Genomic DNA, 57,671 nt, shown 5'->3' on the forward strand with positions numbered 1-57,671 from the left:
TGATGGAACCGAGTTCCTGTTGCAGCTGGTTGTAGACAGGATGCAGCATATCCATGTTTTTCAGGCGGATGGCCACCTCGCTGGCTTCTTTGGAGTCTATACGCAGCAACTCGCGCGCATCCTGGATATGCATGACACCGTCACGACCACCCGGGCCGGAAATGCCCTCCAGAACCCCGCGCACAGTGAATGTCTGTCCGTTGACCGAGCCGTCCTTGTTGTTAGCCACCAGCACGATGGAGTCGCCGATCTTCACCTTCATGCCTTTTGCGATCAACTCGGGGATCAGTATCTCGCCCCGGCCGATAAGGCCGTCCTTTTTTCCCTTGATGATCCGGGCAGCCAGCAGGGGCACGGTATTCATCTCCATTTCCGGATTGACAGCAGCGAGCCTGATATTGGTGGTCTCACTGAAGTTGGAAAACATGGCTCCAAAGCGGATGCGTGGAGAAAATGCCTCAATTTCCGGATTGTTTTTAAGTAGTTTGCTGATTTTTTTAACCTGCTTTTCGTTCAGGTTCCGGTCCAGCGGCAGGCTGTCCATGGAAGAGAGATATCCTTTTTTGTGGATCTGGATATGGCCGATCATGGAGTCGGTGATTTGGCCGACCATCATGTTTTTAAACGAGCCCGACACCGAGACAAAGAGCAGGACTGAAACCACGCCAAGGGTTATGAGGATGGAGGTCAGCAGGGTGCGCCGTTTATAGCGCCAAAGGTTTCTTGCGGCAATTTTTATTATATTATACATGGTTACCTCTTTTGCTGTCTTCCTGGCTTATCAGGCATCCATCTTCCAGTGTAAAAATTATTTCTGCATTTTTGACCACCCGCGGGTCGTGGGTGGAAAAGATAAAGGTGGTGCCGAACTCGTCGCGCATCTTTTTCATCAGGTCAATGATGCGCTCGGCTGATTTCCGGTCCAGGTTGGCCGTGGGCTCATCGGCCAGCACAAGAGGCGCATTGGTGACCAGGGCCCTGGCAATGGCCACCCGCTGCTTCTGGCCGCCGGAAATCTGGCGGGGAAACTTGTTTGCCTGGTCGGCGACACCTACGGCTTCAAGCAGCTCGTTGACCTGTTTTTCCCGCCTGGCCTTTGGCCAGTTCTGGACCATGATCAGGGGATATTCGATGTTTTCAAACACCGAAAGTACCGGAATAAGGTTGAAGTCCTGGAAAACAAAGCCGATGTTTTCTCCCCTGAAAGCGGCGGCCCTGCTTCTGCCCATATCCGAGATATTCTGTCCAGCCACCTTCAGTGTGCCGCTGGTGGGCGGATCAAGACAGCCTATCATGTTGAGCAGGGTGGATTTTCCGCTGCCGGAAGGGCCGACAAAGGCGACAAAAGAGGATTCGTCGACGGTAAAGGATACGTCCTGTATGGCCTTTACGCTTACCTCCCCGGACTGATAGATCTTGGTGATGTTGCTGCACTCCACAAGATGCATGAATTTTCCTCCGGTAGAAGAAGTCTGGTATTGATACTACTTAATTTTTTACAAATGAATACGTTGCAATATTGGTTTGATCTTTCGGTCAGCAATGATAAGCAAAAAACAGGCCATGGGCAAAGAGAAACAAGAATAAATCGTTTTTTCGATAGGCTCCTTTTGATGTGATGAACAGTTATAAGCAAAATGTGCTGTAATTTGCGGTGTTTATTGTGGATATCGTATTGTTTTGCCAAACTTGTGAGGAGGCGCTGCCGATAACGGTGAAAAACACTATTTACCCTGGTAATAGCAAAAAAAATCGACAAGCATGGTTTTTTGTCGACGTTTTTGTCGAAACTGTCGATGTGAAACCATCTTCACAGCTATTCCTGTATTGGTTCAGCGAAAATGAGACTTTCCGAGTGTTGCCTCTCACATTAACTGGTTCTGATTTTTCTGATTATCTTGCTAATTGTGCTCGGGGTGGTCAATTTTCGGTTAGCACAACCAAGGGAATCCGTGTCCTCGGGGAATTGCTGATTTTTATTGACATCCTCCGAAGCGAAAATAAAACTATATCTAAAGACAATTATGGATGTATCTAATGGTTCTCGCCAGATAATAGCAGCGGCCCCAACTGCTTAACATCGTGTGCCGTCCAGGGTAATCCCGTCAGGCAGGTCTGGCAAACTACCGGGCTTGTCAACAATTCACATTTTTTCTGCCACTTGCACGCTTCGGAGGGTAATTCGTTATGAAAACGGAAAGAATGATTGGGTCTGAGAGATTTAGTCGAATGGTGAGGCGGGTGAGAGAAGTGCATGCTTTCTCGTTGCCGATAATTTTTCTTGTCATGTTCCTGGTGTTTACATCTTTTTCTTCAGCCTGGTCGCTGGAGCCGAGGTTAAGTGACAGTGTCAGGGTCATGACCCGAAATCTTTACCTTGGGGCTGACATCTTCAGAATTGTCCCTGCGCTTGCTGATCCAGATCCTTTGGCAATTCCGGAAGCTGTGGCGGAAATATACAGTATAATGCAGTACACTGATTTTGTGCAGCGGGCCGAGGCTGTCGCCGATGAGATTCAGCGTTACAGGCCGGACCTGATCGGTCTGCAGGAAGTGACCACCATTCGTCGCCAGGCGCCCGGTGATTTCGTGCAAGGTTTCACAGCGCCTAATGCCGAGGAAACGGTCTGGGATTACCTTGATATTCTTACCCGCGCCTTGGCTGCCCGGAATCTGGATTACCGGGTCGCCGCGGTTGTTACCAATGCCGACGTGGAACTGCCGATGTTGACAGGTTTTGATTCCGCCGGCGCGCCGACATTCGATGATGTCCGTCTCACGGATCATGATGTTATTCTGGTCCGCGGTGACGTGGATGTCGCCAATCCCTTTGTCTACAATTATACCAGTAAAATCAGGGTACCTGTGGATGACAGCCTCTGGATTGAATTTGTTCGTGGTTTTGTGGCAGTGGATGCGACCGTCAGGGGACAGACCTATCGTTTCGTAAATACGCACCTGGAAGTAGGGGGGCTGCCGGGTGACATTTTTTCTCGGATCCAGGCCGACCAGATGCAGGAACTTCTGAGTATCTTGGCCGCGGAAGACAAAACCGTCATCCTGGCCGGAGATTTCAACAGTTTTCCCGGGAGTGACCCGGGATCGGACGTGCCATATACCCAGGCTGTAGATGCAGGTTATCTGGACACCTGGATCCTGAGAGAAAGGAAAGCTGATGGTTATACATGCTGTTTCAATGAAACGCTGGATGATCCATGGGCTCGGCTCTACGAGCGGATCGATCATATTTTTGTCCTGCCCAGGGGCAAAGATGTGAAAAAGGTAAGGGCCAAGGTGGTCGGCAACAGGATTTTCAACATGACCGATGAAGGCCTGTGGCCGTCGGATCATGCCGGGGTGATTGTCGGAATAAGGTTTTTCCGGGAATAGGACCGGTGGTGACCTGTCCTTGCTGGACAGGGATTTTTCGCGGCATGAACCAGGTCGGTCCTTCCTTCCTGGTTCATGCCGCAAGCAGAAAGTCAAGGCGTATCTGGCGACTCTGAGACTTGTTTGTCACCGAACCCCTCAACACTCCCGAGGGATCAGCTTATCAGCTTGCCGTCGCTATCGTCTGCCCGCATGGATGACCGTCAGGGATTTTTTCCCTGGATCTATCGGTCTGCGATTTTAGACTGGATTATTTTTCTACCATCTCGTCCGCCAGGCCTACCCATCCTCCACCCATGGCTTTGTAAAGCTTTATGAGAGCGGCGTAAATGTTGCTTGCTGTCTGTACATGTTTGATTTCGGCCGAGTAAAGGCGTCTCTGGGCATCCAGCACGGTAAGGTATCGCAGATATCCTGTCTCGTAGCGGATCCGTGAGAAGTTTTCATAGTCCTTCAGAACCGCTATGTATCGTTGCAGCTCGGTATACTGTTCCTTCTGTTTCTGAAGATAGATCAGTGAATCGTTGACTTCCCTGAAGGCCGTCTGCACGGTCCACATGTAGTCGTTGAGCACCTGACGGTAAACGGCGTGCGCCTGCTGAAGCTCGCCGCTGATTTTTCCTCCTGTAAAAAGAGAGCCGGCAATGTCCGAACCAATGCTCCATACGTTGGAAGAACCGGTAAGCAGTTCGGAAAGTTCCTTGCTCACATAGCCCAGTAAACCGGTCAGCGAGATCGAGGGAAAGTATTTTGTCCTGGCGATGCCGATGCGGGCGTTCGCCGCGACAAGATCCTGTTCTTTCTGCCGAATATCAGGGCGCCGCGAAAGAAGATCCGAGGGCAGGCCGGCCGGGACATCCGGCGTGCCGAGGGATTCCAGCGAGCGACCCCTTGGAATCCGGCCTGGATTGAATCCGCACAACAGGCTGAGGTAGTTTTCCTGAATAGAAATCTGGTATTCTATTTCAGGAATCAGCACTTTGATTTCTTCGTACGAGGAAAGAACCTGCGCCAGCTCAAGGTTGGATATCTGTCCTTTTTCCTTCTTGATCAGGTAAACATCAAGTAATTCTTTCCTGGACTTGAGGGTATCGCGTGAAACCTCGAGTTTTTTAACCAGGGTCAACAGGTTAATATAGTTCAATGCTACATCGGTGGTCAGACTCATCACCACAGCCTTGCGGTTTTCTGCCGCCGAAAGTAGCTGCGCCCTTGCCTCCTCCGTGGACCGGGCGATACGGCCCCATAGATCGAGCTCCCAGCTGACCGGAAGTTGCAGGAGATAGTTCGACGAAATCCTGTCCCCTCCTATAACTGTCAGGTCTCCATTCCCGCTTTTCTGCTGTCTTGAAGCCCGGGCATCGTATCCGAGCTGGGGATACTTGAGCGCGGTTGTCGAACGCAGCCGTCCCTGCATCTCGTCGACCCGGGCAACAGCGATTTTCAGGTAGTGATTGTTCCTGAGCGCAGCGGTTATCAGATCATTGAGCACAGGATCCTGGAACTGTTCCCACCATTTTTTTTCAGAAGCTTCGAGATTTGTAGGCAAAGTTGTCCGCCATCCGTCCGGTGAGGAAACGACCGGCGGCTTGAAGTCTTCAGTTACGGCGCATCCCTGCAGACAACAGGTCACCAGAAAGATGATGACCGCCACCACGGTACCTTGCATGCCGATCGGCTGATGGCAGGGGATGGTCGAGAGGCTGCCTGGCAGGGACAGTGGATACTTGCGTAACATATTAATTATTTGGTGAATTTTTTTGCAAAATTCCATGCAGCCTCGCTGGCGGAAATATAACGGCCGTCTTCCGGGGTATTGCGCCGCCCATGGCCGCCCGGCCAGACATGCTTGCCGTTCTTGATAGTGATAAGCTCAAAGGGGGCGCCACTGGTGCAGGTATAAGTAGTATGCTTGATCACACCGTGGAGGATTTCCACTTTGGGTGGGGCGCAGTCCCTGGTTGCCGTCATCATCCTGACGGTTTCCTCGACCGAACGATGACGCACTCCTGCCCTGCTGTTGTGACCCATACCCCCTTTATAGGGAACATTGTCATCCATTTCTCCGTGGATGTGGAGTACAGCAACCTGGTTGGCCTTGTCACTGCAACTGTCAACTGCCAGCGTACCTGATACAGCGATAATGGCGGTAATTTTCTCCGGAATTTCGCAGGCCAGTCGGTATGCCAGCATGGCACCGTTGGAAAAGCCGGCCACATAGACCCGCCGGGGATCGATACCATACTCGCGCTGCATTTTGTCTATGAGATTGGAGATAAAGGCGACGTCATCCACATTGAAACGGACTGCGGGACCACAACACGACCCGGCATTCCAGGTTCTCCGGTTTTTAACCTGTCTCCGCATGGCATATCTGGGGCCGGTGCCATTTGGATAGACAACGATAAATCCCTCTTTGTCAGCCACGTTGTCCATACCGCTGGTCCGTTCCATGGCGGCGGCATTGCCAAGCCCTCCATGGAGAACGATCATGAGAGGCGGTGCCTGGGACGTTGTCGCAGATGAGGGTTTGTAGACGATGAAACTTCGGGTTTCACCGTCGACAAGCATTTGCAGGGATTTTTTTTCCGCCACACCGCCGTTCCCGGAGCTGACAGTGGCGGCACAACCGGTTGTACTCGTGATGAGAAGAGCCGAGATCAACATGACGGTCCTGAAAAAATACGACATGGTACTGTTCTCCGAATTTTGATTATATTTTTCATCGCAAGGTGGTCTGCGCACGCCATTTTACTCTTCCTGCGAACTGAGATAATCGAGAAACGCATCCTCTATCTCCTTTATCTGGGCAAGTTCGTTGGTCAGTTCCTTGCAGATGGCTTCGAACCAGCGGATAGACGATTCAATTTTTTTTCGTTCAGCGATGATTTCGTGAATCGGCGCATTGGCCGGGAGTCGGCCTTTCTCGTCGAAGAAAAACTGGATCGCCTCCGCCACCTGGCGGTTGAGATTGACATATTCGATCTGCTCTTCGATAAAGCTTCTGACCTGGGCAGAACGAAAGCGGGTTATCGTTGCTTGCCTGAGGGCTTTGAGGGACTCGGGCAGATCGTCCGGTGTACTGGTGGTGCTTTCCGGGTCGGTGTCGAGCAGACCGATGGGTTTTCTGGTGCCTGCTTTCAGCTGGTGCTCCGGTTGCTTGTCGTTGGTCATGTCAGGAAAATTTTCCTCTGGGTTCCCTGTGTTGGTTCATGAAGGAATGTTACTGTACGGATCGCGGACCGCTATCTGCTAGCAGTAGCCGAAGGAGCGGGCCAGTTCCGCGACTTCCGGGTAAAGTTGTCCGCCGTCGTCTCTCCAGGGAAGCGGACCTTCCAGGGGTGGCGGTTTCGGCTTGTGCTGGCGGAAGCTGGGGCCTCGGAGAAAGTTGGGATCATTTCCGTACAGGGCATTTATAGGCCCGAAACAGGCAAACGGCGATCGCTCCGGATGCATCATCTCGTCGATGGCCGCGTCGTCGTCACGAATTTCCAGCCATTGACAGATCTGGCGGAGATACCGGACCGGCTGTTCCATCAGTTTTTCTCCCTGCAGGCGCATCTTGTTCCTTTCAGGCACCATGTCCAGAAAATTCATAATGGTGATGTTGATATTGTACCACGCGATCTGCGGTTCGATGATGGCCCTGTCTCCCCGGAATTCCAGCGCGTTGACCCAGAGGGCGAAGATGCCGTCGTTGAGTTTCATCACCGATTTGCACTGGGCGACGGGATGGCGGAGCAGATGGATGAAACGAGCATCGGGAAATGTTTCCAGTATCCTCTGCAGGTAGCGAAGCGAGAGGGAATACAGTGGACTTTTCTCGACAATGATGAGCGGATCGAGCTTATCGGCCAGTTCCCTGTAGACTTCTCCGGAGCTACGTTCCTGGCGGGCGGCAGCCCAGTGATTCGCCATGTGTACTGTGGCGGCGGTCTGCTCGCCACCATATATTTCGGCCACGGCCCGCAGAAGGCCGTTTCTGCGCTTTGGTTGCGTTACATTGTCTGTGGGCTTGCGACGCCACAGATCCTTGAGGTGTTCAACATTGAAAAGGTTGAGTTCCGGCAGACCGAAAGTCTGCGGATGCTGACCTATCATGGCGTTGATAACCGAAGTGTAGGATCGTGGCGGGGCCAGCAGAAAAAGTGGAGGTGCCATATGCTGCAGTTTATTTCAGACCTTCCACAAACGGAACCTCGAAACACTTTTCGTGCATCACCGGACCGTGGCCGAAATAGCCGTCCTCGCCAAAGAGCTCACCATGGTCCGAGGTGACGATAAACCAGGTATTCCCGGGTGCCTTATCCATGAGCCTCCCGATCTGCCCGTCCAGATACTCGACGCATTTGACCTGCTGCCTGTGCAGCATTTGCATCTGTTCCGGATCAAAGAATTTTTCACGGGAACCCTGTTGCCGGTCCCTGTTGTCCAGGGATTTGAAGACCCCGTGGACGCCGGAGATATGAGGCAGTTGGTCGTCATTGAGCATGTACGGATAATGCGTCTCCCCGAGATTGAGGAAATAGTAGTGCGGCTGGTCCGGGTTGAACTCCATTTCGTCGATCATGCCGGAGAAATCATTGTGGTTCTCCATGAGCTTGTAATCGTCAAAGTCGCGGCTGATCAAGGTGAATTTATTCAACACGGGCAGTGAAACACGGGCAACGGTTCTGTAGCCCAGTTTCCTCAGGACCAGCGGCAGGGAAATTTCCGGTAGAAAGTCTTTAAAGGAAATATCGGGCAGCCCTGTTCTGTCTGTCCATAGAACGAATTCTTCCTTGTACACTGTGGAGGCGAAGACGCCAACCGGGCTGGTATGCGGCATCATCCCCATGGTAAAGGCGTAGTGGGATGGCGCTGTCCAGGAGGCATAGCTGTACCGCTTTTCAACAGCTCCGAGGCGGTCGATATTGGGTGTGTCCGCCATCGTGAAAGTGTCGTAGCGACAACTGTCCATGATGATAAATACAATATTGTTTGCCATGATACTATCCAGGGAAAATGTAATGGTAACGCTCTCGGCCGTCTCCATGGCCGACCGGAACGGGTAATTGCCTATGGCAGCCAGGACCACACTTCTATTCTCGCAAATCTCCTCAGCCCCATGGACAGGATGTTCCACAGGGGAAGTTCAGAGCTCTGTATCTTGGCGTAGCCTGTCATGCCCGATTTTATGGCGCCGTCGTGATTTTCCAACCTAACCATAACGCTTATGAATTTTCCGAACTGCTCTTCTGTGACGTCGGGCCCAATGTTTGTAACTGTGCCATGAAATTCCATATTTTCATAGGCCAAAGGACGGAGCTCGGCCTCTGCACCGGTTTGGACGAAATCTATGTCAACCTCGGGGATATTGATCTGGGCAGTCACGCTCTCGGTATTTTCGGCCAGAGCAAAAGGCTCTCCTTTCTCAAGAAAACTGCCGATTTTCTGCTTCAGGTGCAGGGTGGTCAGTGTGCCGGTAAATGGCATGCGCAGGACAGCCTGGTCGATCAATCTCTGGTAGTAGTCGCGCATTTCCTTGAACCGCTGCAGCTTGGCAGTGGCTGCCTCAAGTTCTTCGGGAGCAACACCGGCATCGGTCAGGGCCAGATTGGCGGTGCGCTCTTCTTCCTGCATCTTGTCAACATTATACTGTTTTTCTATATCGGCAAGCTCTTCCAGGGAAATAGCCTCTTTCTGGAACAGTTCTCTTGCCCGCTGTAATTTTGCCTCGCTGAATCTGACCTTGGTCTTTTCGACCTCAAGACTTCTCAGAGCCAGGAGGTGTTCTTCCGGACGGGGCTTGGCTTTCATGTTCTCGATGATTGCCGCCTGTTCCTTCACCTTGTAGGCATACAGGTTTCGCTGGTACTCGAATTCAGAGGAGTCAAGAACCGCGATGGGCGTGTCGGCGGTAACCGTCTCTCCGCCGTTGAAATACACTTCCTTGATGATGCCGGGATAGTTCGAGGTGATCTCCTGCTGTTTGCCGGGGATGATGACGAAGTTTCCGCCCGGATTGTACCTGCAGGGCACCATCAGCAGTAGAGCGGTTATGAAGACGATTGAAGTCCAGACCACCGACCTGGTGATATTTCTCTGGCGACCGGGGACGATACTGTCACTGTTGTCAGGAGCAAGGCGCTTTCGCCATCGTTCAAATTGAACGGTGCGTTCGTACTGTTCGGTTATTTTCTTGAGCTGTCGCCATATTCTGTAACAGACAAACAAAAAGAGAACGGCTGTTACGATTATTCCGGCTGGTCCTATCTGTATCTTGAGGATGTGACCGACAAAGTACACGCCGACGGTAATCACCGTCAGCAGGCAGAGTATGGACAGCAGGGCATAGGCGCTGAGAATGGTGTTGTCCGCCGAGGTGTAAACCCGTCCATGCAGTTTGTTCAGCAGGGTTTTGTACGCCTTTTCCTTGAGATACGGTTCGTTGGCAAAGGCCGATAACAGATAGTAGCCGCTGCTCTTTATAAGAGGGTTGGCGGTAATGAGGAAAGATACACCACTGATCGTGGCCAGGGAAAGCCCGAACAATGATTGCCCGGTCCCCTGTCCCCTGGTGATGTACCACAGCAGGATGCCGAGGCTGAAGAGGGCGATCCGGACCACGAGGGGAGTGGCATGCAGCCATATCCGTTCACGCCTGCTGAGCTGCTGAACATGGCCGATCCGGAGCATGAACCGGGGCAGGAAGAAGAAATAAAAAACAAGGCAGACGGCATGTACAGTGGCGCGAAAGGAATGGGCCACGAATGCGGTTGTAACCGTCACAGCGAGGTTCACTGTGATCATGCCCAGGAGGATGTGCTCCAGAAAGGTGATATTATCGAGTACAAAGCCGATATCGTGTTCGATCAGGACAAAGTATTTCGTCGCGATATAGAGCGACACAAGAAAAAGGGTCGGCAGCAGATAGATAGAGTACCGTAGAGGTGCGACAATCGGTGCCAGTATCTTGAGCAACGGACCGGGATCGAAAATCTTGAATCCCCGGAAGGCGACAGTATCGTCCATGCCGGCGACATCCTTGATTCCGGCCGGCAATTCCTCGTCGGAAACCGTTTTTCCGGTACTCGCGGCGGAAGCCTGGCTCCCCTTTCTCGTCTTTAACTCCTCAAGGATAGGATGAGAAAAGGCCTGTATCCTGAAAAGCTTTTTTTCTTCGATTTCATCGAAGAGTTTTTCGGCCTCGTCGATGGTGAGTGGTCGGCCGAATCGGTCTTCGAATACAGAGGAAAGTTTTTTGAAGTCCTCGCAGCCGACCAGCACCTCGAGGACGAAAAACTGCCAGGGTTCAAAATAGTGAGACTGCCGTGTGTTCTTGTCCCGTATGATATAGGTCTGTTGCTGCCCGTCATCGACCCGGAAGGCCTGCAGGTGCTTTTTCAGCAGTGCGGGAACAGCAACTTTTTTCGCTTCTTCACCCACGTTGTTCGTTTCCTTGTCTAGTTTTCATCGGTTGATATTTTTCTGGCCCCAAGAAAGATTTCGCATCCCCCCGGGGATTGCGAACGTATTTATGCCCCCCCAGGGGCATGACCTTGGGACCGAATGGATTTGCCGTTCCGAGAAACAATCCCGCAGGAGAGGCCACCATGGTCCGTAAACCGATATTGTAGGGGTTGCCCATGCCATTGGTTGTTACCGGGATCCAGTTCTCCCCGTCAAAAGAACGAAAAAGATCGAACCCGGCATGATTGTCGATAATGAATCTTTCGCCCAGTTCATTAACAATATTGACAAAACTCTGCGGCCAGCTTTCCCTTCTGGCATAGGGTATCATGATACTCCAGTCAAAGGTGGACAGGTATAGCCAGTCATCATAGGCGCACATTTTCCAGAAGTATCCGTTGAAAAAGTTGTCAAATCCCGACAGGTATCCGGAGAGAGGATATTTGTGGCCATCCGGTGTGTCCCTTTCCTCACCGACGATCAGGTCCCAGGAGCCGTCGGGATGAATCCGGATGAGCTCGGGAGGGGCCGGACCGATATTGTTCTGCCTGTCGATTCCTCCGCCCTGAATGGCGCTGCCGACATAAAGGGCCCCCTTGAAGGGATACATGCTCAGAACGCATTGGTTATGTTTGCCGCGGTAGGCCCCTTTTTCGATGATCCGTTCCCAGCGGTAAGGCGGTTCACCCTCGGCGTCGGTTCGCCAGACCTGATAGCCTTCCAGGTTGAAGGTGCCGACATAGAGATAGTCGCCAAAGCCTACCATTTCAAAAACAGTCTTGTTGCCGATATCTCCGAAGCCGAAATCGCTCACCGGTTCCCATTGCCCGGCGGCCGGGTTCCGGCTTTCGTACACAATGGAATGGGACGAGGTATTGGGGTTGCCTCCTCGGGCGCCTGCCGGAGTCGTGTAGAGTCGACCCTTGAAGGTGGCCAGGGTTCTGATGGTGGTTACCGGCAGGCCGATCAGGCCGGGTTCGCAGCTTATGTCGAAATTCCGTCCATCTTCAGTCCGCAGGAGTACCGGGCCCCGGCCCTTTGCCGGTGACCAGGTGGCCACGTAGAGGGCCGGTGGATTTTCCTCTTCGTTGACCACCATTCCCCTGTAGCCCAGTTCCCTGGGGATGGGTTTGCCGTGGCTGCCGGTGATGACCGGTGATTTGAAAACTCTCTCCCAGGTATCGGTACCGGGATCATAGCGCCAGATTTCAGCCCGCAGGTCAAGGTCGAAGGGTTTTTCCGGGCATTCCACCGGCCAAGGGTCCAGGGCGATGGGCAGCCGCGCCTTCATGAGGGGAAAGTTTCCCCTGGTCGTCGCCACGTACAGGTGCCCGTTGAACCAGGCCATGGAGTGGGCGTAGGCGTTGAGACCGTCGCCGAACCCACCATAGGCGATAAGACGGAAATCCTGTTGTCGCAGGCCGGGATGAATGCCGAGCCGATGGTAGTCAGTCACTGCCGAAACCTGTGTTGGTCATGGAATTGTTCTTTTGAGGCGCTGGGTTCAATATACGAGGTGCTGGCGCAGGGGCGCAAGGGGAGGGGACTGCGATTTGCTCCAGAAAAGATGACAGGTTTCAACCACTTCATCCTGGCGGGACAGGGGAAAGAAGTGGCCTGCGTTGCGGAAAATATGGAAATCCGCCTGCGGCCAGACATCCTTGAGAAAATGCATCGTGGGCAACGCCTGGGAATGTTCTCCGTACATGGCCATTAGGGGAAGTTCCAGCCGGGACAATCTGTCTGCGCAAAGCCCGTCGGGCGCCATTATTTCTTTTTCCGCCGCTTCTGTTGCAACAAGCTGGAGCCATTTCAAAGCGGTTCGTCTGTCGAAGCGGCAGATAAGAGGCCCAAGGGCCTGCTTGATTTCAGGAGCAAAACTGGCCTGGCCGGCTTTCATCCTGGCGATCACCGTCAGTAGATGATAGCCGAAAAAAGGATCCTCGCTGTCAATGGGGATGTTGAATCTGTTCAGCAAGGTCGCGATATCACGGCCCTGTTTCCAGGGGAACCGATTCGCATTCTTTCTGCCTTCCCAGAGATGGGTGTCGGCAAGGACCAGGCTGGCAACAGAGTCGGGCCGGCGGCAGGCGTGGCACAAGGCAACAGCCCCGCCGTAGCTGTGGGCGAGAAAATGCGCTTTCTCGATACCGAGAAATTCCAGTAGCCCTGCCAGGTCCCTGGCCATACTGTCGGGTGTGTAGCCCCCTTGTGGTACAGAGGACCTTCCATGTCCCCTCAGATCGTACAGGGTGACATGGAAGCTGGCCCTGAATTCCTCCACGTAGTGAGGGCACCAGAAAGCCAGGCTGGTGGCCAGTCCATGTATCAGAACCAGTTCCTCGGCCGCCTCGTTGGCTGTGCACTCAATTCGCATGTAATTGAGCTTTATTCCATTTATTTCCGCTGAGGGCATCTGTTCTCACTCCATGTAGCCCAGCATTTTGAGCTGTTCCAAAAGCCGTTCTTTCTCGTCTTCGGACATCTTGTCCGCTCCTGTTTCCTTTTTCTCCAGCACGGTCGGATCCCCGAGGCATACGGGATGGTCCTGCAGTTGGGAGTCGGTGAACAAATTTTCAGGCACCCGCCCTTCCATGTTCCGCGGTACCTTCAGGCCGAGGCTGTACAACAGTAACGCGCCGGCATCGACAATATCGCATGGAGCTACAGTTTCATTTTCCCTGATTCCTCTGCCGCAGGCAATGAGGATCCCTTCTGGATGATGGGTGCCGGCAACTTCTTCCCGCGGCTGCACCACCGGTTTTTTATTTTTTATGGATACAAAACCGAAATCCCTCAGGACCAGCAGGAGGTCCGGGGCGTCGGCCATGGCCGGGCCGGAAAATACCTCCTCGCGTTTATGGATCCCGGTGATGATCCGTTCGCCGGTGGCCGGATCGCGCAATTCCCGGAGATCCTCGATGAGTTGTTCCCTGAAGCGTTCATATTCCTGTTCCGGCACTCCCGGATCTCCGGGGTTCCGGGCGACCCGGATCGTAATGCCGTTGCTGGAGGGTGTGCTGCAGTAGGCGGTGGTTCCTGACCAGTCCAGGTTGGCGAACATGCTCTCCTCGCGCCTTTTCGCAGCTTCGGTGTCGGGCATTTCTTTCCACTTAAGGTATCCCTTCTCATGCAGATAGGTGTTGATGCGCACGACCTCGTAGGTTGTCGTGAAACCGTGATCCGAGACCAGAAATACCTGCGCATCCGGGCCGGCCGCGGTCACGAGCTCCTGGATGTATCCGTCGAGGTTCCGGAAGTATTCCAGGCAGAGGGATCGCATGCGGTGATAATATTCATCCCTGTCTGTCTCCTGCACTGTTGGATCGAGAAAATGCCAGGCCTGGTGCTGTATCTTGTCAACACCATCGAACATTACTGCCATGAGATCTGGTTGCTCTGTTTCCATCAGATATTTCGCAATGGAGAACCAGAGGCGTTCCCGGGGAAGATGGTAGCGTATCCAGTCTTCTCTCTCTGTGGCGGAAAGTTCGGTGACCGCCTTTTTTTCAAGTTCGAAATCCCATGCCAGTTCCCGGGGATTGAAATCAGGCAGGTCCTGGCGCAGCCGGTCGTAAAGATCTTTGGGGGTTGTGTTGTTTCTGAGGTGGCGCCACGGAATAAATCCGGGAATCATTACCCCGTTGATGTCGTCGGGAGGCGGGGCCGTAAAGGGAAAATTCAGGGCCACAATACGTTGGCCGGCCCTGCTGGCCAGGGACCAGATGGTTTCGACCCTGCAGTCTCTCGCATCGTAGAGCGTGAAAAAAATATCGTTGTCAGCTTCTTCGGAGCGGATGAAATCGTAGATGCCATGATGTCCCGGAGAGTACCCTGTCATCAGGGATACCCAGGCAGGCGGGGTGAGGGGATTGGGCGTGGACCGGAGGATACCTCGGGATCCTTTTCTGTACAGGGATGCCAGAAAAGGCATGGTTACTTCCTCTTCTCCATGCTGGGCGGTCAGAGAGTCCAGAATGGTGAAAGTGGCGCCGTCAAGACCGATCAGCAGTGTTTTTGTTCCCATGGTAGCTCCTTTATACCCTCTGTGCCACATAATCGGCGATCTGGCTGACCGTCAGGTCAGATACATAACTTCCGTCTTCCATCAGCAGGGACTGAAAGCCTATTTTTTTGCCGTAGAACTGTTCAATAGCGACACACAGCTGGATAATATCGACCGATGCGAAATCAAGGTCTTCGACCAGGGACGTCCGGCCCGATATTCCATCGGCCAGGTCAAGTCCCCAGTCCTGAACAAGATCCTCGATTATTTCAATCAGTGATTTTTCGACGTTTTCTCTGTTGGTAGATGACATTTCTGAGATTCCTTCCTGATAAATATATTGTATGCGGTAAATCTTTTATGTGGTAGTTTTTTTGCAGGCCGTTCCCATATGAAACCTTTGGTTGAAGGTCCCTTCCATCAGGGAGAGGGAGGGGCAATGGCATACGCTGCGATGCAGGATCCTTTTTTCAGTATGTTCACGGGCACCTGTCGGTCGCCGAGGTGGACCACCGCCTGCCGCCACTGGTTGTCGAAGACAACCCGGTACTGTCTGGGGTTACCTTGCAGGCCGCACTTGAAATATTTCGAAGCAGCCTCTCTGGCACACCAGATAAAAAACATCTTTTCGCGCAGAGGCTCTCCTTCAAGCCCTTCCAGCATCAGCTGCTCCGACTCTCTCAGGGTTGCCGATACCAGTTCCAGATCAAAAGGCCTGTCGAGATGTTCAAAGTCTACCCCTATGGTCCGGCCGGGAGGAACGATGGCGGCCAGGGCCATCTTCCGGTCATGGGAAAGAGATATTTCGGGCAGGGCAATACCCTGATCCACGACCGTTTCCACGTAGGGAGCCCCATGTTCGTCATGCAGCACAACGAGGTCTGCCGGAAAGATCGTCAGGTCCATGTGAGTCCGAAGCCAGTGAATGATCCCTTCCTTGATACAGATGCGCCCAAAGAGCCATTCCATCTGTCTGCGTAAAGGTTTTGACGTCATTTCGAGCCAGCTGTCGTACTCTTCCCAACTCAACAGGGCTCTGGCGAGAACGCGAAGAAAAATCCGCCCGGACTGGGCGCAGAATTTTTCCGGTAAATAATCCAGTCGCCACAGGACAATATCATCCTGTTGGTCGGTAAAGAGGCGGCCCAGTCTACCCTGTAACGGATCCTTGCGCACTTCATAAAATCTCTGCGGAACAGGGAAGAAAATGTTGGACAGGCCCGACATCCGGAAGAGGGCGTTTCCGTTGTTATCAAGACATTCGAAGTTCCAGAGATGATCACCGTCCCGGGAACCTGGCGATCTCCTGCCGGTAAGGGTGAGATTGTCCAGGGTGGTGGGTTGTTTTCCGTAGAGCTCAATCCGGTCTATGGTCGAGGGGAAAGAGTTGAATGCCGGGCCCTCGCGGTGAGCTGTCCAGTAGGCGGCAAGTTGCCCGGTGGCGTCCAGCAGCACAGGGTTGAGGATCAGCTCGGGTATTTTTTCAGGTTCAAAAAAGCCGGTCAGGGACAGTTCTCCCAGTTTGGCCTCGATTCCGGTCTCGGCCCAGCCGGTAATCCTGCGTATACTTTGAAAGGTTGGCCCGTGAAACATGCCGGTGGTGTACAGTTCGTCCGGTTGCCATCGGTATTCCCGGGTTCCGGTGAGAATCGGTAATGGTTTCAGCAGTCTGTCGACCTGAAACGAGTAAAGAGCTGAAACCGCCGGTTTGCCGTTGTGCAGAATAACCGCACTGAATTTTTCCGGCATGTCCTTGAGCCGTTCCGCTCGGACCTCGAGGGTAATTTCATCGGAATCAAGGGCAATCCAGTCAAAAGATTTGATGTTTTCTATCGTCTGGACATTGACGTCTCCGGCGGCAAGTGCGCAGGCCTCGGCCATGATTTCAAGGCTGACCATCAGGGGGACGCACGAGAGGCCAACCATGTTTTCCTGGAGAGAGCTTTTGCCGGACAGGATATGATCCTGCAGAAAATGGTCTGCAAAAACATCGAGTACTGTCCGCGCAACGCAGAGGTTGCTGTCAAGTTCTTCTATGAAGTCAAGAAAGGGAGCGGATACCTCGTCGTCAATGGATTGTCCTTCATGGAATTCGACATACCCCTCGTCCATTGGGGGCGTGCTCCCCAATCTCCGGCAGAACCCGGAAGGGAAGGTGTGCCGGCCGCAGTCGCGGCAGGTCCGGCGCAGAACGCTGTACCTGGGACCGGTATCCCGTTGTCGCCTGAATCTCCGCGAGGTTGCGCAGCGAAAACAGTACTGCGCAGGATCGAAACATCATGTTGATCCAGGTGGATCACCGGCATGGTGTTGTCCAGCACCATGCCCCTGGCAGAGTCCTGTTCCTTGTCAGGATTCCGGGCCGTTGACCGGGACCGGAACAGGTTCCCGAGGTCCATGTCCACCCTGTTGGCAAAGAGGAAAGCCAGGACGGTGAGAAACTGCTGGAGGCTGTTTTTCTTTCTGATGTTGAGGGGCAGGGCAACCGCGTCTTTCCCTTTCAGGATATCGTTGACAAAGGCGCTGAGGTTCGCGGAGGGTCCCACCTCGATGAAGCATCTGGCACCGGCATCATACATTCTACGGACAGTTTCCGTGAAGCGCACCGTCGTGGACCACTGGCTTGCGGCCAGTTCCCTTGCCGCCGCAGGGTCGTCGGGAAACAGGTCCGCGGTGGCACAGGAGTAAAGGGGAATTTTCGGAGCGCCAAGTTGCACCTGGTCGTAATATTTCCTGAACGCCTTGGAAACAGCCGCAAAACGGGGAGTGTGATACCCCCTGTCAAAGGGCAGCAGGATGCATATTCCTCCTTGCCGGACAAGATCCTCCTGGACAGCGGCAATGGTGTCCCGGTCTCCGAAGAGTATCACTTGGCTGGCGCAGTTATCCATCGCGATAACCGGGTCCCCTGGCGCTTTTTCAAGACACTGGAGGACGGTTTCCCTGGACAGGGCGCCAACTGCAAGCAGGGCCCCGGTGGGAACATCGCCGGCCGCCTGAACTTCCTGGTATACAAGGTTGAGTTCCTTTATGAGGTTGGCGAGCGTGGATTTACTGCTGGCCTTGATCGCACCCGAGGCCACAAGCGCCGAGGATTCCCCGGTACTGTGGCCAACCATCATGTCGGCCTTGACGCCCAGGTGTTCAAGGAGGGTGAAGAGTGCCTGGCTGCCGATGAACACTGCTTCGGAACCAGTGTCCATGGAATGAAGCCGCTCTTCGAGTTCGGCGCGCATTTTTTCGCCCGATTCACCTGGCGGTGGAAACAGAATGTCGGTACGCGACATGTCACCATCGTCGTAAATCCCGCTCCAGCAGTCAAACCATTCCCGCACCTCATCAAAGTGAATGGCAAGATCAGCAAGCATTTCGAGGTACTGGGAACCTTCTCCGGGAAACATGAAAGCCAGTTTGCCGTTCAGAGGTCTGGAGCCAAACGATATGGAGTTGCGCAGGGTCCAGCTTTCCTCTGTTCTTCTGTCGGCAAGGTTTTTCAGCGCACTTTGGATTTTCCGACTGAGGTCCTGCCTGTCGGAAGCCACAAGTCCAAGGCGGTATGATTGTGCTTCATCCTCGAGAGCCAGGGTTGCGGCGATGGAATCGATCTCTTGCCCCGTGTCTGTGTCGAGCTGTTCCAGAAGGTCTTGCAGTTTGCCGGAGAGCGTATCCCTGTCCGGGGCTGAAAATACAAAAAGCTCCCAGGGCCACCGGGAAAGCGTGTCCGGTCTCCGGGCGACGGCAGGGGCTTCTTCCATGACGGCATGGGTGTTTATGCCGCCAAAGCCAAACGCGTTGACAGCGGCCCGGCGGACGAGTTCCGGTTTGGATATCCAGGGGCGGACCGAGGTATTGATGTAAAAGGGAGTGGTCTCGATGTTGAGTTCAGGGTTGACCCTGTCGCATATCGTCGGCGGCAGAATACGGTGGTGCAGGGCCAGGGCCGTCTTGATGACTCCGGCTATGCCTGCTGCCGGTATGCAGTGACTGATCATCGACTTGACAGAGCCAAGGGCGATGTGCGCCAGTTGCCCGCGACGTTGTCCGAACACGTTGCCCAGTGCTTTGATTTCTGTCCTGTCCCCCAGGGGAATGCCTGTGCCATGGGCCTCGATGAGACGCACGGTCTCTGGATCGACCCGGCACGAACTGTAGGCTCTCTCGATGGCCAGGGTTTCGCCCTCGACACTCGGAGCCAGCAGTCCCTGTCCCCGGCCGTCACTGGATTGCCCGATATCCCGGATGAGGGCATAGATTCTGTCTCCGTCCTCCAGGGCGTCTTCGAGCTTTTTCAGCGCGACAATGCCCAGACCCTCTCCCAGCAGGGTGCCATCGGCATCGGCCGCAAAGGGGCATACCCTTCCTTTTCGGCTCAGGGCGCCAAGCTCTGTGAAGATAATCGCCACTTCGGCCGGCAGGGAGGCATTTACTCCGCCGGCAAGCATCAGTCGGCTCCGGTTGCTCCGAAGCTCTTCGATGGCGGCATTGAGCGCCAGCAGAGAAGAGGAACAGGCGGCGTCAATCAGGTAATTGGGTCCCTTGAGGTTGAGCCTGTTGGCTATCCTGCCGGTCATCACATTGGGGACCAGTCCGGGATAGATATCCGTGTTGGACTGTGGCAGCCTGGCCTCCAGGGTTTTCCGTATCTTCTCCTTCTGAGCCGGGGTGAGATCGGGATAGAATGCTTCAAGCAGTTCCAGGGTCTGGTCCAGGACGATATGGTGCTGGACCATGTTGACCTGGCCCCGGTGCAGATAGGTGCTGTGACCAAGAATAATGCCTGTCTGGGAATGATCGTGCTCGTCCCCGAGGTATCCGGCATCGGCCAGGGCTTCCCAGGCAACCCGCAGGGCGAGAAACTGGTCCGGCTCCCCGCCATCCAGGGATCTGGGCATGATTCCGGATGGCCGTGGGTCAAAACGGTACAGATCCTTGAGATATCCGCCCCTGGCTGTGTGTATCCGGCCGCTTTCAATATAACGCTGTGCTTCCCATCCCGGGACCGGATCATCCACTGCATTGACAGCCCTGAGGATATTGTTCCAGAAGGACTTGAGGTCCGGAGCCTGGGGAAAGATACAGGCCATGCCGATGATGGCCACCGCCCCGTTTGTTCTGTTACTGTCTCGTGACACGGGCAGTGCCTCCCAGACGGTTTAACTCTTTGCTTGATACGCAGTTGAGATCCTCTATCTTCAGGACCACCCTTCCTTCGCTGTCGGTGAAAAGCACATCGGCCGATATCATGCTGGGCTCCGGAGTCTCTCTCCGGCGAAACTCCATGGACAGTTTTGGCGGCAGCCTGTCAACATACCTTGTGATGCGGCCAAACCGCACCGGCAGGGCTGATTCGCCCCGGAACATTCTCGCCCACAGCAGGCCCATCTGCGGTGCGGCGTCGAGCACTGCAGGATCAAGGATCCACCGGTTGTCCCGCTCCGGGATGCCTGAGAGCCATTCTCCGGGCTCGCTGGGGCGCAGTTCGGCCAGCGCACCTTCAGACGACATTCCATGGATGGTCTCGATGACCTGGAACACGGGTCCATGAAAGAGCCATTCGTCGTATGCCTTTGCAACCGACAGGCTTTTTTCCCGGTAGTCGTCTGTCGTGTGGGTGGTGTCCGGCATTGCAGGCAGTTCCCGGGCGAACCGTACCGTACATCGGTAGTGGATGACCTGCCTGCCATTGTCCCCCTGCGAGGTGAGAGCGGCCGTTACGGTAACGTTATCCCCGTCTCTTTCGCCAGGGTCGAGTTCAAGCACTATCTCCTGGTCCTGAGCGGTGATTTTGATTCCATTCAGAACCCGGAGGTCATGCAATGCAACAACCTTTTGTTCAGGGTAAAGCAAAGAGGTCCCTTCGGCGATTATTTCGGCCGCAGCGGCAGCCGGCAGGACTGGAATATTGTCTATCCTGTGTTCGTCAAGATATCGGTGCCTTCGTCCAAGCAGGATATGAGTCTTTATCTTTCGCTGGTCTGAAGGCGGAAAAGTTTCTGTTGGACTGAAAAAGGGTGTGGGATGATTTTTCGGAAAAATTTTTCCTTTTTCAGCTTCATGTTCTTCCCATTTCCCCTGCCCGCAGATGATTTCCACCGCAGGGTCATAGGATACCAGAACCTCGTCCGCGAAAAGTTTTCGTCCCTGGTCACTCTGGACCAGTACCACTCCCTTTTCCAGGAATTTTTTTTCAGTCTCAGGGGTTACCATCCCGGAGCCGTACCTGGTCGGTCCCCAGGGGCCCCAACAGAGAGCTTTGATGGTGACCTGCTGCGGCCATATCCTCCGCAGCTGGCAACATATCCTGTTCATCAGTTCGTTGGCCGTGGCATAGTCTGTCTGGCCGGAGTTTCCGTATCTGCCGGCCACTGAACTGAAAACGGTAAAAAATTTCAATGACTCCGGGCGGATATATTTCTGCAGCAGCATCAGTCCGATTACTTTTGTCTCAACCACCCGGGACCAGCTCTCCGCAGTTTTATCTTCCAGCAATTTGTCTTCTATTACACCGGCACCGTGGACGATGCCGTGGATGGCGCCGTATTTTTCGTACAGGTTTTCAAAAAGTGTTTTGACACCATTTTCGTCGGTGATATCCAGCTGGCAGTAGATTACTTCCGCTCCCTTTGAGCGGAAATCCTCCATGTTGGCGAGCAGTTCTCTGTCCGATAAAATTTTCATGGCCCGGCGCCTGATTTCGGCTGGTTTGAGATCAAGCCTGCCTGTCCGGACCTGTTCTATGAAATAGCGTTGGATGTCGGCCAGGGATACAAGTTTTTTCAGTTCTGCCGGTTCCTCCTCCGGCAACCCGGAGCGTCCGGCTAACACCAGTGTGTTGCCCGGCTGCGCCAGGACTCTCAAAGTTTCCGCGGTGATACCTTTTGCCCCGCCTGTGGCGAACACCACCATGTTTGCCGGCATGCCACCCTCATGTTCCGGGATGGCGGCCGGGACTGTTTTGAAAATTGTCCGTTCGCCCCGGGGATAGCCGACCTCCTGCCGTCCTCCTACGAGTTCGGTCTCTGCCAGTACCAGTTCCGCCATTCGGGAAGGTTCCAGGTCAGGATCCAGATCAATCGCCTTGAGTCGGAAATTCGGCTTCTCCTCCAGAAGGGACTTGATAAGGCCGACAGCGCCCCCCTGCAGGGAAAGTCCCTCGTGCGGCACCGCGAGGCGGCAGAAGGAACCGCCAAGACCGCTGACTGCGACGATATGGGCATTGTCGTGCAGGAGTGACAAAGTCCGATGCACCAGCAGGAAAAATGATTTTTCGCTGGTGAAAAGTTCTGCCCGCCACTGGTCGGATTTCGCCTCCGTGGGTAGCCACGGCGCCGAAACCGGCACCGCATGGATTATACCGGCAAGCTCTCCGGCGGGTACTGTCAGGGCGGCACACCACTGTTCAAGGCTCTGTTCGTCCTCCAGGACCTGGCGCGGGAGCAGGATCGGCTTGCAGCCCTTAGCGGACAGCAAGCCCTCCAACTCGCCGGCGAGCCCCATGTCATCCTCGGTGATTATAAAAAAACCGGTCGTCAGATGGGTTGCCGCTTTCCCATCCAGGGGCTCGGCCACAGGTTCGATGATATACCGGGACGGAAGGTCTGCGGCCAGGACCTCCTGCTCCGCCCCGGTCTGATCAAAAGGGCGCGAATCCTCCCCCTCTGTCAGCAGGATATCAACCATACCCTTCAGGGTCGACTGGGTGTTCAGTTGTGAGCGTTCTTCCTCGCCCATTGACCGGACCCGATCCTCGGGCAGAACCTTGAGCAGTTCTCCCACAATTTCAACCCGCTTGATGGAATCAATTCCCAGATCCGCTTCCAGGTTCTGTTCCAGTCCTATCATATCTTGCGGGTATCCGGTTTTCTCTTCGACGATTTTCAGCAGGGTGGCCGTGAGCTTGTCCCGGTCCATCATTCCGGTCTGGGCAGGGGTGGGCTGCCTGTCATCACCGCTTTCCCGGCTGCTTCCGGGCTGGAGGTTATCATCGGTGGACGCCGGGGCCGGTTTGCCAGCCATGTCCTCCCTGGGGGGCTGGCTTTGGGCAGCGGGTTCCGGGCCGGTCCGGGCCTGCGGAGACCCGGCAGCCGAGGCGGCTGAAGGGGGGGATGGACGCCGGGGCACGCGGAGGGTATGGGAGCGGCGCCGAACCGGCGTGGCGCTTCCTCCTCCCTGCAGATACATCGACATGACCCGTTCCTGTGTCTCAAGGAACTGGCGCATCATGTCGAGATAATTTTCCATCAACTCCGCGTGGTCTGCGGAGTCGCCGTGGTGTTTATCCATATCTGGAGTCTCCTTTTTGGGCAGAAGTTGTTCTTTGTTTGATTCCTCAAGAGAAACCAGGTCCTCAACCGTCACGCCAATCTGGCGGACAGGCTCATTGATCCGTCTCGCACCGCTGCCGTTGAGCAGCCACACATGATCCGGCAGAGGACGGTGTCTGGAAAGAGAAGACACGTCCAGGGGATCTCCGATCAGGCAGTCTCTACCTTTGAAAAGCGGGGTCAGGTCGACCTGGTGACCGGCACATATCAGCCTGCCAAGCATGTGCAGAAAACCGGGAAGACCGGTTCCCTTGTCCTCGGATGAGATGATGTTGCATGGCGCATCCTCCAGGATCTTTTCAGTCAATCCGCCTAGAATTGATTTCGGTCCCAGTTCCAGAAATGTCCTGGCTCCGTCTGCATACATACTCTTTATTTCCGTGACAAATTCCAGCGGGCTGGCCAGATGCCTTGTCATTGTGGCCTTGATGGTTTTCACATCATCCGCATGTGGCCTGCCCGTGGTGTTGGAATAAACGGGCATGGTGCCTGCCGTCCAGTCCGTCCGGTCGATCACAGCGGAAAATTCGCCGGTTACTCCTTCGATCAACGGCGAGTGGAAGGCGGCCGAGACCGGAATCATGACGCTTCGGATCCCGGCATCGCTGAATTGTTCCACCGCCTTCTTCACCTTTGCGGTCGGGCCGGAAATCACGCTTTGCAACGGAGCATTGTGGTTGGCGACCACCACCTCCCCGACACTGGCCAGGATTTCCTCCACCTGTTCCCGTGGGGCCATGACGGCGGCCATGGTTCCGGTCTCCCTGTTTTTTCTCCCGATGTCGGCAATGAGTCGGCCTCGACTGACGGAAATATGCATGAGTGTTTCAAAATCGATTATGCCGGCGGCGAACAGGGCCACGAATTCACCGTAACTGTGACCGCCCGCCATGTCGGCAGTCAGGCCAAATTCTCCCATCAGGAGCCACAGGGATGATTCCACTGCCCCGAGAGCTGGCTGGGCAATGTCGGTGGAGGTGATTTTCCGGGCAGCATCTTTTTGGGAGGCTTCATCGTAACACCCCCTTGGAAAGATGAAATGACTCAGAAGGTTGCCGGGAGCAAACCGGTTTGCGAAATCGTCCCTGGTCACGGTGTCGGCCTTTGCCAGCGTGTCGGCGACCAGGGGAAAGTGGAGGGCAAGTTCCCGCAGCATATCGGGATACTGAGCCCCCTGACCGGGGAACAGGACCGCGAGTTTTCCTCCCCTGGTCATGAGACCGCTGTGATAAATTCCCGGGCCAGGATCGTCCCGCCGGCCGCCGAGATATTCCGATGCCTGGGCGAGTTTGGGTCCCAGGTCGGAAGGATCGGTGGCGATGATCGCCATCACTTCCCCATCAGGAGCCCGGCGGGCCGCAAGGCTGGCGGCCAGATCCCGCAGTTCCACCCGGGAGATGGCGGCAGCATCCTTTACGTTGTTGATCTGCGTCAGAAGCTCTTGTCGGTCACCAGCGCTGAAGATCAGCAGTTCACAGGGCCAGTTGTCCCGGACAGACTGGAAGAGCCAGGGCCGGTATTCCTCCGAGTACTCTTCAAGCACAACGTGAAAATTTGTCCCGCCAAAACCAAAGGCACTGACTGCTCCCCGGCGGGGATGACCGGCTGATCGGAGCCAGGGTCGGGGTTTGTCGGGCAGGTACAGTGGGGCGTCGTTGCGGAGAAATATCTCCTGCGGCCGGCTGACGCCGCTGTGTGGGGGCAGGACGCGATGGTGAAGGGCCAGAACAACTTTGAGCAGGCCAGAAATACCGGCCGCCGCTTTTGTGTGGCCGATCAAGGTTTTGACCGAGCCAATGGCTGCCTGCGCAGGTCCGGCCCCGTGTTGTTTCAGGAGAGTGGTCGTGCTCTCCAGTTCGGCCAGATCACCGATTGCTGTACCCGTGCCGTGTGCTTCAAACAGCTCGACCGATTCAGGCCCGAAGTCCAGGTGTTCGTAGGCACGTTTCATCGCTCTCAGCTGTCCGGCCGGCAGAGGAGCGGTCAGTCCTTTGGCCCGTCCGTCACTGCCGCCACCGACGCCCTTGATGACCGCGTAAATCCTGTCTCCGTCGCGCTCCGCATCCTCCAGCCGTTTCAGTGCCACCATGGCAATGCCTTCCGAGATGACGATACCATCGGCGAACTCGTCAAAGGTCTCGCATCTGCCCCGCGGAGACAGGGCCTGAGTCTTGCTGAAGCACATGTAGCCAAAAGGTCCCTGGACTGTATCGACCCCGCCGGCCAGGACCATGTCGCTGCGTCCGGTCAGAAGTTCCATGGCTCCCTGATAGATTGCAGCCAGAGAGGAGGCGCAGGCGGCATCTGTGGTGAAATTGACCCCATGCAGGTCGAGACGGTTGGCAATCCTGCCGGCAATCACGTTCAGCAGCAGGCCGGCAAAGGTATCCTCGGTCCATTCGGGCAGCCGCCGGGCAATGTCTTCGGGAAGTTTTCCATGAAACCTGGGTAATTCAGACCTGAGACCATACTGCATACCCACATCGCCGGCGCCACCGCTGGCCCCTATGATTACGGATGTTCTTTCCCTGCAGAACGGTTTCCCCGGATATCCCGCATCTTCCAGGGTCTGCCTGGCGATTTCCAGGGCCATAAGCTGCATGGGATCCACATGGTTGATGGAATTGGGCGGCATGCCGTAGCGGGAGGGATCAAAGGGAAGATCCTCCAGGAAACCTCCCCAGCGTGAATAAATTTTGTCTTTTGCGTTTCTGTCGTTGTCATAATACAGACGCCAGTCCCACCGATGGGCCGGTATTTCGTCAATGGCGGTTTGTCCTGTCAGGATGTTTTCCCAGTATTTTCTGGTGGTCGTTGCCCCGGGTAGCAGGCAGCCGAGGCCAATTATGGCGATGTCAAGGGGGCTGCTTGCCCTGGTTTTCAAGGGGGCTGGTTTTGGCAGCCGACCTTCGAGGAGTCTGATCGCCTCCTGTGTCACTTCCCGGTGAAGGGTGGCAATGTCGGTTGGACGGTCACGCAGGATCGCGACCTGGCCGACCATGTACATTCCTTCTTCCTTTTGCCTCGTTTCATCAAGTTTACAAAGAGAATCCGATTCGTCCAGTCTTCCGCAACCTTTGGAGGCGATTCTCAGCCGGCCCAGGACCAGGTCGTCCAGTATGCGCCGGATTTCCTCCGGGGATTTTTTTTCCCTCTGAAGCTGACGCTGCTTCTGGAAAAAGTACCTTGCAAACCCAGTTGCAGCGCACCTGCTGGCATGACCCGGACCTGTTTCCAGGCTTACCGTCTGATTGCACTCTATCACCTGGTCCTGAAATGTTTTGACCAGTGCCCTGGAGGAGACAATCTCTTTGGTGAAGAGGTAGGCGCTTCCCATCAGAATGCCGATTTTCACGCCCCTGTCGACAAGTGGCGCTGCCATCACCTGAACCATTGCCGACGAGAGTGCGTCGTGGATGCCCCCGGCAAAAAGTATCTCGACGCTCTCCGGAAGAATTTTCTGTTCCGTCATCTCCCGCTGGAGACGTTCAATCATGGAACTCCACAGGACCAGGCTGTTGACCGGTCCGATGTGACCGCCGCATTCACGTCCTTCGAATATGAAACGGCGACAGCCCTCCCGGAGGAAAAGAGCCAGAAGCTCCGGCGCCGGGATATGCAGGAAGGCATGTATCCCCTCCTGTTCAAGACGGACAGACTGTTCGGGGCGTCCGCCGGCGACAACAGCGTATCCTGGACGGTATTTACTGATCAGGGTAAGTTGTTCGTCCAGCAGCTCTTTTTCTGCGAATCCCAGCAGGCCGACACCCCAGGACGCCTCGCCAAGCAGCGTGGCTGTCTCCGAAAGAAGGGTCTCCAGCGGTTTACCGCGCATGAGGGCCAGTCCCAGGACAGGCAGACCGCCACCCCTGGATACAGCCGCGGCGAATTCGGCCCGGTCCGAGACCCTGGCCATCGGCCCTTGAACAACGGGAAGCGGTGTGTTGAGAGATCGGGCCAGGGGAGAGTTTTCGTCCAGCGGCTTTTTGGCGACCGCTATGTCAAGACTGGTGGCCACCGCCTTGTCCACCTCCCTGAAGAGGGCCGACAATACGCCGTATCTTTCGCGCCATGGTCCGGCGAAACAGATGTCCTGACCCACAGGAAAAAGTCCAGAGGAGGGCTGGAACCAGTCTGAACGGCTGCGGACCAGTTCGGCAAGTTCCGGCAGCGGCCTGCCCGCAGCCTGGTCGATGAATGCGAGGACTGCTCCGCCGGCGCCCGGTCTGCGCAGCAGGCGGAAGAAACGGCCGGTTTCGTTGTCGCCCACGGCCACCGTCTCGTTCCCGGAAAGGCCCTGCAGCAGAGGTTTCAACTGCAAGGCAAGGGGAGATTCCTCCATGAGCAGGATCTGACTGTCGAAGACCCCACCGGCAGCACCAAGGGCAGCGGCCGCGGCGGCGACCGAGGGGGTCAGTCCACCCCGGATTAAAACAGGCACATCGCTCTTCCTGAGCCATTGCTGCAGGAGGATGAAGGTTGAATTTTCACCCACAAAGCCTCCTGCCTCGTTACCCTTGAGAACAAGAGCATCTATGGCAAGATCTGCCGGCCTGTCGGGCCAATGGCAGTTTCTGGTTTCTACCAGGACCTTGATACCATCATCGCGCAGTTTTTTGATTTTGTCCGCCGGCGGGAGAGTCTCGGAATCCACGATCAGCCACCGCAGGCCACGGCTCGTGTATTCCCGGGCCAGGTCAAGCAGGTCGGCTTCGGCGGTGTCAAGTTTCAGTCCGAACTCGGCCGATGTCTTTGCGGAGATGAAGTCAAGCTGGCGGGCAATGGTCCCGGCCGTGTCCGTGCTGTGGAGAAGTTCGGCGTTGAGAATGCCGATGCCTCCGGCTCGGCAGGCGGCCACTGCCAGGGTACCGTCACAGAGACCGGCGGGGGTAAAGACAAATTTGGTGAACTTGCTGTCCTTCATTGTTTATCCTGTGAATATCTGATTTCCAGGTACGAACCGGTTTCCGATCCTTCGGAGACGAGTCGGTGGAAGAGATGATTTTTTGCTCCTGCCCGATTTGTCTGTCCCGTGGAAAACAGGCGCTATCCTTGAATGATGAGTCCTGAAAAGAGAGAAGGCGGCTGGCGCGAGATTCTATGGACGGTGGTGCGGAAAACATCTATCACCTGGAACAGAGCTGAAAATGTCGCAGGAAGCTGTGGCGTGAAGATCGTATACTGAAATCTGTCCTGTAGAGGGATCATGCGAAAATCCTTGGGTATTTTCACCCGTAAGTTCTGATGGAACTTTGGTGAAAAGAAAAATAAAAAATATTGAAACATGGATATCGGTCCTGGGGCAGATATCAGGGGTGTCCAACTGAACTCGAAGTGTTCCTGTGGCAATTCCATTTAAGTCTGCCAATGAGCTGCGCAAGTATCATGGTTGTGTAATGTCCCCGGCGACTTTAATGGGAACAGGTACGCGGGGGCCGAAATCGACAATTTTCAGCAGGTACAAATCGCGCCTGTTCGCAAGTCTTGGCAATCGAGCCGGCACCGGGTTGTCATGAGCTATGGCCATAATCTCAACTTGTGTCAGTTTGTTAAGAGCAACATGAGGAAGCATGACGGGAACTCTTCAGGCCGTATCTCTTTCCTTGACCAGGCTGTAGCGTGTCGACTTTGATCAATTGCGGTCTCAATTTCAAGTATTTTGTTCATCAACCCGTAATCTATTTATGATTTTTTGCAGCAAAACATCACCTGTCACATTTTCAGGGGCATTCGTGACCGGTAGCTGTTGCCTTTTCAGAGCATCTGTTGCCGACAAGTCAAATTCTACCCGTCCTGAATGGTTTTGTAAAATATCGCCACAGACCGGCGTGTGCTGTAATTACGATTACCGGAATTTCCGCTCCGCGTATATCGGCTTCCGGCCGGCTGCCGAAGTCGGTTGTGTCACAACTGGAGCGGCATGGAGGGACATCTGCTCCGGATTAGCCTCGCCATACATGAGAACCACCTGAATGCATGCAATATGTGCGCCTTGCTTTGCCGCTGGTTTCGACAATGTCCGGTCTTTGGTCCGGTATTATCTGCGCAAGAGAGGCAGGTAGCAGGCGTGGAGAATCCAAAGGGCACCAGTTGAGTCTGAAGATTCGTGCCTGGATATTCCATGCTGTCTGATTCCACGCAGTGAATGGGGAAACGTTGCTATGTTCATCCATTCCCTCAGCCTGCTTAACGTACCTGTTCTGGATATCAGCTGATTCATCTGCAATGGAGAGAATTCATTTTCTTTGGCTAAACAAGAACAAATCGTTTATATTCAGAGGTTGTTTGTTATAGATGTAGTGTATCTTTTGTTGAGGTACAATATTGTAATCATAGGGGAGATCATGGCTCTTTACACTCTCAAGACAAAACTTGGCATTATCCTGAGTATTTTTCTGGTATTCATGCTGCTTGGCAGTTGCGCGAGTGCAAGAAATAAACGGTTTGGAGGACGTGAGAGTCGGGATTACGACAAGGCCAATATCGCTGTCTGTGCACAAAACATAAAACCGGTAACATCTGGATATGGTGCTGAAGGTCCCTATCGGATGGGTGTCCTCAGGATGAGAAACCCCATGTGGCGCAGAAAACCGATCAATGTGTTTTATCCCGAGGGATACGGTGGTAAGGCGCCGACCATATTCTTTTCACATGCCTATGGGGCGACAAACTGGGAAACAGCCTATCCGGACCTGATAAGGAATGTTGTCAGTAATGGTTATGTGCTTGTCTATGTGCCATACAAGACCTTGAGAGCTGATGTTAACGAACGTTACGAGACTTTGTGGAACGGTTTTCTGGCGGCGGTGGAAAGATATGGCAATTTAATGGATTTAAGTCGCGTTGCATTTGTCGGCCATTCTTTCGGTGGCGGAGCGACCCCTGCGATGGCGTATAAAGGATTTGTCGAACAAGGCTGGGGGGCGCAAGGTCGCTTCATGTTCATTATGGCACCATGGTACACTTACAATATTTCCCAGAGTCAGCTGCAGAATTTTCCCCAGGATACCTTCTTGATGGTACAGGTATATGATCAGGACAAGGTTAACGATCACCGGATGGCCATCGATCTCTTTAGAAATATTGCTCTGCCTGGTCAAAATAAAAAGTTTCTCATTGTTCCCTCGCAGTCACACAATGGATGCATGATTGTGGCAGATCATGTAACGCCAGGGAAAAATCCCTTTCTTGCTCTGAAATCATGGGCGGTGTTCAGACCTCTTGCATTTCTGGCGGATTATACATTCAGGCGCCGTGAAGAGGCGAGGAAAGTGCTGGCAGGAGATGGGAATACCTACCCTATGGGTAGATGGATCGATGGCACCCTCTATCCCCCGATCAGGATAGACAATACTCCCCAACCTGAACATCCTCAGAGTTTTTACAAATTTCCGTGGAACAGCCGAAAAAATCCCCGGAAGGCGTATTCAAGTTTCTGATGAGTGAGGTCTGATATGAGAGCATTTGCAGTCGTTGCTGTACTAACTTACCTGCTTCTGGGTTCAGCAGATACTGTCCTCTCGCTGCAGATACTCTCTGGAACATTCACAAATATCACAAGCACAGCCGAAGGTATGATTTCCCTTCGGCAGCAAGAACATCTTCAAGTTACGGCCGATGGTATCCGGCATCTTCTGGTCAACACGGGAAGTGATTGCGCCCCGGAAAGCCTGGTGTTGATGAGCGCTCCCAGGGAAGCAACGCAATGGCGCGTCTCTTTTTCGCTGCGCGATACCGACCAGGCATCCTCGGGAGATATATTGCTTGAAAATAACAGGCTTCATATCGTCTACAGGGATCTGTATGGAGCCATCATTTACGCCGAAACGACCTATGATAACCAGGCCGGGACATGGGCGCCGGTTCAAACCCGGGTGGTAACAGGCGGTGGAGAGCGCGCACGGGCTCCGACGCTGGCTGTGGACTCGAATGGCAGGGTCTATGTCGCTTACACCGTTGTCGACTTCGTTGTAACCATTCACATGGCCTACAGCGATGATCCTCTGGATGTATGGTACGACAGCGGTTTTTCCTGGGGAAGCGAAAATTCCCTGGGTGCCAAGTCCGCGAGGATGATTGTTTCCGGCGAAAAAATCGGTTTAATCTATACTGATGTGCGGTTTTGGCTGGGGCGGCTGCAAAACATGATGAAATGGTCGCTTCTCGAAGGAAATGACCCTGCAACCGGCTCATGGTCTGATACGATTATCAGTTTTGGGACAACGGACGACCACGATCCCTTTGGCAGTCATTTCAGTGCGGTAACCAACGGATCGGGCAATGTCTATCTGGTCTGGGCCGTGGACAGAAGTATCCGATATTTTCGTTATAACGGTACAACCGGCGAGTGGTCTTCAGTACCGATTTTCGGAAATAGTTTTCGCACCGCGTACCTGCAGATCAGCAGGCATGTCGACGGTCGTCTGTATACTATTTTTAATGTGGGAAGCTATCTGGTGGTGATGGAAAGTGCAGACGATGGGAAAAGCTTTTCGTTCCATTCGTTTTGCTGGCATAGTATCCAGTGGTGGCAGGACTGGAGTAATCCCCGGATGGAAACGCCTTCTGTCTTTTTCGACCAGTTATCCATTCTCCAACAGGTCGGTATACAGGATCCCGCCCTACCTGAGGTTCAGGTTCTGTTCCAGTACCAGATGGTTCCCTGACATGTGAGGCTGACTTGTTGGTCAAAGTCGCGCCTCGGCACGAAACTTTATCCGGTTCTGCAACGAGCTCAAGACGCTCTCTCAGGTGTCAGAGTTGGTCTACTATGCAGTGATAATGTTATTGATACCTCGGATCGGTTCGGTGCGCGTGGAGTCGTGACGGGCTGTCTCCATCATTGGGTTAAGGGAATCTCCTTCTCGTTTCAGCAGTTATTCCTCGCCACTGTCTAGCAACTGGTTGTCCTGGCAGTTGTTTCCTTGCATTTTTTCAGCCGTCTGGCCCGATTTTGGCCAGAGTCGTGATGGGTATGTTTTGCGCTCCCTGTTCTTTTTGCAGGAAATTCGAGATGTGCTTGCGCTGTAAAGAACAGGCGTATAAAGAGGGCCGTAACAAGTAGGTACTTTCAGTAAGATGCAGGCCGGGGAAGCACCACTGAAAATCAAAATCAAAGTTCAGAAAACCGGAATTACGGAACATTATTCCGCAAACACGGACTATATGTCTAGGAGTTCTGTTTTCCGGCCCGTTTTTTTCTTGCTTCTCCGTCTCAGGGCTGTCAGGCCAGCCAGGCCTGTCCCCATGAGTATCATCGAAGCTGGTTCCGGAACTGGAGCGGGATTGACGGTATCTGTATCGGCCGAGAACGTGAAGGACATGGGTCCTGTCCAGCTTGAAAGATTGGGCTCGATGGTAAGGGTACGGTAGAGGTCATCCACGGGAGCTGTCCCGACAAGCGCCACTGCGTTGGAATACGTGGCAAGTGTGCTGGAATCAAAAAGAGATTCAGAAAGAAGATCGGCAAACTCGAAGGGCCAGCCACTTCCTGAGTTGGGAGTGCTGGGATAGAGTATCGGATTTGAAGCATAGGTTCTGGTGCCATCAAAGACAAAGTCGCCGCTGCCGGCATCCAGCGTCAGGCTGGTAATAGCCGTGTCACTCTCAAAAGCCCACGGAGAAAAATGGGACGAATTCGGATAAGTGGATCCGTTTTCCACTTGCAGGCTCCAGTTGTTCCCAAAGGCCCCGCCTGAACCGGAACCAAGACTTTGCCACACTGCGGTTTCCATCGTGCCATCACTGAAGGTGACGCTGACCTCCATTCCTTCCATGTCATCACCGTATGTACCTGCACAGACGACACTATCTATGTACCAGATGGTTCCCTCCTCATAGGTGATGGAAACCGCAGCAGCCGTTGATGTATAGAGCAGCGCAGCACCAAGAAATATGAACATGATATGATTTTTCACGACGTTGTTTCCCCTCACTAAGTGATTACCTGGTCTTCTCAACTTTTTTCTTTGTCTTTATTGCTTGCACAAAATAGACCAAAAAACAAAAAAACAATCCGCAACGCTCTCAAGGAAACTCTCGCTTTTCCCAGATGACGAAAGCGTAAGTGTTAAAGAGCCACATTTTTCTCGGCTGTCACGGCCTGGTTCTTCGGCTGGCTGCTTCAGCCGTCTGCCTTGACCGCCGAGAGCCGATTGGCTGAACCTGAGGGTGGCGAGGCGATGGGGCTGAGGGGTGACCAGGGTATGTGCTGTCGGTCAATTATACGTCGGACTGCATGCCAGGGGAGGTGCAGCAGAATACTGTTATCGATTCAACGGTTCGTTCTTGACAATTTTGGAAACCTTCCAAGGGTTCCATTTATCCATATAGGACACTCGGTGGAAGAGTTCCATGATGTAGGCATAAGTTCTGACTGTTCTCAGGAAGAGACCGGTGTACAGCGGCATAAGTGGAATAAAGGCGATGAGCCGTTTTTCTCGTCTGCGTATTGTTTTTCCAAGCAAGGCAACCGCGACAAAAAATTCCAGAAAATTTGCCAGGCTGTAAAGAAACATATTAATGATAAAAAAAATTTCAACCTGGCTCCGGCCGATTATGAATACCTGGGCAATATATATCCACCACTTGATGTCAAGAAGAAGATTGAAAACGATGTTGTCTGCCGAAGCCAGGAAATTTTTTATGTTGAAACTCTTGGATGGCAGCAGAATATCCCTGTGCCTTCTCACTCGAAAACGGATGAGAGAACGGTCCCAACGGAAACGTTGCCTGGCGAGTTTGGTAAAAGTATCCGGACAATTGGTATAACAGATTGCATAAGGTTCATGTACAACCTTGTATCCGAGTTTACGTATCTTGAGTGTGATGTCTCCGTCCAGACCGGGGCCGACATCCCAGCCGTAAATCCGTTGTAGAATATCGCGGCGAAAGGCGCCATGGGCTCCGGCGATGATTCGCAGGATGCCAAGTTCCGAGGAGACGGTGCGCCCCGTGGTAATTGACTTTAAGTACTCTATAGCCTGCAAGCGGGTCGCAAAGCTGACATCCGTGTTTGCGACCCGGACATCTCCGCCTACAGCACCGACATGTGTGTCCATGTAAAAGGGCAGCAGAATGGTTTCTATGGCATTATGTTTCAGGTGGGAGTCGGCATCCAGATGTATAATATATTTTCCCCTGGCATACCTCAGGGCCGTGTTGGCCGCCGAGGCCTTGCCTCCACGGATTTCATTGCGGAGAAAAAGATCTATTTTGCCTTCTCGCTCCAGCTTGCGACATATGACGGGAGTGTTGTCATCAGAGCCGTCGTCGACAATGACTGTTTCTATGTTTTTGTAAGTCTGATTGGCAAGAGATTCGGCCAGTGCCGGAATATGCTTACCCTCGTTTTTACCGGGAACGATCACAGAGACTAGCGGGCGTTCGCGATACAACTTCCTGCGGGCTAATTTATATCTGATTTTTCTGAGTCGCCGTTTGGGGATGTAGACGAGCAGGACGACAAAATCCAGAAACAGGTATCTTGTCATGTCGACTAAAAAGAAAGGCCAGAAATAGGCCAGCATTTTCATGAGGGTCAAATCAGCGACAAACTCGCCAAGGGAGTCAAGCAGCATAATGGCTAAGTACTTTCTCCAGGCAGGAGTCCGGATCAAGGTCAGGCGTGATCTGCCAGATGGCGAAATCTGCGTCAAATGTGATATCGAGGTTGGTCTTGAGCAGGCTGCCTATGCGTTCCTTGATTCTCTTGAGAGCTCGCTCACCGTCCTCTGGAGTCGTTTCAGTCAGGATAATCAGGAACAGTGTTTCGTTGCGCATGGTAAAGAGATCAGAACTGCGGAGGTTGGCCTTGAATGCTTCACTGATCTCATCGAAAATTTCCCGGGTGCGTTTCCCCAGCCTGGTGTACAGTTCCTCGATTCCGCCTAACCGAAGTGCTGCCAGCGAACTGACTGTTACACCGTATCTTTGTATTCGCGCCTGCTCGATACGGAAGAATTCCTTGAACGCGCTGAACGCAAGGGCATGAACTTTACTTTCAAGAATGTTTTGAAACAGAGAGTCCATGCCGTAACTGGCGGCATTTTCTCCAATGGCTGTGATTGTGTAGGATTTGATGGAGCGTTGCACCTGATTCTCCGGCTCCGTTTCCCGATGGCAATTATAACAGGAAGTCATAACCCCGGCTTCCTGAAAAACATTGCCGCACTGGTTGCAGTGGTAGACAATAGAGGTTTTGTCATAATCAACCCCTATGTGATTCAGGGTTTTGTCACATTTGGGGCAGATCAGTTCATTACCTTGCCGGTATTCGGACAGTCCCCCCACATAGGCGCACTTGAAATGGTGAATCAGCTCATCTGTGACAAGGTCGCTGGATCCACAATCAGGACAGGTTTCGAAAAAATTCAGGAAAGCGCAACCGCAATGGGTACATGAGTAGGCGGAACCGGTGAATGTGCCTGAAAGCAGTCGTTGTGTTTCAAGGTACTCCAGAGTTTCGAAGATTCCGTTGTCAGGTTTTGGGAAAAGAGGCTGCAGGGCCGGAAAGATGTATCCGCTCAATGCCTGCACGGATGGAATCGGTTCCGCTGTCAGGTTGCGGGAGGCGATAAAGCGCAATATCTTGAAAGCGATATTGGTATCATTTTGATTAGGTTGGCCGGTGTACTGGTGGATTTTTTTGTTTATCCCCTCGAGCCTGGCTGTCCAGCTTTCGAGCTGTTCATGCAGGGAATGCCCCATCGCCTGAATGGCCCCGTCCGCAGACTGGAGAATGTTTTTTGGCACCGACTCCGGGCCCGGTAAAAAAAGTACCGGTCGCAAGTACAATGCAGGGTCGACCATACGACGTATCCGGCAGAGCTGCCGGTAGGCGGCATGCGGATCGGAGCAGTCAATCAGGAAAAAGGCAACCTTCTCATCGTCAACTGACGACAGGCTGTCAATATCTGCCACAGGAATGTCCACGGGTGGACGTGGCATGTTGGACGATGGGATGAAAACCGCAGTTCTCATAGCTTTCTCCCTCTGACCTTGAGAACAATCCGATCGTATTTCTGCCAGATTTTCTCTTCTTCCGGATCAAGAGGTACGAGTTTGATCCGGATCATGGTTGATATGGGAATGTAGTCCTTGCGTTGCCGCTTTGCTACGGCCTGTGCCGATGAGCTAATCTCGTCCACCCGACCGATACTCTGATAACGGTCAGGAAAAATAATGGTCATCTGGCTGCCGGGAGTAATGTATTGCAGATATTTTTCTTTTGTGTATGCATCAATATATACAGGAGCCTTGTCTGCAATAAGGACAAAAAGTGGCATTCCGCTGCGTATATATTCATGTTCCTTTGCCTTGACCAGATAGACCATGCCGTCAAATGGTGCGATAATCGTTTCATAGCGGCAGGAAGGGTCTGGAGGCTTGGATAGCAGTTGCTGTAAGGTGACAAGTTCTTCCTGGCGGACGGTGATTTCCGCTTTAAGAAGTTGTACCTTCTCCCGAAGTTTTTCCTCCTTGGCAGTCTGCTTTTCCATTTTGCGACGGGATGAGGCGGAGCCAATCTCCAGGGCACGGTACAGGATTTCGGTATCCGCTCTCTGGCCTGTTGATTTCAGCTGCTCTTGAAGAATGGCCAGTTTTGCCCGCATCCTTTTGATGTCATAGATTAATTTTTCTATTCTCAGGTCAGGGCTGTCTTCGCATTTACCTGGCCGGGCTATTTGCGCCAGTACTTCTCCTTGAACAACAAGGTCACCTTCGGTTTTCGCAAGTTGAACAATTTCTCCTCCCTTGACACTGCTCAGTACGGTTTTCTGGTGTTCAACCTGTCCCCGGCCTGTAAAAAACACTATTCGCATGGCCATCAGGTATAACACGCCAGCGACAATGGAAAAAAGTGCCAGGAAATATATGAACTGGGTAATTCGTGGCAGTATGCGGGTCGGAGGTTTTCCTTCCGGAAGATTATTGAAATAGCTTTTCCGGGTGCGGAGTTTCATGGTCTACAGTTGTCTTTTGAAAAAACGTTCTGAACTGGTGAATTCCGTACTGTGTTATTCCTGTGGACAAGACGAGCTTGTCTATCATCTTTTCAAGGGCCCATTCATCCCTGAAATCAGACGCCCGTAAAACAATCACCAGCTTGCTTGATGCTATGTTATCCAAAACAGTCTGCAGCCGTCGGGTTAGCACGTCCGGATCTGTCGTGCCATAGGCCATCACATACACTCTGTCTGCAATTGAATCAAGCAAATGGTACGTTTCTGCAGGGAAATGGAGGGGCACGTCCACGCTTAGCCTGCGGTCCAGAAGGCCCTGTTTGATTTTTTCGAGGAACTCGATATACCATTCGAGATATTCCTTCTTTTTCTGGCGAAAACCAGGCAGGGTATGGGGTTCTACATCAAGATGGACAATGCCTGTCCGTTCGGCGAGGGTTACGGCACGTGCGAGAGCAGTTTCCTGATTTTCCGGAAAGATCCAGTCAGGTTGACCGGTGAGCATTTCCACCCGGATATTATTTTTCTCTGCCATTGTCAGGAAATCCGTTATCTTGCCAAAAGAGCTTTTTGTGCTGGCAGAAAGCAGGACTCTGTCAATCTGTTTTGCCTTGAGAAAATTAATCAGATTTTCATTGCTTATGGCACTAAAGCCAGCAGACCAGATGTAAATACTGCGATCTCCCAGGCGCGCCCTGTTCAGGCCGGGCGTCAGACTGACTTTTTGGACCAGGTCAGAGCGATAGGGCAGAGCGGACGCAAGAAACATCTCGTTAACCCTTCTGTACAGCTCCTCCTTGGCGCGCAATAACTCGATTTTGGCATCCAGCAGTGTGAGCATTCTCGTTATGGCCACCGGCATAAGCGTGTCGGCACCCATTTGCAACTCCAGTAAGGTTCTTCTGAACCTTTCCCGGGCCTGTGCCTGACGATAATGTGCCCGGACAGTCCGGCGCAGCTGTTCTCTCAGGCTGGCATGGGCAGCTCTGGTTTTGGCAATCCGTTTCCAGAGCAATAGGGATTTGTTCCGCTCAGCCTGCAACAGCCTGAGTCTCAGCTCGTCGGTCTGCCTGTCGTAGAGAGGTATGCGAAATCTCAGGCCCGTGACAAGGTCATCCCCTGACGTAGTGCTGTTGTTGATATCGAAATTCCGACGAACGAAGAGGCTCAGTGAATCAGGTATGTCGGCATCATCTTCGGCCTTGAGCCGTTCCTTTTCCAGGTTTGTGAGCATCTCCGGTCGGTTGTCGGATAAAATGGCCTTGATCATGCCCGACAAATCCACGTCAAGCAAGGGTGGCGAATAAAGATTTGTAGTGGCTTTTTTGGGAGTGTAATCCTGATTCAGGTAGGTAAGTTCCTGCCTGGTCAGAACAAGATTCTCTTCCGAAACAAAATAGTCGTCAAGAAAACTCCAATTGCTGAAATAGGCTCGCCGTTCTATTGGATAGACTTTTTCAAGCAGTTGCAGTTTCATCATCAGCAGAATGGTGAGTGCCTCTGAAAAAGATTGATTGATATTGTAACTCCGGCATCTTCCCTCCCTCTCGTTCTGTCGCATATCCTGCTGAATTTCTGCTATCTGTGCCCTGTACTCCAGTGCATCAGCCTTTTTGCCATACTGGAGGTATCCGTTCTTCAGAACGTCCCATGAGAGTTCAAGGTTTGCCGAACTGTCATCGAAGCCGCCCTGGTCCGAGCCCTCATTGGCAAGATCCCCGGTCGCATAGTATCCCCGGAGTTCAAGACCGGTTCTTCTCCTGATTTGAACGGCCTGTTCGCGGAGGATATCGGCCCCGAAAGTATGTTTCTCTTCGTTTCCAAGGCATGGCGCCGTGAATATTTCATCCACGGTTGTCATGGGTTGTTCGGTGGCAAATTGACGATCGAACTGTTCGTTAAGCGATAACAGCAGATCCATGAATTGCTGATGCTCGGAGGGATTCGAGGAAAGGCACATCGCCGGCCAGAACACAGTGAAAAAAAGAAGTGCTGTCAGGCCGGGAGGCAGGGAGAAGGGGCTTGATTTGAGGCGGTTCAGGGAAAGCATGTCGTATGAACTGTAGCCAGCCGGTCCTGAAAAATATCAGTTACAGACTGTTCGAAGCCTTGTCGGCCGAGTCAGTCCGCTGAAGCAGAACTTTGCTCATCTTGTCAATAGGAGTAATAACCTAATAATTTAACGAAAAAAATTAATAATGAAATGGATCCCCACTGTCAAGAAAGAATTACTGAAAAATAAGGCGATTTTCAGCGCTCTCCATCATTTCATGTGGATTTGATGATAACGGATCAAATCCACATGAAACAGCCAGAAGTCTTTTCATTTGACCACTTGGATCCCTTCCAGCTTCCAGTTTTCCGTGCCCACAGGGCGGGCCCAGGTCCATTTTTCGGCAAACTTGACCGGCTCGGTCATGCTCCCTTCAACCACCTCGCCTGTGTTTTCATCCACCGTGTAGTCCAGCAGGTTGGCGGTGAAGAGGATTGTGACAAAATCCTCACCGTCCACACAGCCTGCATCAACAATCTCCACCTGGCGGATGGCGATGGATTCCAGCTTGTTGATGATGCCTTTCTGCCGCATTTCGGCAAAATGATGGGCATATTCGCTTGCAAGCTCTTTGCCGAGCAGGTGGCCGTAACTGTCAAGGTCGCGACGCATCCATCCGGCCTGGACCTTGAAAAAAACGTCGGATGCCACTTCCTTGAAATGATCCGGATCAAAGCCTGGGTCATGGGCCCGGATTTCGGCAAGACCTGTTTCCACAGGATTGGCCGGAGGCGGAACCGGTGGTACAGAGCTCCCCGGTTGTCCCGTGTTTGCACGGGCATGCATGTCTGAGAAAGATCCCTGTGTCGGCGGGGGCTGGTAGCCAGGACTGCTGTTTGCCGTTGGCCTGGCCATGAACCGGCGATACATGAAATATCCGATAACGCCAAGGATCAGAAGCGGCAGGATGCCCATGCCGGAGCCACCCATGCCGAACATGGATCCAAACAGCATACCACCCAGGGCACCGCCCAGTAATCCACCGGCCAGTCCGCGGCCAAAGCCTGATCTGTTGCCGTTTATCTGCTTGGATGGTCTCGGCGGAATGTTTTTTGTTGGTGCGATCCGCTTGAAAGATCTGCCACCTCCCCGGGAACGGGCATCGGCATACTGGGCGGTAAGGCCGGCCTCCATGAAGGCCAGGGTGAAAAAGATGAGTAAAAACGGGGTTAAACGCCTTAGGTGTGTATACATGTGTAGTTTCCTGTAAAGTTGAAGTATGAGGTACACCAGAAGTAGACTGTACTACCTGGTTGTCGGTTTGTCATGGTTTTGGGTGCATTTAAACCAATGAATGGTGAGAGGAATCCCCCTTGTCCCTGGTTCTATCGTGAGACTGGAGGACGGCCTGGTCTGGCTTGTAACCGCTGTGAGCTGTCAGGTCGTGGAGTGGCCCGATGGCGGGAAGGTCAGCAGGAGCCCGGAGCCCATGGGGTGGATTTTGCCGGGCAGGGCGTCGGACAGGCTGGAGATGGCATGGGTTCCTGTGCAGTGGCCGGCGTAGACTTCCGAGAAGCCGAAACGGGTGATGGTTTGCAGGGTTTCCTCGATGTGGTTGGGTTTGGCTGATTTCAGGTGCAGGCCGCCGATGAGAGCGTGGAAGCGGTTGATCCCGAGGTTGACGGCGATGTGGTCGCAGGTGTTTTCGAGTCCACTGTGACAGCACCCCAGGATAAGCACCGGCCCATACCCGGTTTCCAGTACCAGGGCGGTATCGTCAGGGATGGTATCGGTCGTGCGTCCCAGGGGATCCAGGTAGAATCCCTGGATCGGTTCGAAGTTGCCCGCCTGGCGGGTGATATTGGTGACCATGGTCAGGCCGGGGCCGAGGCGGGCGGTATCTGAGACCGGGATGAGCTGGCTGGCGAGCCGTTGTCTGTTCACTGTCCTCAGGCCGATGGCGCGCGGTGGACTGCAGCAGGAGCAGGCATAGCGGCCGGTCATGACAGCTGGATGTCCGTAGATTGGACCCGTGAAATCCGTTTCCCGCCACAGCCTGTCCAGCCCACCAGTGTGGTCGTAATGTCCATGACTCAGGGCCAGGCCGGAGAGTTGGGCCAGATCGATTCCCATGGCACGGGCATTGTCGAAAAAGATGCCGCTCTGGCCAGTGTCCCAGAGCCACCGGTCGCCCGAATCCAGGAGGATGACCAGGCTCAGGCCATGCTCCCGGGCAAGGTGGTCGTCCAGGGTGTTGTTGTCGATGAGGACGCCGATTCGGGGCATACCAGTGGCCGGTCGGGTCGGGGTTTATGCTGATTTCATGGCCTTGATAAAGCTGTCCGCCTCCTCCATGGCCCTCTCCATTTCCAGGATCAGCCGGGACACATCCGTCTCTATCCGGGTCAGCTCGGTCTGGAGCGAGGCTATGGCCCGGGCGTTGAGGTTGTGCTTGAGGAAGAGGACCTGATCCCTCAATGGCTGAAGGACCGGCTCGATCTTGGCCTCGGCCTTTTTCATGGCCCGGATCAGTTTGGCGTACTGCCTTCTGGTCTGCCGAAGCTGTTGTTCACTGGCCTGGCGCAGGCTGGCGCTTGAGTATTGATCAAGTTCGGCTTCCCATTCGTCGAACAGGGCTTCGGCCACATTCTCCACGGCTTCGATACGGTGGCGTACTTCTTTGGCCTGTTTTTCTATCCGTTCCAGTTCATCTTTGAGTTCAAAATATTTTTCCTCCAGGGCCCCGCCCTGAAAATTGACCACGCTGCTGAAATGTTCCAGGGCCGAGGCAAACTGTTCCTTGGTCTTTTCCTGGCTGTCCCGGGCGGCCTGGACCCGATCGACCAGGATGTCGCGCTTGTGGACGCCGACCTTTTCCATGGCCCCGTAGTAGACGTTGCTGCAGCCGGTGAAAAGGAGAACAAGGGTACAGATCAGGATGGGTTTCAGGGAGTGTGACATAAAGAGCTCCTTGGCGGTGGACGGTATTGGCCCGGACTTTTTACCGGTCCATTGCTACAAATGGAACAGGGAAAAAAATATCGCATTTTCCAGCAGGCTGCAAGCGGATGCTCAGAAGCGACTGGCCAGCGCCAGCCGGATGCCCAGGGCGACCAGAACCGTGCCCATAACTTTTTCCGCCCAGTGTCCAAACCGGGCGACCCCCCTCCGTATCCGCGAGTGGGTCAGAACCATGCTCAGGCCGCAGAACCAGGTGGCGGTGGCCAGTGCCATGTACAGGCCGTAGAAAAGCTGGATGCCAGGAGGTGTATCCGGGTTGATGATCACCGAAAACAGGGAGAGAAAGAACAGGGTGGCCTTGGGGTTGAGGACGTTGGTCAGGAACCCGATCCGAAAGGCCTGCCAGGCGGTATATTCCCTGGTCCGGCCGGAGACGACCTGGCCCGTGGTCGGGGCATCGGGCCTGGCCCGGAGGGATTTCCAGCCGATGTAGAGCAGGTAGGCTCCTCCGGCCAACTTGATGACGCCAAACACCTGGACTGAGCGGGATATGATCAGTCCCAGGCCCAGCAGGGCATAGGCCACATGGACCAGGATCCCGGTTCCGATCCCGACACTGGTCCAGAGCGCTGCCCGGCGGCCGGCCACCAGGCTCTGGCGCAGGACCATGGCAAAGTCCGGCCCCGGGCTGGCAACCGCCAGCAGGTGCACCAGGGCAACGGTCATGAATTCGCCGAAATATTCCATCAGGAATTCTCTGTTGTTACAGGGTAATCCTTGGGGTCCAGCCCTTTCAGGGCCTTCATGGTGGTCTCGAAGCCAACGGTGATCGCTTCCTCGGCCCGGTCGAAATCGAGCAGCCGGATATGACCGAGCCGGGGCTGGATCAGCAGATTGGGGGGATCCACCACCAGCCTGGCTTCGGTGATGTGTTTTTCCACGATATTGATGGAAGCCACCAGGACCTCGTAGATGCTTGGCAGGGTTTTTTTCTGGTTGTGGTTGCCGCTGATCTGCAGACTGTGGTTCAGGCCGAGCATGGCCAGCCGTCGGTTCAGCGCTTCGACCAGCCGGCTGGTCGAAGCGGCAAGGAGGTGCTCCTTCTGGGGGTCAGAAGGAGGCTTGACCGTCCGGGAGGTGATGTCCTGGTGCAGGTCCACCGCGATCACGTAATCTGCGCCGGCCAGCCTGGCCGCGCTGACCGGCACCGGGTTGACCAGGCCGCCGTCAACCAGGTAGCTCTCGTTGTACGGCACCGGGGTGAACATGCCGGGAATGGCGATGGAGGCCCGTACCGCCTGGAGAATATCCCCGGAATCCAGGATAACCTCGCCACCCGAGCTCAGGTCCGTGGCCACGGCGGTGAAAGGCAGGGGCAGATCCTCGATCCTGTCCCTGTTGTTCAGCATCTGCCGGACAAAACCGTTTATCTTGGAGCCGTCGATAAGCCCGGAACGGGGAAAGACGATATCCAGGTAGGCGATCACCTGTTTCCAGTCCATCTCCAGGGCCCTGGACCGCAAATCCTCTATGCTGCCGGCAGCATAGATGGCACCTACCAGGGCGCCGATACTGGTGCCGACCACCTGGTGAATGGCGATATTCGCTTCTTTGAGAGCGGCTATGACGCCGATATGGGCCCAGCCGCGAGCTGCGCCGCCACCGAGTACCAGGGCTGTCCGCATGTTTGTCTCCTGTCAGGGGTTAACTGGTCTGGCGGGATTGTAACACAGCAGGGAGAATGTGTCACAGGTTCAGGATGAAAGGGAAGCTTGCGGGGTGTTGATGTCCTGGCTCATACGATTTTTTTGGCTTGCCGCTTTACGGCTTTTGTTCTTCATTATACCTTTGCGGAGAAAAGGGGAAGGCTGTTCTTGTGTAGCAGCGGGTATGATGCATGGGGTTTTGTTTCCCGGTAAAGCATGTTGCCCAAAGCAGACAGTCAACCTGCCCGGAAATACAAAAATGTCTTGCCTATCAAGGAAAGTTTATTACATTTCCTCAATCTGTGAAGCCGTTGTTTTGGTCCGGTTTCGGCGCCCTTGCACGGCAAGGAGTTCCTGTCGGAGCGAGCCGGTCCCGGCGGCAGGGCGGATCAGAGAGGATTGTTGGCGCAGGAACTGCCAGCCTGTGCGTGCCTGGAATAACAAAGGAGATGCATCGTGGGATTTGACAGAGATAAACTGTGGCTTTCCGGAAACGAAGCCATTGCGCTTGGAGCCTGGGAGGCTGGCGTGCAGGTCGCTTCGGGCTATCCGGGAACGCCTTCCACCGAGGTCATGGGGAACCTGGTGAAATACGAAGGTGTATACGGCGAGTGGGCACCCAATGAAAAGGTGGGTCTGGAAGTGGCCATCGGCGCCTCGTTCGCCGGGGTCCGGTCCTTGGCCACCATGAAGCATGTGGGGCTCAATGTGGCTGCCGACCCGCTCTTCACCGCCTCCTACACCGGTGGCCGGGGCGGGCTGGTCATCCTCAATGCCGATGATCCGCAGATGCATTCTTCCCAGAATGAGCAGGATAACCGCAATTACGCCTTTGCCGCCAAACTGCCCATGCTGGAACCGTCCGATCCGGCCGAGGCCAAGGCCATGATGCTGAGCGCCTATGAGTTCAGCGAGGAACTGGACTGCCCGGTACTCTTCCGGATAACCACCCGGATCGCCCACGTCAAAGGAGTGGTGCCCAGGGGCGAACGTGTGGCACCTGCCACACCGTCCATCGAAAGGATGCCGGCCAAGTTTGTCATGCTGCCGGGTAATGCCCGGGTGCGCCGCGGGGTTGTCGAGGAGCGGATGGCCAGGGCCAGGGAACTGGCCGAGACCCTGCCGGAAAACAGGGTGGAGGACGGCGATCGTTCCCGTGGGTTCATTTGTGCGGGTACGTCGTATAACTATGTGAAAGAGGCCTTCCCGGGGGCAGCGGTGCTCAAGCTGGGCATGGTCTGGCCCCTGCCGGAAAAGATGATCCGCGAATTTGCCGCCTCGGTGGACGAGCTGATTGTGGTGGAAGAGCTGGATCCCTTCCTGGAAAATCATATCAAGGCCATGGGTATTGCCTGTCGGGGCAAGGACCTGATTCCGGCCCAGGGCGAGCTCAACTCGTTTATTGTCCGGAAATCCATTGAGCCGGAGTCGGTGGGCGAGCTGTTCGCGCCCCTGGAGCTGCCCATGCGGCCGCCCAACATGTGCGCCGGCTGTCCCCATCGGGGTATCTTCTACGGCCTGTCAAAGATGAAGGATGTCTTTGTCTCCGGTGACATCGGCTGCTATACGCTTGGTTTTCTACCGCCGCTCTCGGCCATGGACTCCTGTGTGTGCATGGGGGCCTCGGTGACCATCGCCCACGGCATGGCCAAAGCCCTGGGCAAGGCCGGGGAGGGCAAGCTGGTGGCGGTCCTTGGTGATTCCACCTTCATGCATTCCGGTATCACCGGCCTGATTAATACCATCTACAACGAATCCTATGCCTCGGTGATCATCCTCGATAACCGGATCACCGCCATGACCGGACACCAGCAGAACCCGGCCTCGGGCAGGAATATCAAGGGTGAGCCGGCCAATGCCATCGACCTGGAGAAACTCTGCGAGGCTGTGGGCGTGCGTCGGGTTGTAGTGGTCAATCCCCATGACATCAACGCCACCCGCAAGGTGCTCAAAGAGGAGATCGAGTCCACCGAGCCCTCGGTCATCATCAGTCGCGCTCCATGCGTGCTGCTGCCCGAGGAACGGGCCCGAAAAAAACCGGTCTACTATACGAACCTGGATAACTGTACGGGCTGTCAGGCCTGCGTCGGCCTGGGCTGTCCGGCCATCAGCTGGCATCCGCTCACGCCGGAAGAGGCCAGGGCCAGGGGCTACAGGGAAAAACAGAAAGGCTATGCCGAGATCAACGAGGTGCAATGCAATGGTTGCGGTCAGTGCGCGTCACTGTGTAAGTTCGAGGCCATCACCTGCCGGGAGGAAAACTGATGAAACAGGGCGGTAATATACTCTTTTGCGGTGTGGGTGGTCAGGGAATCCTGCTGGCCAGCGAGATTGCGGCCTATGCCCAGCTGGCGGCCGGCTTTGATGTGAAAAAGAGCGAAGTGCACGGCATGGCCCAGCGCGGTGGTTCGGTGGAAGCCCACCTGCGGTACGGTGAGCGGGTGTACTCGCCGCTGATCGAACCGGGCAAGGCCGATATCCTGGTCTCTTTCGAGATCCTCGAGGCAGCCAGGTATCTGCCCTATCTGCACAGGGGCAGCGCCGTGGTGGTCAACACCCAGAAAATTCTCCCTCCGGCCGTGGCCATCGGCAAGGCCAGCTATCCGGAAAACATTCTCGATGAGCTGACCTCCCGCGGCATCAATGTGGTGCCGGTGGATGCCTTTGAGGTGGCTCGGGACATCGGGGAACTGCGGACCGCCAATGTGGTCATGGTCGGCGCCATGTCCCATTTCCTCCCCGTGGAACCCCAGGTGTTCCTGGAGGTGATCGATAGCAAGGTCAAGGAAGCATTTCGCGAAGTCAACAAGAAGGCGTTTCTGGCCGGACGGGAACTGGTCGGCTGATCGGGCCGGGCGGCGGGAAAGCGGAGACGGATCAGTCCCGCTTCGGTGACGGGGTGGTACCCGTGACCACAGATGGTGACAGGAGCCGAGTAACAGGTTACAAGAGGAAGTTATGAACTGGGAAGAGATCGAAACATTACCACGTGAGGGGCTGGAAGCCATTCAGCTGCGGCGGCTGCAGAAGCTGGTGCACCGGGTCTATGACAAGGTGGCGCCCTACCGGGCCAAGATGGATGAGGCCGGGGTCAAGCCCGGCGATATACAGAGCCTGGCCGATCTGCGCAAGCTGCCGTTCACCACCAAGGATGATCTGCGCGACAACTATCCGTTTGGCCTGTTTACAGTACCCATGGAGGAGGTTGTCCGGGTACATGCCTCGTCCGGCACCACAGGCAAGCCCACCGTGGTCGGCTACACGGCCGGCGATATTTCCATGTGGGCCGACGTCATGGCCCGGGCTCTGTCCATGGCCGGGGTGACCCGGGGTGACATGGTCCATAACGCCTATGGATATGGATTGTTCACCGGCGGCCTGGGTGCCCATTACGGTATCGAGCGGCTCGGGGCCACGGTTATCCCGGTTTCCGGCGGCAATACCAAGCGGCAGATCACCATCATGCGGGATTTCGGATCCACTGTCCTCCTGGCCACGCCCTCCTATGCCCTGAACCTAGCCGATGCCATGGCCGATGTGGGCGTCTCGCCCGAGGAACTCAAACTCCGGGTCGGCATCCATGGCGCCGAGCCTTGGAGTGAGAACATGCGCGAGGAGGTGGAGCGCAAACTCGGCATCAAGGCGGTGGATATCTACGGACTGTCCGAGGTCATCGGCCCGGGCGTGGCCATGGAGTGTCTGCACACCGATCGGGGCATGCATATCCTCGAAGACCATTTTCTGCCGGAGATCGTCGATCCGGATACCTTTGAACCGCTGCCCTATGGCGAGGCCGGGGAACTGGTCTTTACCACCTTGACCAAGGAGGCCTTCCCGATCATCCGCTACCGGACCAAGGACATCTCCCGGCTGATTGCCGAGCCCTGTGCCTGTGGCCGGACCCTGATCCGGATGGAAAAGGTCACCGGCCGGACCGATGACATGCTCATTATCCGCGGCGTCAATGTCTTCCCGTCCCAGGTCGAGCATGTGCTCATGGGCATCGAGGGCGTGGAGCCCCATTATCAGATCGAGGTCAACCGCGAGGGTAACCTGGACACCATGTCGGTCCTGGTCGAGGTCAGTGAGCAGGTCTTTTCCGACGAGGTCAAGGTTCTGGAGTCCCTGGCCAAGAAGATCCAGGTGGAAATAAAAGACCTGCTCGGGGTGACCTGTGCGGTCAAACTGGTGGAGCCGCGGACGATCCAGCGCTCGGAAGGCAAGGCGCAGCGGGTCATCGATAACAGGAAGATTTAAGCGGGTGGGACGTTTATACCCCCTGGAGGGTTTGTCATGCGTGTAGAACAGATTGCGGTATTTCTGGAAAACAAGTCGGGTCGTCTGGCCGAGATCACCTCTATCCTGGCGGAGAAAAATATCAATATCAGGGCACTGTCCGTGGCTGATACCGCTGATTTCGGTATTCTGCGGCTCATTGTCGACAAGGTGGAAGAGGCCAAGCAGGCGCTGAAGGAAAACGGCTTCACCGTGGGCAAGACCAACGTCATTGCCGTGGAGGTGCCGGACCAGGCCGGAGGCCTGGCCAGCGTATTGAAAGCAGTGGAAAAAGCAGGGCTGAATGTGGAATACATGTATGCCTTTGTCAACAAATCCGGCGAGAACGCTGTGCTCATCTTCCGTTTTGATGACATGGACAAAGCCATTGAAATTCTGCAGGCAGCCGGTTTTACTATTCTCACAGGAGAACAGGTCTGTGCTCTGTAAAGGTCCAAAGCCCACGTTTTGACCTTCACAATTCAAACTTCATAGAGGGGGGATGTATGAAAGGAGTCTTGAAAAAAATCGTATTGGGATCCATGGCACTTTGTCTGCTGGCCACGCCGGCTGCCTTTGCCGGGGAAATCAAGGTCGGGGCCATTTTTGCAGTCACCGGGCCGGCGTCCTTTCTGGGGGCACCAGAGGCACGTTCCGCGCAGATGGTGGTCGATGAGATCAATGCCAGGGGCGGTATCAATGGCGACAAGATCGACCTGATCATCAAGGATTCAGGTGCCAGCCCGGAAAAGGCCATCTCCTTTGCCAAGCAGCTCATCGAAGAGGAGAAGGTCCTGGCGGTCATCGGACCCTCCACATCCGGCGAGACCATGAAGATCAAGATGATCGCCGAGCAGGGCAAGACTCCGCTCATCTCCTGCGGCGCCGCCGAGGTGATCGTCAATCCGGTGGCCAGCTATGTGTTCAAGACACCCCAGAAGGATTCGTTTGCCGTCAAGAAGATCTACGGCGAGATGAAGAAGATGGGGATCTCCAAAATCGCCGTGGTTGCCGGTAACACCGGTTTTGGCAAGGCGGGCAAGGCCCAGCTTCTCAAGATCGCCCCGGAATTCGGCATCAAGGTGGTTGCGGCCGAGGTCTATGACAAGAAGGCCACTGATCTCTCTGCCCTGGTTGCCAAGCTGATGTCCAACAAGGAGATCCAGGCCGTGGTCAACTGGTCCATCGTTCCGGCCCAGGCCATCATTGCCAAGAATATGCGTCAGGCCGGTTGGGATGTGCCGCTGTTCCAGAGCCATGGCTTTGGCAACATCAAGTACGTCAAGGCTGCCGGAGCGGCGGCCGAAGGCATCATCTTTCCGGCCGGTCGGCTGCTGGTGGCCGAGTCCCTGCCGGATTCCGATCCGCAGAAAGCCCTGCTGCTGAAGTACAAGAAGGACTACGAGTCCAAGTACAAGGAAGAGGCCTCCACCTTTGGCGGCCATGCCTACGATGCCATGACCATCCTGGCCGCTGCCATCGAAAAGGGCGGCAAGGACCGGGCCAGGGTTCGCGATGCCATCGAAAATCTGAAGAACTTCCCGGGGACCGGGGGCGTGTTCAGCTTTTCTCCCGAGGATCACAATGGTCTGGGCATGGACTCCTTTGTCATGTTGACCGTGAAGGACGGCAAGTTCGTTCTCTACGAGGGTAAATAACAAGGCGACCCCTGGCGGACAGAAGAGTATTCTTTTTCTCTTCTGTCCGCTTTTTTTTGCCATATCACACATGACAACAGAACTTTTCTTCCAATATCTCTTTGCCGGCATCACCTATGGCATCATGTATGCCATTGTCGGGATCGGATTCAATATCATCTACAACACCACCGGGATCATCAACTTTGCCCAGGGTGAGTTCGTGATGCTTGGCGGGATGATTTCCATTTCTCTCCTGCAGGTGGTGCCCCTGCCGGTGGCCATTGCCGGGGCCGTGGTGATCACCATGCTGGTCGGAGCCCTGATCGAGATAGTCTTTATCCGCTGGCTCGATAATCCATCGGTGCTGCGGATGATCATTATCACCATCGGTCTGTCCATCCTGATCCGGGAAGTGGCCCTCCACATATGGGGTGAATCCATCCGTTCGCTGCCCTATTTCTATGGTAATGAGATCACGACCATAGCCATCGGCCCGGCCCGGATTTCGCCCCAGGTTCTCTGGGTGATCGGGGTCTGCGGCGTGGTGGTGGCCGGGCTCAGTCTCTTTTTCAAGGCCACGCCACTTGGCCGCGAGATGCGGGCCTGCAGCGCCAACCGGACAGCCGCCATCCTCTGTGGCATCAACACCCGCAATATGGTCACCTTCTCCTTCATGCTCAGCGCAGGGATCGGTGCCCTGGCCGGCTGTGTCATGTCACCGATAACCTATACCCAATACGATTCCGGGACAGCGCTTGCCATCAAGGGGTTTACGGTGGCCATCCTCGGTGGACTCGGAAATTCCATGGGCGCGGTGGCTGCCGGCATTCTCCTCGGGATCATCGAGGCCTATTCGGTTTCCGTGGTCCCGCTGGCCTTTCAGGACGCGATCTCCATTACCATTTTGCTGATCATTCTCTTTGTCCGGCCCCATGGACTCTTCGGTTCCAGTGAAGCCGCGAGGTTGAAGGAGTTCTGATGCGTCGTTCCAAGTTTCTTCCCATTGCCGGCATTGTTATCCTGGTTGTCCTGGTCCAGATCCTGACCACGACCACAGGGACCCAGTATTATCTGACCCAGTTGACCATGGCGGCCTATTACGGGCTGGTTATCATCGGGTTGTCGGTACTCATGGGCTATGCCGGGCAGATTTCCATCGGCCATGCCGGCTTTTTTGCCATCGGCGGCTACATTGGCGCCGCCCTGACCACTCACAACCTCCTGGCCATGCAGGATTCAGGCATGGTGCAGTGGCTTGGCAGGCTCGGCGTGCTGATGGCGGGCCAGGATCTCTATGGCGAACAGCTGCTGGTGGTGTCGCCGTGGGCAGCCTGTATAGCCGCGGTCAGCGTGGCGGCGCTCATCGCCTTTGTGCTCGGTATCCCGGTGCTCAAGCTTAAAGGGCATTACCTGGCCATGGCCACGCTTGGCTTTGGCACCATTATCTATCGCATCGTCCTGGCCAGCGAGTATTTCGGCGAGGCCGACGGGATCTCCGAGGTGCCGGGATTCACGATCCTGCCTGCCCTCGGCGGCCTGGGTGGCCTGACGGTTTCCGGCAGCTTCGACCATCGGGTGGAGAATTACTACATTGCCTGGGCCATGCTGATCATCGGCCTTGTCCTGCTGCTCAACCTGATCGACTCCCGGGTTGGCCGGGCCCTGCGGGCCATTCACGGCTCCGAGGAGGCCGCCGAGGCCATGGGCATCGACACGGCCCGTTTCAAGCTCAATGTCTTTGTGCTCAGTGCCGTCTACGCGGCCCTGGCCGGGGTCTTTCTCACCCATTACAACGGCGGTATCGGTCCTTCCGAGGCCTCGGTGATGAAGTCCGTGCGCTATGTCGCCCTGGTGGCGGTGGGCGGTATGGCCAACCTCTGGGGCACCCTGATCATGGGCGTGGTGCTGACCTTTCTCTCCCTGCGCGGAATCTTTGGTTCCTATGACGATGCCGTTTTCGGGGCCATTTTGATCCTGGTCATGCTCTTTGCGCCCGATGGCATTCTGAGTCTGAACCTGAAGGCCCTGCTGGCCCGCGGAAAAAGAAAAAGTACGGATCTGGAGGGGCGTTAGGGTATGCTTGAACTGCAGTCGGTCAGTAAACGGTTTGGCGGTCTGCGGGCCGTGGATGATGTCAGCTTCCAGGTCAGGGAAGGGGTTATCAAGGCGGTTATCGGTCCCAACGGGGCCGGCAAGACTACCCTCTTCAACCTGATCGCCGGCAACCTGACGCCCACCTCGGGCCAAATCCTGTTTCAGGGCCGCGAGATCCAGGGCATGAAGCCGCACCGGATCGCGGCGCTCGGCATGTCACGGACCTTTCAGAATATCAACCTGTTCCACGGTATGACCGCTCTTGAATCGGTGATGGTGGGGCGCCATGTGCGCTCCAGGGCCGGTTTTTTTGCCGGCATGTTCCATCTGCCCTCCACCTGGAGGGAGGAACGGGAGATCCGGGAAAAATCCATGGAGCTTCTGGAAATGCTCGATATCGCCGAGTATGCCGACATGGAGGCCACCAGCCTGGCCTTTGGGCAGCAGCGGGCCGTGGAAATGGCCCGGGCCCTGGCCACGGAGCCCAAACTGCTGCTCCTGGACGAACCGGCCGCCGGGCTCAATATCTACGAGACCGCTGAGGTGGCCCGGCTCATCACCCGGATTCGGGATATGGGTATCACGGTACTGCTGGTGGAACACGACATGTCGCTGGTCATGGACATCTCCGATGAAATTGTGGTCCTCAGTTTCGGACAGAAGATCGCCGAGGATGTCCCGTCCGCGATTCAGCAGAACCCCGAGGTTATCAAGATCTACCTGGGCGAGGATGAGGAGGTCGGTGCCTGATGCTCAAGATCAGAAACCTCGATGCCGGATACGGCAAACTGCGGGTCCTGAAAAATATCTCCCTTCATGTGGACGCCGGCGAGATCGTCACCATGATCGGTGCCAACGGGGCCGGCAAGACTACCCTGCTATCCACCATCATCGGCCTCGTGCGGCCCATGGCCGGCGAGATAGAGTTTCGCAGCTGGGACTGCTGGAAACTGAGCTCCCAGGATATCGTCGCCGCTGGCTGTGTGCTGGTCCCGGAGGGACGCCAGGTATTTGCCACCATGACGGTGGAGGAAAATTTGATTCTTGGTGGTTATGTGCTGCAGAAAAAAGAGGGTAAGGCGGCGGTACTCAGGGAGCTGGAGTATCAGTACGAGCTCTTCCCTGTTCTTCGGGAGCGGCGTAATCAGCTGGCCGGAACCCTATCCGGCGGCGAGCAACAGATGCTGGCCATGGGCCGGGCCCTCATGTCCCGGCCGCGGCTGGTGATGATGGACGAGCCGTCCACAGGCCTGGCACCACTGGTGGTCCGGGATATCTTCCGGGTGATTGTCCGGTTGCGGGATGAGGGCAATACCGTGCTGCTCGTGGAACAGAATGCCAGGGCGGCGCTTTCCATTGCCGACCGGGGCTATGTCCTGGAAACCGGCAAGATTATCCTCCAGGGCCCGGCCGAGGACCTGCTGGCCAACCGCGATGTGCAGAGGGCCTATCTTGGCCGCGAAAAGATCGAGTAAAGGTTACCCTGAAAGCACCCTTCAAACTTCTACCTTCAAACTTGCCATGTACTGGGAACCGGAAAAAGAATGTATGGACAGGGAGAGCCTGGAACAGCTGCAGCTGGAACGGCTTCAGTCGACACTGTACCGGGTGGGCACCCATGTGCCGTTCTACCGTAAAAAATTTGATGAGCTGAAGGTCAATTTCGAGGACATCAAGTCCCTGGATGATCTCCGGAGGCTGCCGTTCACCACCAAGCAGGACCTGCGCGATAACTATCCCTACGGCCTTTTTGCCGTCCCTCTCCGCGACGTGGTCCGGATCCATTCCTCCTCCGGGACCACAGGGCTGGCCACGGTGGTGGGCTATACCCGCAACGATCTCAAGAACTGGTCCAACCTGGTGGCCAGGATTCTGACCGGCGCCGGGGTCACCAAGGATGACGTTATCCAGATCGCCTTTGGTTACGGTCTGTTCACCGGCGGTTTCGGGCTCCATTACGGGGCCGAACGGATCGGGGCCTCGGTTATCCCCATTTCGGCCGGCAACACCAAGCGCCAGATCCAGATCATGCAGGATTTCCGGACCACGGCCCTGGTCTGCACCCCGAGTTATGCGCTGATCATCGCCGATACCATGATGGAAATGGGGGTCAATCCCAACGGGTTGTCCCTGCGGGTCGGCCTGTTTGGGGCCGAACCCTGGTCCGAGGCCATGCGTCAGGAGATCCGGGATAAACTCGGTATCGTCGCCACCGACAATTACGGCCTGTCCGAGATCATGGGGCCTGGAGTGGCCGGCGAGTGCCAGGAGTGTAACGGGTTGCATATCAACGAGGACCATTTTCTCCTTGAGGTCATCGATCCGGAGACCCTGGAGCCTGTGGCTCCGGGGGAGGTGGGTGAGCTGGTGGTCACCACCCTGACCAAGGAGGCCTTTCCCATGATCCGCTACCGGACCCGGGACCTGACCCGGCTCATGCCCGAACCCTGCTCCTGCGGGCGGACGTTCACCCGGATGCAGCGGATCATCGGCCGCAGTGACGATATGCTGATTATCAAGGGAGTCAATGTCTTCCCGATCCAGATCGAAAAGGTCCTTTTTGAGATCGAGGGCACCGAGCCCCATTATCAGATCGTCATTGAGCGGGAAAACCACTCCGACAAGGTTACGGTCCTGGTCGAGGTGGTGGAGTCCATTTTCTTTGATTCCATGAAGAAACAAAGGGAAATGGTCGATCTCATCAAGGCCCGCCTGGCCTCGGAGCTGGGGATCGGCGTCAACGTCAAGCTGGTCGAGGAAAAAACCCTGGAACGTTCCGAAGGTAAGTCCCGGCGGGTGATTGACAAGCGACAGCTGTAGTACCGGTTTTTTCTTCTTTTTTACCTTCTGTTCCATCCTCTTGGTGCGGTTGTTCCTGACGGGAACAGCCGCTTTTTTTTTGGGCGTTCCCCCGGAGGACCTTCGTTTGCCGGGAAAGGGCCACTTTTCAGTCAGCTTACATATTTCTGTTGATATTGGTGCCACCGTGTGACATTAATACAGATACCCCTGTACCACATTGAAGGCTGAAGCGTGTGGTGCATGAAAAGGAAAGGGATCTCCAGAGGTGGCCAGGCTGACCGCACAACCACATCTCCTTTAAATGGCAGGGATACCCCTGGTGTCTGCAAGGCTGTCCTCCGGGCAGTCAATCCAATGATCCACAGAATTTGGGAGGTGGAATGTGAAAAAGCTGGTTATTCTCGGTGCGGGTTGTGCCGGAACCATGGTGGCCAACAAGTTACGGAAAAAACTCGACCGCGATGAATGGTCTATCACGATTATCGATAAAGATGATCGTCATATATACCAACCGGGGCTGTTGTTCATTCCTTTTGGCATTTATAAGGCAGAAGATGTGGTCCGCAGCCGGACCGAGTTCATCGGCAAAGGTATCAATTTCATCGTCGATGAAATCGTGGCCGTGGACACGGATAATCAATGCGTGGAAACCATTGCCGGCAGCTATGATTATGACAAGGTCATAATCTGTACCGGGGTCAGCATCGCCCCGGAGGAGGTGCCCGGCATGATGGATGGCTGGCAGAGCCAGATCTTTGACTTCTACACCCTGGAGGGGGCGGTCAATCTCAGCCGCAGGCTGAGGAAGTTCAAGGAAGGCAGGCTGGTCCTCAATATTGCCGAGTTTCCCTTCAAATGTCCGGTGGCGCCGCTGGAGTTCGTGTATCTGGCCGACGCGTATTTCACCGAGCGCGGCATCCGTGATCAGATCGAGATACGGCTGGTGACCCCGTTGCCGGGTGCCTTCACCAAACCCAAGGCAAGTGCCTTTTTCACCAGGCTCATCGAAGAAAAGAACATACAGGTAACCGCCAGTTACGACCTGGCCGAGGTGGACTGCGAAAAGCAGCAGATCGTATCCGCCGCCGGCGAGACCATTGACTGGGACCTGCTTGTCTCCATCCCGCCCAACGTCGGGGCCCGCTTCCTGGTCAAATCCGGAGTGGCCATGGATGAAGTGGGCTACGTCAAGACCAACAACCATACCCTCAAGGCCGAGCAGCATGACAATATGTGGGTTCTGGGGGACACCACCACCCTGCCGACCTCCAAAGCCGGCTCGGTGGCCCATTTTTCCGCCGAGGTCATGGTGGAAAATTTCATCCGGGAACTGGAAGAGGAGCCGATCCGCGAAGATTTTGACGGCCATGCCAACTGCTTCATCGAGACCGGATTCAACAAGGCCGCTCTCATCGATTTCAACTACGAGTACGAGCCCCTGCCCGGAAAGTTTCCCCTGCCGGGCCTGGGACCGTTTTCCCTGCTTGGTGAGTCCAAGGCTAATCACTGGGGCAAAATGATGTTCAAGTGGGTCTACTGGAACAAACTGGTCACCGGCGAAGAGATGCCGCTTGAGGCCCAGATGTCGCTGGCCGGCAAAGTTCAGGAGTAAGGGGGCGCGGTATGACCAATGAGGAAAAAATCCTGGAAAAGCTCGATATCCTTACCGAGGAGATCCGGGAAGCCAAGCGGGCTGTGCGGCCCTACGTGGAGCTGAAGGAGGACCTGCAGCCCCTCATAAACGAGATGGTGGCCGAGGCCATCACCAAGCTCAGCGGCCTGGACCGGCAGTTTGAACTGGAAGACATCGGCGATATGATGGGGCAGTTGCTTGTTTCCAGTAAAAATCTCACCGAGGCCATGAAGACCCTGAACAGGATAGTGGAGTTCAAGAACGACTTTGAACCCTATTCCAAGGAGATGTTCAAAGAACTGGTCGAGCGGCTCCAGCAGACCCTGCATGGTTTTGAACCGGAAAAATTGCAGGAGCTGATCAAACAGTTTGTCATCAACATGGGCAACCTCGCGGATATGATGAAGATGCTGGGCTCGATGATGGAGTTCAAGAAAGATGCCGCCGCCTTGTCCCAGCCAGCCTTCAACGAACTGATTGCCCGCCTGGACTGTATGCAGCGAAAAGGTGTGTTTCAGGCGGCCGAACAGATGATGGACGTGACCCAGCGGGTTGGATCCCGTCTGCAGGAGATCGATTTTCAGCAGGTGGAGCCGGTCCGGGGCGTCTTTGGCATGCTGGCAGCCATGCGGCGGCCCGAGGTCCAGGAAGGACTTGGCATCATGATCGAGCTGGCCACAGTCTTGACCGCCCTGAAGGAACCCTCGGGGATGGGAGAGTGCCGCAACCGGTCAGCCGCCGCCTGACTGGCCGGGCTGTCGTCCGGGTGGTAAAGATAAAAAATAACGACGTCACCCCCGAAAGCCCAGGCGTTCATCGCCTCTTTTGGGGTGTTTTTTCTACTGTCCCTTGTGGCGCTGAGCTGATTTTTCCAGATGTCCTGCCGGTAGCCCCGCAGCTCTTTCCCCGTGTTCACTCTGTTGCCCTGTAACCATGTTCGTGGAACATCCCGTTCTTGGCACCGGAGCGCAACTCTTTCGATTCGGGAGTGGCGTTTGGCTTCTCTTTGCGACGCTGTTTTGCTATGGTTGGATCTCCCCGGGAAAAAGAAGAGGCAGCTTTTAAGGAAGATTTGTAGAATCGCGTTGACCGATAGAGGAGAAAACGATGAACAGAAAAGATAACCGGGCCGCGGACGGTATGCGGCCGGTTTCCCTGGAGTATGATGCCCAGCCCCATGCCGATGGTTCGGTGCTGATCAGGATGGGTGGCACTCACGTGCTGTGCGGAGTGACCGTGGAGGAAAAGGTCCCTGGTTTTCTGGAAGGGACCGGTCAGGGATGGATCACGGCGGAATACGGGATGCTGCCCTGCGCCACCCACAGCCGCGGCCGGCGGGAGGCGGCCACCGGCCGGTCGGGCCGAACTTACGAGATCCAGCGGCTGATCGGCCGCTCGCTGCGGATGATGGTGGACCTGGCGGAACTGGGA

42 protein-coding genes (2 of these 42 cut by a window edge) are annotated in these 57,671 nt (G+C 54.9%); 17 read left to right on the forward strand and 25 right to left on the reverse strand.

Annotated features, from left to right (window positions below):
• Window positions 1-751 carry the 5' portion of an ABC transporter permease gene (locus tag GF1_RS01495; RefSeq protein WP_267927855.1) on the reverse strand. 494 nt of this gene lie to the left of the window's left edge, so the window shows 751 of its 1,245 coding nt (coding positions 1-751); its start codon is at window positions 749-751; its stop codon lies off the left edge, out of view.
• A complete protein-coding gene (locus tag GF1_RS01500) occupies window positions 744-1,448 on the reverse strand; it encodes an ABC transporter ATP-binding protein (RefSeq protein ID WP_267927856.1) in 705 nt (234 codons plus the stop codon). Before GF1_RS01500 ends, GF1_RS01495 begins: the two co-directional genes overlap by 8 nt.
• 266 nt (window positions 1,449-1,714) lie before the next feature.
• Here GF1_RS01500 and GF1_RS01505 point away from each other — a divergent pair, with 266 nt between their 5' ends.
• Both GF1_RS01505 and GF1_RS01510 read left to right on the forward strand, forming a co-directional pair.
• Window positions 1,715-2,038, forward strand: a complete 324-nt coding sequence (locus tag GF1_RS01505) for a hypothetical protein (protein WP_267927857.1) — start codon at window positions 1,715-1,717, stop codon at window positions 2,036-2,038.
• 149 nt (window positions 2,039-2,187) lie between these two features.
• Window positions 2,188-3,390, forward strand: coding sequence for an endonuclease/exonuclease/phosphatase family protein (locus GF1_RS01510; RefSeq protein ID WP_267927858.1), 1,203 nt, complete (start codon window positions 2,188-2,190; stop codon window positions 3,388-3,390).
• Window positions 3,391-3,640: 250 nt separating this feature from the next.
• Here the strand turns inward: GF1_RS01510 and GF1_RS01515 are convergent, their stop codons facing one another.
• From GF1_RS01515 to GF1_RS01575, 13 genes are all read right to left on the reverse strand, one after another.
• Complete coding sequence (locus tag GF1_RS01515; RefSeq protein ID WP_267927859.1) at window positions 3,641-5,128, reverse strand: efflux transporter outer membrane subunit; 1,488 nt, start codon at window positions 5,126-5,128, stop codon at window positions 3,641-3,643.
• Window positions 5,129-5,133: 5 nt separating this feature from the next.
• Window positions 5,134-6,081 carry an extracellular catalytic domain type 1 short-chain-length polyhydroxyalkanoate depolymerase gene (locus GF1_RS01520; RefSeq protein ID WP_267927860.1) on the reverse strand — a complete coding sequence of 316 codons (948 nt, stop codon included), beginning with the start codon at window positions 6,079-6,081 and terminating at the stop codon, window positions 5,134-5,136.
• Window positions 6,082-6,141: 60 nt separating this feature from the next.
• Window positions 6,142-6,564: a hypothetical protein gene (locus GF1_RS01525; RefSeq protein WP_267927861.1), complete on the reverse strand. Its 423-nt coding sequence runs from the start codon at window positions 6,562-6,564 to the stop codon at window positions 6,142-6,144.
• Between the two features lie 78 nt (window positions 6,565-6,642).
• Window positions 6,643-7,551 (reverse strand): sulfotransferase family protein, encoded by a 909-nt coding sequence (locus GF1_RS01530; RefSeq protein WP_267927862.1) that lies wholly within the window; start codon window positions 7,549-7,551, stop codon window positions 6,643-6,645.
• 10 nt (window positions 7,552-7,561) lie between these two features.
• Window positions 7,562-8,377, reverse strand: a complete 816-nt coding sequence (locus GF1_RS01535; protein WP_267927863.1) for a sulfatase-like hydrolase/transferase — start codon at window positions 8,375-8,377, stop codon at window positions 7,562-7,564.
• A 71-nt stretch (window positions 8,378-8,448) separates the two neighbouring features.
• Complete coding sequence (locus GF1_RS01540; protein ID WP_267927864.1) at window positions 8,449-10,818, reverse strand: HlyD family secretion protein; 2,370 nt, start codon at window positions 10,816-10,818, stop codon at window positions 8,449-8,451.
• Window positions 10,811-12,298 (reverse strand): hypothetical protein, encoded by a 1,488-nt coding sequence (locus GF1_RS01545; RefSeq protein WP_267927865.1) that lies wholly within the window; start codon window positions 12,296-12,298, stop codon window positions 10,811-10,813. The genes GF1_RS01540 and GF1_RS01545 overlap by 8 nt, the downstream gene beginning before the upstream one ends.
• 48 nt (window positions 12,299-12,346) lie before the next feature.
• Window positions 12,347-13,258: an alpha/beta fold hydrolase gene (locus GF1_RS01550; protein WP_267927866.1), complete on the reverse strand. Its 912-nt coding sequence runs from the start codon at window positions 13,256-13,258 to the stop codon at window positions 12,347-12,349.
• A gap of 6 nt (window positions 13,259-13,264) precedes the next feature.
• On the reverse strand, window positions 13,265-14,869 hold the full coding sequence (locus GF1_RS01555; protein WP_267927867.1) for an alkaline phosphatase family protein: 1,605 nt from the start codon (window positions 14,867-14,869) through the stop codon (window positions 13,265-13,267).
• Between the two features lie 10 nt (window positions 14,870-14,879).
• On the reverse strand, window positions 14,880-15,161 hold the full coding sequence (locus GF1_RS01560; RefSeq protein ID WP_267927869.1) for an acyl carrier protein: 282 nt from the start codon (window positions 15,159-15,161) through the stop codon (window positions 14,880-14,882).
• A 107-nt stretch (window positions 15,162-15,268) separates the two neighbouring features.
• The gene (locus GF1_RS01565; RefSeq protein WP_267927870.1) at window positions 15,269-16,960 is read right to left on the reverse strand and encodes a polyketide synthase dehydratase domain-containing protein; all 1,692 of its coding nucleotides are present in this window, start codon (window positions 16,958-16,960) and stop codon (window positions 15,269-15,271) included.
• Window positions 16,882-19,980 carry a type I polyketide synthase gene (locus tag GF1_RS01570; RefSeq protein ID WP_267927871.1) on the reverse strand — a complete coding sequence of 1,033 codons (3,099 nt, stop codon included), beginning with the start codon at window positions 19,978-19,980 and terminating at the stop codon, window positions 16,882-16,884. Before GF1_RS01570 ends, GF1_RS01565 begins: the two co-directional genes overlap by 79 nt.
• Complete coding sequence (locus GF1_RS01575; protein ID WP_267927872.1) at window positions 19,964-28,096, reverse strand: type I polyketide synthase; 8,133 nt, start codon at window positions 28,094-28,096, stop codon at window positions 19,964-19,966. Before GF1_RS01575 ends, GF1_RS01570 begins: the two co-directional genes overlap by 17 nt.
• Before the next feature lie 1,321 nt (window positions 28,097-29,417).
• On the opposite strand from GF1_RS01575, the gene GF1_RS01580 reads away from it, so the two are divergent.
• Both GF1_RS01580 and GF1_RS01585 read left to right on the forward strand, forming a co-directional pair.
• On the forward strand, window positions 29,418-30,611 hold the full coding sequence (locus tag GF1_RS01580; RefSeq protein WP_267927873.1) for an alpha/beta hydrolase: 1,194 nt from the start codon (window positions 29,418-29,420) through the stop codon (window positions 30,609-30,611).
• 15 nt (window positions 30,612-30,626) lie between these two features.
• Window positions 30,627-31,838, forward strand: coding sequence for a hypothetical protein (locus GF1_RS01585; RefSeq protein WP_267927874.1), 1,212 nt, complete (start codon window positions 30,627-30,629; stop codon window positions 31,836-31,838).
• Between the two features lie 495 nt (window positions 31,839-32,333).
• Here the strand turns inward: GF1_RS01585 and GF1_RS01590 are convergent, their stop codons facing one another.
• From GF1_RS01590 to GF1_RS01635, 10 genes are all read right to left on the reverse strand, one after another.
• Window positions 32,334-33,089 carry a PEP-CTERM sorting domain-containing protein gene (locus tag GF1_RS01590; protein WP_267927875.1) on the reverse strand — a complete coding sequence of 252 codons (756 nt, stop codon included), beginning with the start codon at window positions 33,087-33,089 and terminating at the stop codon, window positions 32,334-32,336.
• A 348-nt stretch (window positions 33,090-33,437) separates the two neighbouring features.
• A complete protein-coding gene (locus tag GF1_RS01595) occupies window positions 33,438-34,751 on the reverse strand; it encodes a glycosyltransferase family 2 protein (RefSeq protein ID WP_267927876.1) in 1,314 nt (437 codons plus the stop codon).
• Window positions 34,741-36,093 (reverse strand): TackOD1 domain-containing metal-binding protein, encoded by a 1,353-nt coding sequence (locus GF1_RS01600; RefSeq protein ID WP_267927877.1) that lies wholly within the window; start codon window positions 36,091-36,093, stop codon window positions 34,741-34,743. The genes GF1_RS01595 and GF1_RS01600 overlap by 11 nt, the downstream gene beginning before the upstream one ends.
• Before the next feature lie 56 nt (window positions 36,094-36,149).
• Window positions 36,150-37,136: an HlyD family secretion protein gene (locus GF1_RS01605; protein ID WP_267927878.1), complete on the reverse strand. Its 987-nt coding sequence runs from the start codon at window positions 37,134-37,136 to the stop codon at window positions 36,150-36,152.
• Window positions 37,102-39,186, reverse strand: a complete 2,085-nt coding sequence (locus GF1_RS01610; RefSeq protein ID WP_267927879.1) for a TolC family protein — start codon at window positions 39,184-39,186, stop codon at window positions 37,102-37,104. Before GF1_RS01610 ends, GF1_RS01605 begins: the two co-directional genes overlap by 35 nt.
• A 273-nt stretch (window positions 39,187-39,459) precedes the next feature.
• Window positions 39,460-40,383 carry a Tim44 domain-containing protein gene (locus GF1_RS01615; RefSeq protein WP_267927880.1) on the reverse strand — a complete coding sequence of 308 codons (924 nt, stop codon included), beginning with the start codon at window positions 40,381-40,383 and terminating at the stop codon, window positions 39,460-39,462.
• A 183-nt stretch (window positions 40,384-40,566) separates the two neighbouring features.
• A complete protein-coding gene (locus tag GF1_RS01620) occupies window positions 40,567-41,415 on the reverse strand; it encodes an MBL fold metallo-hydrolase (RefSeq protein WP_267927881.1) in 849 nt (282 codons plus the stop codon).
• Window positions 41,416-41,439: 24 nt separating this feature from the next.
• Window positions 41,440-42,090 carry a DUF2959 domain-containing protein gene (locus GF1_RS01625; protein WP_267927882.1) on the reverse strand — a complete coding sequence of 217 codons (651 nt, stop codon included), beginning with the start codon at window positions 42,088-42,090 and terminating at the stop codon, window positions 41,440-41,442.
• A gap of 111 nt (window positions 42,091-42,201) precedes the next feature.
• Complete coding sequence (locus tag GF1_RS01630) at window positions 42,202-42,837, reverse strand: LysE family translocator (protein ID WP_267927883.1); 636 nt, start codon at window positions 42,835-42,837, stop codon at window positions 42,202-42,204.
• The gene (locus GF1_RS01635; RefSeq protein WP_267927884.1) at window positions 42,837-43,775 is read right to left on the reverse strand and encodes a patatin-like phospholipase family protein; all 939 of its coding nucleotides are present in this window, start codon (window positions 43,773-43,775) and stop codon (window positions 42,837-42,839) included. Before GF1_RS01635 ends, GF1_RS01630 begins: the two co-directional genes overlap by 1 nt.
• A gap of 477 nt (window positions 43,776-44,252) precedes the next feature.
• On the opposite strand from GF1_RS01635, the gene iorA reads away from it, so the two are divergent.
• From iorA to rph, 13 genes are all read left to right on the forward strand, one after another.
• Window positions 44,253-46,061, forward strand: a complete 1,809-nt coding sequence (gene iorA, locus GF1_RS01640; RefSeq protein ID WP_267927885.1) for an indolepyruvate ferredoxin oxidoreductase subunit alpha — start codon at window positions 44,253-44,255, stop codon at window positions 46,059-46,061.
• Entirely contained in the window at window positions 46,061-46,642 is a 582-nt protein-coding gene (locus tag GF1_RS01645) for an indolepyruvate oxidoreductase subunit beta (RefSeq protein WP_267927886.1), read from the forward strand. The genes iorA and GF1_RS01645 overlap by 1 nt, the downstream gene beginning before the upstream one ends.
• 112 nt (window positions 46,643-46,754) lie before the next feature.
• Window positions 46,755-48,053, forward strand: a complete 1,299-nt coding sequence (locus tag GF1_RS01650; RefSeq protein WP_267927887.1) for a phenylacetate--CoA ligase family protein — start codon at window positions 46,755-46,757, stop codon at window positions 48,051-48,053.
• Window positions 48,054-48,089: 36 nt separating this feature from the next.
• Window positions 48,090-48,521, forward strand: a complete 432-nt coding sequence (locus tag GF1_RS01655; RefSeq protein ID WP_267927888.1) for an ACT domain-containing protein — start codon at window positions 48,090-48,092, stop codon at window positions 48,519-48,521.
• Between the two features lie 56 nt (window positions 48,522-48,577).
• Window positions 48,578-49,729: an ABC transporter substrate-binding protein gene (locus GF1_RS01660; protein WP_267927889.1), complete on the forward strand. Its 1,152-nt coding sequence runs from the start codon at window positions 48,578-48,580 to the stop codon at window positions 49,727-49,729.
• A gap of 70 nt (window positions 49,730-49,799) precedes the next feature.
• On the forward strand, window positions 49,800-50,690 hold the full coding sequence (locus GF1_RS01665; RefSeq protein WP_267927891.1) for a branched-chain amino acid ABC transporter permease: 891 nt from the start codon (window positions 49,800-49,802) through the stop codon (window positions 50,688-50,690).
• Window positions 50,690-51,784 (forward strand): branched-chain amino acid ABC transporter permease, encoded by a 1,095-nt coding sequence (locus GF1_RS01670; RefSeq protein WP_267927892.1) that lies wholly within the window; start codon window positions 50,690-50,692, stop codon window positions 51,782-51,784. Before GF1_RS01665 ends, GF1_RS01670 begins: the two co-directional genes overlap by 1 nt.
• Before the next feature lie 3 nt (window positions 51,785-51,787).
• The gene (locus tag GF1_RS01675; protein WP_267927893.1) at window positions 51,788-52,555 is read left to right on the forward strand and encodes an ABC transporter ATP-binding protein; all 768 of its coding nucleotides are present in this window, start codon (window positions 51,788-51,790) and stop codon (window positions 52,553-52,555) included.
• Entirely contained in the window at window positions 52,555-53,280 is a 726-nt protein-coding gene (locus GF1_RS01680; protein ID WP_267927894.1) for an ABC transporter ATP-binding protein, read from the forward strand. The genes GF1_RS01675 and GF1_RS01680 overlap by 1 nt, the downstream gene beginning before the upstream one ends.
• A gap of 46 nt (window positions 53,281-53,326) precedes the next feature.
• Window positions 53,327-54,625, forward strand: a complete 1,299-nt coding sequence (locus tag GF1_RS01685; RefSeq protein WP_267927895.1) for a phenylacetate--CoA ligase family protein — start codon at window positions 53,327-53,329, stop codon at window positions 54,623-54,625.
• A 364-nt stretch (window positions 54,626-54,989) separates the two neighbouring features.
• Entirely contained in the window at window positions 54,990-56,219 is a 1,230-nt protein-coding gene (gene sqr / locus GF1_RS01690; RefSeq protein ID WP_267927896.1) for a type III sulfide quinone reductase, selenoprotein subtype, read from the forward strand.
• Window positions 56,220-56,230: 11 nt separating this feature from the next.
• Window positions 56,231-56,986 carry a DUF1641 domain-containing protein gene (locus tag GF1_RS01695; protein WP_267927897.1) on the forward strand — a complete coding sequence of 252 codons (756 nt, stop codon included), beginning with the start codon at window positions 56,231-56,233 and terminating at the stop codon, window positions 56,984-56,986.
• A gap of 361 nt (window positions 56,987-57,347) precedes the next feature.
• Window positions 57,348-57,671, forward strand: the 5' end (the start) of a protein-coding gene (gene rph, locus GF1_RS01700) for a ribonuclease PH (protein WP_267927899.1). It continues 381 nt past the right edge of the window; only the first 324 of its 705 coding nucleotides appear in the window; the start codon lies at window positions 57,348-57,350; its stop codon lies beyond the right edge, outside the window.

This window comes from Desulfolithobacter dissulfuricans (assembly GCF_025998535.1).
GTDB lineage: Bacteria > Desulfobacterota > Desulfobulbia > Desulfobulbales > Desulfobulbaceae > Desulfolithobacter > Desulfolithobacter dissulfuricans.

Coding starts and splice junctions, on each gene's coding strand:
- GF1_RS01515 (WP_267927859.1), bottom strand. CDS start 5,128: ATGTTACGCAAGTATCCACTGTCCCTGCCAGGCAGCCTCTCGACCATC.
- GF1_RS01575 (WP_267927872.1), bottom strand. CDS start 28,096: ATGAAGGACAGCAAGTTCACCAAATTTGTCTTTACCCCCGCCGGTCTC.
- GF1_RS01510 (WP_267927858.1), top strand. CDS start 2,188: ATGAAAACGGAAAGAATGATTGGGTCTGAGAGATTTAGTCGAATGGTG.
- GF1_RS01530 (WP_267927862.1), bottom strand. CDS start 7,551: ATGGCACCTCCACTTTTTCTGCTGGCCCCGCCACGATCCTACACTTCG.
- GF1_RS01685 (WP_267927895.1), top strand. CDS start 53,327: ATGTACTGGGAACCGGAAAAAGAATGTATGGACAGGGAGAGCCTGGAA.
- GF1_RS01615 (WP_267927880.1), bottom strand. CDS start 40,383: ATGTATACACACCTAAGGCGTTTAACCCCGTTTTTACTCATCTTTTTC.
- GF1_RS01520 (WP_267927860.1), bottom strand. CDS start 6,081: ATGTCGTATTTTTTCAGGACCGTCATGTTGATCTCGGCTCTTCTCATC.
- GF1_RS01550 (WP_267927866.1), bottom strand. CDS start 13,258: ATGCCCTCAGCGGAAATAAATGGAATAAAGCTCAATTACATGCGAATT.
- GF1_RS01695 (WP_267927897.1), top strand. CDS start 56,231: ATGACCAATGAGGAAAAAATCCTGGAAAAGCTCGATATCCTTACCGAG.
- GF1_RS01560 (WP_267927869.1), bottom strand. CDS start 15,161: ATGTCATCTACCAACAGAGAAAACGTCGAAAAATCACTGATTGAAATA.
- GF1_RS01585 (WP_267927874.1), top strand. CDS start 30,627: ATGAGAGCATTTGCAGTCGTTGCTGTACTAACTTACCTGCTTCTGGGT.
- GF1_RS01535 (WP_267927863.1), bottom strand. CDS start 8,377: ATGGCAAACAATATTGTATTTATCATCATGGACAGTTGTCGCTACGAC.
- GF1_RS01650 (WP_267927887.1), top strand. CDS start 46,755: ATGAACTGGGAAGAGATCGAAACATTACCACGTGAGGGGCTGGAAGCC.
- GF1_RS01645 (WP_267927886.1), top strand. CDS start 46,061: ATGAAACAGGGCGGTAATATACTCTTTTGCGGTGTGGGTGGTCAGGGA.
- GF1_RS01610 (WP_267927879.1), bottom strand. CDS start 39,186: ATGCTTTCCCTGAACCGCCTCAAATCAAGCCCCTTCTCCCTGCCTCCC.
- GF1_RS01525 (WP_267927861.1), bottom strand. CDS start 6,564: ATGACCAACGACAAGCAACCGGAGCACCAGCTGAAAGCAGGCACCAGA.
- GF1_RS01605 (WP_267927878.1), bottom strand. CDS start 37,136: ATGAAACTCCGCACCCGGAAAAGCTATTTCAATAATCTTCCGGAAGGA.
- GF1_RS01660 (WP_267927889.1), top strand. CDS start 48,578: ATGAAAGGAGTCTTGAAAAAAATCGTATTGGGATCCATGGCACTTTGT.
- GF1_RS01595 (WP_267927876.1), bottom strand. CDS start 34,751: ATGCTGCTTGACTCCCTTGGCGAGTTTGTCGCTGATTTGACCCTCATG.
- GF1_RS01555 (WP_267927867.1), bottom strand. CDS start 14,869: ATGGGAACAAAAACACTGCTGATCGGTCTTGACGGCGCCACTTTCACC.
- GF1_RS01565 (WP_267927870.1), bottom strand. CDS start 16,960: ATGGACGAGGGGTATGTCGAATTCCATGAAGGACAATCCATTGACGAC.
- GF1_RS01620 (WP_267927881.1), bottom strand. CDS start 41,415: ATGCCCCGAATCGGCGTCCTCATCGACAACAACACCCTGGACGACCAC.
- GF1_RS01665 (WP_267927891.1), top strand. CDS start 49,800: ATGACAACAGAACTTTTCTTCCAATATCTCTTTGCCGGCATCACCTAT.
- GF1_RS01635 (WP_267927884.1), bottom strand. CDS start 43,775: ATGCGGACAGCCCTGGTACTCGGTGGCGGCGCAGCTCGCGGCTGGGCC.
- GF1_RS01670 (WP_267927892.1), top strand. CDS start 50,690: ATGCGTCGTTCCAAGTTTCTTCCCATTGCCGGCATTGTTATCCTGGTT.
- GF1_RS01655 (WP_267927888.1), top strand. CDS start 48,090: ATGCGTGTAGAACAGATTGCGGTATTTCTGGAAAACAAGTCGGGTCGT.
- GF1_RS01675 (WP_267927893.1), top strand. CDS start 51,788: ATGCTTGAACTGCAGTCGGTCAGTAAACGGTTTGGCGGTCTGCGGGCC.
- GF1_RS01500 (WP_267927856.1), bottom strand. CDS start 1,448: ATGCATCTTGTGGAGTGCAGCAACATCACCAAGATCTATCAGTCCGGG.
- GF1_RS01625 (WP_267927882.1), bottom strand. CDS start 42,090: ATGTCACACTCCCTGAAACCCATCCTGATCTGTACCCTTGTTCTCCTT.
- GF1_RS01630 (WP_267927883.1), bottom strand. CDS start 42,837: ATGGAATATTTCGGCGAATTCATGACCGTTGCCCTGGTGCACCTGCTG.
- GF1_RS01680 (WP_267927894.1), top strand. CDS start 52,555: ATGCTCAAGATCAGAAACCTCGATGCCGGATACGGCAAACTGCGGGTC.